Here is a 43,230-nt window from a genome sequence, read left to right on the forward strand (position 1 = left end):
CCACGACGGCGGGGAAGTCGCCGTAGGTCTTCCGCAGGTTCTCGACCGTAATCATTGTGAGAGTTTCACGCGGGACGGCATAAAAAGCGTTCGCGCGGGGTTTCAGGATTGATAGCCTTCCCCTTCGCGGGGCAACAGTTTCGCCGTCCCGCGGTCGGGGCGAACGACTGCCCGCGACCACCGGAGGCGGCGTTAGTCGTACTCGTAGAAGCCCTTGCCCGTCTTCTTGCCGAGGTCGCCCGCGGCGACTTTGCGCTTGAGCAGATACGCCGGCTTGTAGCGGTCGCCGAGTTCCTCGAACAGCGTCTCGGAGGCGTCCAGACAGATGTCGAGGCCGATGTGGTCCGCGAGCGTGAGCGGCCCCATCGGGACGTTCGTGCCGAGGGTCATGCCGCGGTCGATGTCCTCCTTTTCGGCGACGCCCTCGTCGTAGGCGCGGATGCCCTCGTTGAGCCACGGCATGAGGATGCGGTTGGTGACGAAGCCGGGTTTGTCGTCGGACTCCCACGTCTCCTTGCCGAGGTCCTCGGAGAACTCGTGGGCGAACGCGACGACCTCGTCGTCGGTCTTCTCGCCGCGGACGACCTCGACGCCCTTCATAATCGGCACGGGGTTCATGAAGTGGAGGCCGACGACGAGTTCGGGGCGCTCGGTCGCGGCCGCGATGGTCGTGATGGAGAGCGTGCTGGTGTTCGTCGCCAGCACGACGCCCTCGGGCATCAGGTCGTCGAGGTCGGAGAAAATCTCGCGCTTGACGTCCATGTTCTCGACGGCCGCCTCGACCACGAGGTCGCAGTCGGCGAGGTCCGCGAGTTCGGTCGTCCCCGAGACGCGCCCCTTGGTCGCGTCGGCCTCCTCCGCGGTCAGTTTCTCCTTGGAGACGAACCGCGAGAGGCTGTCGTCGATGGCCGACAGGCCGCGTTCGACGTACTCGGGTTCGAGGTCGCGCATGACCACGTCGTAGCCGGCCATCGCGGCCACCTGCGCGATGCCGTTGCCCATCGTTCCCGCGCCGACGACGCCCACCGTGTCGATATCTTCGGTATCGTACATGTCCGGGTCTGCGCGAGGCGGGGAGGTAAAACTTGCCGATGCGTTCGGAATAGTGACAGACTCGTGACTGTCACGGGAAGACTCAAGTCGGGCGCAAGAATGGGGATATGCAACGGTGACTGGGGTGAACGACGCCGGCAGATACGACGGAGACGACGCGGGCGGGGACGGAGGGGAAGCCGTCTCGGACGCGCGCCCGAGCGACGGCGAGGGCGAGGGCGCAAAGCGGGGGAACGGGCCGGACGAGGGACCGAAAGACCCCGAGGAGGCGCTGACCCACCTGCTCAGGCCGCGGGGCGACCGCGCGAGCGACGGTGCGCCGTCCGAGCTACAGGACCTGAAATACGTCGGCCCGGCGACCGCCGACTGCCTCGCCGAGTCGAACATCGACGCGGCCGCTATCGTCGACGGCGAGGTGTGCTACCGCGACCTCGTCGCCGCGGGGGCGAACCCCGGCGTGGCGGCGAAGATTCGGCGCTGGCACTCGCTTTCGTGGTCGTTCAACTCCGGCGACGACCTCGACCGGCGCTCCTCGCAGGTCCGCGGACTGGGCGACGACGAGCGCGCGTGGGTCGCCGCGAGTTCGGGCGACTGGGACGAGACCGACGGCGCAGACGACGCCGACGACAGCGACGGCGAGGCCGGCGATTGGACGCCGAGCGGCCGGGGCGAGGCGACAGGGACGAACGGGTCCGCGCGAGACGGGGACTGGACGCCGTCGGGTTCGGAGGACGGAGGGGACGGGCCGGACACGCCCTCGGAGCCGACGGCGTCGGGCGATTGGACCCCGACCGGACGGGAGGCGACCGGCGCGTCGGCCGACGGTTCGGGAGACGCGCTCGCGGCCGAGGCGGCGTGGCGCGAGCGGTCGAAACCCGAACTGCTCACGACGCTCGCCGGAATCGACGAGGCCGACGCCGAACTGCTCGCCGAGGCGGGCGTCCGGTCCGTCAGACGACTCGCCACCGCCGACCCGGAACACGTCGCCGACGCCCTCCAAATCGACCCGACCGTCGTCAGCGCGTGGAAGGGTCAGGCGCGCGACGCCATGGAGTGACCGCCGGTTCTGACTGCCGTCCGAATTTTTACTATCTGAGTAGTAATTTCTATTCGTATCGTATTCTTCCGTAATATTTTGTTACAGACCTCATAACGACTGAATCCAGCAATATCTCCTAAACCACTCTAGACGCAGTCTTTATATAGGTAGTTACACCATTTTGAATCAGATGATGCCCGGTTCCGACACGGCCGTCGACTCCCCGCAGACGGTATCTTCCGCCCCGACGACGTTCGGGGGCAGTTCCCGCCTCGCCGACGACTCGCCGACGACTCGCCGACGCTCCGAGGGGTGGGCCTGATGGCGACGACAGACATCAACACCGCCGAGACCGCCCGCGACGTGCGGACCATCGACGGCGTGGTCGACGTCATCGCGAGCACCGCGCCCGAGATTCGGACCGGCCTGCCCGGCCGGCGCGTCACCGCCGAAGACGAGAACCCGAGCGGCGAGACGCAGATGGCCGCCGACGTGTTCGCCGACGACCTCCTCTGCGAGCGCATCGGCGCGCTCGACGGCGTCGGCGAGTACGCCAGCGAGGAGCGCCCCGAGTCCGTGGACGTGGGCACCGGTCGCCTGTCGGTCGCGGTCGACCCGCTCGACGGCTCGTCGAACCTGAAGCCGAACAACACGATGGGGACCATCTTCGCGGTGTACGAGGCTCCCCTTCCGGCCCACGGCCGCGACCTCGTCGCCGCCGGCTACGTCCTCTACGGCCCGGTCATGACGATGGTCGTCGCCCGCAACGGGACCGTCGACGAGTACGTCATCCACGACGACGCGACCCGCGAACTCGTCCGCGAGGACGTCACGATTCCCGACGAGGGGTCGGTGTACGGCTTCGGCGGCCGCGTCCCCGACTGGACCGACGACTTCGAGGCGTTCGCCCGCGAGGTCGAACAGGACCCCTCGCGCAAACTCCGCTACGGCGGGTCGATGATCGGCGACGTGAACCAGATTCTCACCTACGGCGGCATCTTCGCGTACCCCACGCTGGAGTCCGCCCCCGAGGGCAAGCTCCGCGTCCAGTTCGAGGGCTACCCCATCGGCTACGTCATCGAGACGGCCGGCGGCGCGACCTCCGACGGCACGAAGTCGCTCCTCGACGTGGACAAAGACGAACTCCACGCGCGGACCCCGATGTACGTCGGCAACACCGACCTCGTGGCGATGCTCGAAGCCGCGCTGGACTGAGCGCGCCCGACTCGTCGACCACAGTGACCGCACCGACCGCACCGACCGCACCGAGCGAACCGAAACGACCGGGCACACTCGTTTTCCACGGACTCCGCAGTCGATAGCGGCAGGTCTCCGAGCGGACTGCGGCCGGACTGCCGCCGGCCTCTATTCGACCGCCCGGCAAATCGTGCATGGAAAACCATTTTGAATACGGTGATGCATCACCGAGTATGAAGGTCAGAATCGGCGACGGCGCGACCGGTGACGAGGCCGAGGCCATCGCCAACGCGCTGGCGCGACACCTCGGGACGGACGTGAACGTCTTCGTCGGCGACGGCGAGGAGGCCGTCGCGGACGCCGAACCGCCCGCGGACGCCTTCCCGCTGGACGACGATTTGGGACCCACCGAGCGCGAGGAGAGACTCCGCGAGGAAATCGCGGACATCCTCGGCGGCGGCCCCGAGAAGTACAAACAGCGCCTGCCGGAGTCGGGAAAGCTGTTCGTTCGCGACCGACTCGACCTCTGGTTTCCCGACGGGCTGGCGTTCGAAGACGGCAAGTTCGCCAACTTCGACTCGTGGCACGAGAACTCCCCCGAGGTCGACGAGGCGGACCCGAACACCCGCCTCCCCGGCGACGGCTTGCTGACGGGGGCCGCCGAGTTCGAAGGGCGCGACCTCCACGTCATGGCCAACGACTTCACGGTCAAGGCCGGGTCGATGGCTCGCCGCGGCGTCGAGAAGTTCCTCCGGATGCAACAGCGCGCCCTCAAGACGGGCAAGCCGGTGCTCTACCTGATGGACTCCTCGGGCGGCCGCATCGACCAGCAGACCGGCTTCTTCGCCAACCGCGAGGGCATCGGGAAGTACTACTACAACCACTCGATGCTCTCGGGGTACGTCCCGCAGATTTGCGTCCTCTACGGGCCGTGTATCGCCGGCGCGGCCTACACGCCCGTCTTCGCCGACTTCACGGTCATGGTCGAGGGGATGTCCGCGATGGCCATCGCCTCGCCGCGCATGGTGAAGATGGTCACCGGCGAGGAGATTTCCATGCAGGACCTCGGCGGCGCGCGGATGCACGCCGAGGAATCGGGGAGCGCCGACCTCGTCGCCCGCGACGAGGCCCACGCCCGCGAACTCGTCGCCCAACTCGTCACCTACCTCCCCGACAAGGCCGGCGAGAAGCCGCCGCGCTCGGAGTCGAAACCGCCGCGGTACTCGCCCGACGGCATCGACGAACTCATTCCCGAGTCGCCGAACCGCCCGTACGACGCCCACGACCTCATCGAGCGCGTCGTCGACGCCGAGTCCGTGTTCGAACTGAAGCCCGACTACGGCGAGGAAATCGTCACCGCGTTCGCCCGCATCGACGGCCGGCCGGTCGGCATCGTCGCCAACCAGCCCACCGAGCGGTCGGGAGCCATCTTCCCCGACGCCGCCGAGAAGGCCGCGGAGTTCATCTGGACCTGCGACGCCTACGAGATTCCGCTCCTCTACCTCTGTGACACGCCCGGCTTCATGGCCGGCTCGCAGGTCGAAAAAGACGCCATCTTGGAGAAGGGCAAGAAGTTCATCTACGCCACGTCGTCGGCGACGGTGCCCAAGCAGACCGTCATCGTGCGGAAGGCCTACGGCGCGGGCATCTACGCCATGGGCGGCCCCGCCTACGACCCCGAGAGCGTCATCGCGCTCCCCTCGGGCGAAATCGGCATCATGGGCCCCGAAGCCGCCATCAACGCGGTGTACGCGAACAAGCTCGCCGACATCGACGACCCCGAAGAACGGGCGCGGATGGAAGACGAACTCCGCGAGGAGTACCGCGAGGACATCGACGCCCACCGGATGGCGAGCGAGGTCGTCATCGACGAAATCGTCCCGCCGTCGAGCCTCCGCGACGAGCTTGCGGCCCGCTTCGAGTTCTACGCCGACGTGGACAAGTCGCTCCCCGACAAGAAACACGGGACCGTCATCTGAGCCGACTCGGGGGTTAATGCTCCGTTTTTCCGGCGGGTAATCTCACGGTAACTGACCTAAGCAGTTCGTACTGAGGACGGCGGCGGTGCTACGGACCTCATCGTCGGCCGACTCCCGTCCCGCTCCACCGCGTCCCGCCCGTCCCGTCTCGGCCCGGTTTCGGGAACTGTCGCCTGCCGATAGCCCGCCATGAGCCACGAACTCCCCATTCCCGAGACGTCCCGAGCGGCACTCACACACGCGGTGAGCGACGAGCACGTCCTCTGGACCGTGACGATGCTGGCGTTCGTCCTCGACGTGCTGACGACGCTCTACGGGCTCGGCCGGGGGCTGGCCGAACTGAACCCCGTCGTCCTCGCGCTCATCCCCGCGCTCGGGCCGGTTGGCGCGCTCATCTCGCTGAAACTCGTCGTGCTCGCGGTCGCGGTCGTCGCGTGGCACGTCCTCCCGAGTCGCTACCGCGGGGCGATTCCCATCGGCGTGGCCGTCCCGTGGGGCGTCGCCGGGCTGATGAACACGCAACTCATCCTCGTCACGGTGTTCGGGTAGGCCGCCGGAGCGAGTCGAGAAGCACGGCCCACGCGAGCCCCGCCAGTCCGATGTCGCGGGCGAGCACGTCGCCGAACAGGCCCCCCTCGACGACGAAGACGACCACGAGGTAGAGACACGTCGCCGAAAGCGAGACGGCCGCGACGGCGCTCGCGAGGGCGGTGTAGCGGTCGGCGACGATGGCCGCGCCGAAGCCGACTTCGAGGACGCCGTTTGCGAGCATGAACGTCACCGGCGAGACGACGAGCAACGGCGCGAGCCACGGGACGACGTACGCCGACCACGAAAGCGGGTCCAGAAGCTTGTGGACGCCCGCGGCGAACACCATCGCGCCGAGGCCGACCCGGGCGACGGTCGCCGGTTCGGGGGCGCGGGCGGCGACCGTGGCGACCCGGTCTGTGACCGAAGGAGCCCAGTCGGCGACCGAACTGACTCGGCCGGAGCGGCGTCGAAATCCATGTCCGACCTAGCGACGCCGGAGAGAAAACGGTGTGGTCGGAGGTGGAGACGGAGACGGAGGCGCGGACGGGCGCGGGACGACCGGGTCGGTCGGACTCAGGCGTCGTCCGCGTCGGTGTCGGCGGCGGCGTCGGCGAACTCGCGTTTCAGCGACAGCGCCGTGCGCTCGAACTCGCAGACGGGGTCGTCGTCCTGATTGAACACTTCCACTTTCATCGTCACCACGCCGCGCTCGCCGTCGGAGGTCTCGCGCTTGTCGAGGACGGTCGTCTGCGCCCGAAGGGTGTCGCCGTGGAACACCGGGTTCGGGTGGGACACGTCGTCGTAGCCGAGGTTCGCCACGATGGTCCCGTCGGTCGTGTCGGGAACCGAGAGGCCGACCGCGAGGCTCATCGTGTAGAGGCCGTTGACCAGTCGCTCGCCGAACTGCGAGTCGGCCGCGAACTCGGCGTCGAGGTGGAGCGGTTGCTGATTCATCGTCATGTCGCAGAACCGCTGGTTGTCCGACTCCGAGACGGTGCGGCGCTTTTCGTGTTCGATGGTCCGGCCGACCTCGAACTCCTCGTAGTACAGACCGGTCATAGTGGTGCGTGTGATAGACCGTGATAAAATCGTGCCGGTCGGTCGCACCGTGTGACAACTATTGCCCCGAACAAAAGAAGATAACAACCATTATAATTATCCACAATAGAGGATTTCGAAAGCGCCCGATGGCGGCTGATTCGGTCGGCCGTTCGGTCGACGGTTCGGCCGTCACTGCGGGCGCGGGACGACGCGTCTGTCCCCCGGCACAGCCGGCGCTCGGCCGGCACGACCAATCATGGCATCCGCAGTACCATCCACCGCGACGGACGACGAACCGACCGAAGAGACAGCCCTCCAGACGGCCCGCCGACAGCTCGAACGCGCGGCGGCGAACCTCGACGTCGACCCCGGCGTCATCGAGCGGCTTCGGCATCCGAATCAGGTTCACCGCGTCTCGGTGCCGCTCGAACGCGACGACGGCTCGACCGCGGTCTACACCGGCTACCGCGCCCAGCACGACAGCGTCCGCGGCCCCTACAAGGGCGGCCTCCGGTTCCACCCCGGCGTGACCGAGGCCGAGTGCATCGGTCTCTCGATGTGGATGACGTGGAAGTGCGCCGTGATGGACCTGCCCTTCGGCGGCGGCAAAGGCGGCATCGTCGTCGACCCCAAGGACCTCTCGACCGACGAGAAAGAGCGGCTCACCCGGCGGTTCGCCGAGGAGCTTCGGCCCTTCATCGGCCCCACGAAGGACATCCCCGCGCCCGACATGGGCACCGACGCCCAGACGATGGCGTGGTTCATGGACGCCTACTCGATGCAGGAAGGCGAGACGAAGGCGGGCGTCGTGACGGGCAAGCCGCCCGTCGTCGGCGGGAGCGAGGGCCGCGACACCGCGCCCGGCCGCTCCGTCGCCATCATCGCCCGCGAGGCCATCGACTACCTCGGCTGGGACATCGAAGACACCACCGTCGCGGTCCAGGGGTTCGGCTCGGTCGGCGCGCCCGCCGCGCGACTCCTCGACGACGAGGGCGCGACGGTCGTCGCCGTCTCCGACGTGAACGGGGCCATCTACGACCCCGACGGCCTCGACACGCACGACGTGCCGACCCACGAGGAAGAGCCCGAGGCGGTCATGAAGTACGACGCGCCGCGGAAGCTCTCGAACGAGGAACTGCTCGAACTCGACGTCGACGTGCTCATTCCGGCCGCCGTCGGCAACGTCCTGACCGCCGAGAACGCCGGCGACGTGCAGGCTGACCTCGTCGTCGAGGGCGCGAACGGTCCGACCACCTCCGCGGCGAGCGAGATTTTCGAGGAACGCGAGATTCCGGTCGTCCCCGACATCCTCGCCAACGCCGGCGGCGTCACCGTCTCGTACTTCGAGTGGTTGCAGGACCTCAACCACCGCTCGTGGTCGCTCGAACGCGTCCACGACGAACTGGAGACCGAGATGCTCCGCGCGTGGACCGCCGTCCGCGAGCGCGTCGAGGAACACGACGTGACGTGGCGCGACGCCGCCTACATGGTCGCGCTCGAACGCGTCTCCGAGGCCCACGAACACCGCGGCCTCTGGCCCTGAGCCGGGTCGCCGACGAGTCGATATTTCACCGCCCCCCTCGATACACACACCATGCCCCGACGAAGTGTCCTGTTTTCCCCCGGCGACCGCCCCGAACTCCTGCGGAAAGCCCCCGGCGCGGGCGCGGACGTGCTCGTGTTCGACCTCGAAGACGCCGTCTCGCCCGACAGGAAAGCCGAGGCCCGGGAGACCGTCGCCGCGGTCCTCTCGGACCCCGAGTTCGACCCGGACGCCGAGGTCGCGGTGCGCGTCAATCCCGGCGACGCCGGCCGCGACGACATCGCCGCCGTCTGCGCCGAACACCCGCCTGACACGCTCGTCGTCCCGAAGGCGACGAGCGCCAACGACGTGACGAGCGTCGCCGTCGCGGCCCGCGAGGGCGGCGCTGACTGCCCCGTCATCGCCATCGTCGAGAGCGCGGCGGGCGTCCTCGCCGCCCCCGAAATCGCGGCCGCGCCCGACACCGCCGCGGTCGTCTTCGGGGCGGAGGATTTCGCCGCCGACGTGGGCGCGACCCGGAGCGACGACGGGACCGAGGTGCTCTACGCCCGCGAGCGCGTCGTCGTCGCGGCCGCGGCCGCCGGCGTCGACGCCATCGACACGCTCCACGTCGACTATCGGGACGAGGCGGGACTCCGCGAGGACGCCGCGTTCGGCCGGCGACTCGGCTACGACGGGAAGCTCGCCATCCACCCCGCGCAGGTGCCCGTCATCAACGGAGCGTTCTCGCCCGACGACGAGGACGTCGCGTGGGCGAAGAAGGTGCTCCGCGCCCGCGACGAGGCCGCAGAGGAGGGCCGGGGCGTCTTCGGCGTCGACGGCGAGATGATAGACGCCCCGCTCGTCAAGCAGGCCGAGAACATTCTCGACCGCGCCGGCGAGTCGTACTGAGCGCTCCCGAACCGGCGCGAGACCGACCCGGCGCGATGCCGACTCGGCCGGACGCCCGACGACTGTCACCTTTTATCGATGAGTATGTGTCTCAATACTGTGGTATGCTAAAATCCCCGCTACGCTTAACCGGATGCCCGGAGCGTATTAGGGCATGGCACAAGAGGCGAATCCCTTCGAGAGTCTACAGGAGCAAATCGACGACGCGGCCGCCTACCTCGACGTGCGAGACGACGTTATCGAGCGGCTGAAGAACCCCGAGCGAGTCCTCGAAACGAACCTCGCCGTCGAGATGGACGACGGCGACGTGGAGCTGTTTCGCGCCTACCGGTCGCAGTTCAACGGCGACCGCGGCCCGTACAAAGGCGGGATTCGCTACCACCCGAACGTCAGCCGAGACGAGGTGAAGGCGCTGTCCGGCTGGATGGTGTACAAGTGCGCCGTCGTGGACATCCCCTACGGCGGCGGCAAGGGCGGCATCGTCATCGACCCCAAGGCGTACTCCGAGTCCGAGCTCGAACGCATCACCCGGTCGTTCGCCAAGGAACTCCGGCCCCTCATCGGCGAGAGCCGCGACATCCCCGCGCCCGACGTGAACACCGGCCAGCGCGAGATGAACTGGATTAAGGACACCTACGAGACGCTCGAAAACACCACCGCGCCGGGCGTCATCACCGGGAAGGCGCTCTCGAACGGCGGGAGCGAGGGCCGCGTCGAGGCGACCGGGCGCTCGACGATGCTCACCGCCCGCGAGGCGTTCGACTACCTCGGCCGCGACATCGAGGGCGCGACCGTCGCCGTCCAGGGCTACGGGAACGCCGGCTCCGTCACCGCGAAGCTCATCGAGGACCTCGGCGCGACGGTCGTCGCCGTCTCCGACTCCTCCGGCGGCGTCTACGACCCCGACGGCCTCGACACCCGCGCGGTCAAGGGGTTCAAAAACGAGACGGGCACCGTCTCCGACTACGAGGGGACGGAGGCAATCACCAACGAGGAGCTTCTCACCCTCGACGTGGACCTGCTCGTCCCCGCCGCGCTGGAGAACGCCATCGACGGCGAACTCGCCCACGACGTGAACGCGGACGTGGTCGTCGAGGCCGCGAACGGCCCGCTCACGCCCGACGCCGACGACGTGCTCACCGAGCGCGAGGTCCACGTCTTCCCCGACATCCTCGCCAACGCCGGCGGCGTCACCGTCTCGTACTTCGAGTGGGTCCAGAACCGCCAGCGGTTCTACTGGACCGAACAGCGCGTCAACGACGAACTGGAGCGCGTCATCGTCGACGCCTTCGAGGAACTCGTCGACGCCTACGAGACCCACGACCTGCCGAACTTCCGCACCGCGGCCTACGTCGTCGCCATCCGACGCGTCGTCGACTCCTACGACTCCGCCGGCAACTGGCCGTAGGGTCGAGGTCAGTCGTCGCCTCGGCGGTTTCGTCGTGCCGTCTCGGCGGTCTCGTCTGCCGCCTCGTCGCCTCGCTTTTCGACCGTTTCGCCCGCCGTGCCGCGTCCGCCGCAGTCGCCGACGCCGGCGATTCTGTGCATGGTGGTGAATATCACTCGGAGCGGCCGATGCCGGGGGATTCAAGTCGGTGTAGGTCGCGTCATTCATCGATGCGTCAGGACCACCTCATCTCCGCGTCGCACCTCTCGCGGGAGGACATCGAGGCGGTGCTCGACCGCGCGGCCGACATCGACGCCGACCCGGCCGCGTTCCGGCAACGACACGCCGGAAAGGTTCTCGGGCTCTGTTTCTTCGAGCCGAGCACGCGAACCCGGATGAGCTTCGACTCCGCGATGAAACGCCTCGGCGGCCAGACCGTCGATATGGGCCCGGTCGAGTCGTCGTCGGTCAAGAAGGGCGAGACGCTCGCCGACACCGTCCGCGTGGTCGAGGGCTACGCGGACGCGCTCGTGCTCCGCCACCCGAGCGAGGGCGCGGCCACGATGGCCGCCGAGTTCGTCGACGTGCCGCTCGTCAACGCGGGCGACGGCGCGGGCCAACACCCGAGTCAGACCCTGTTGGACCTCTACACCATCCGGGAGAACGCCGGCCTCGACGACCTCACCATCGGCATCATGGGCGACCTGAAGTACGGCCGGACGGTCCACTCGCTGGCCGAGGCGCTGACGAACTTCGACGCCAGCCAGCACTTCATCAGCCCCGAGAGCCTGCGGCTCCCCCGGAACGTCCGCTACGACCTCCACGCCTCGGGCGCGCAGGTCAGAGAACACACCGAACTCGACGAGGTGCTCCCCGAACTCGACGTGCTTTACGTGACGCGCATCCAGCGCGAGCGCTTCCCCGACGAAAACGAGTACCGCAAGGTCGCGGGACAGTACCAAATCGACTCGGAGACGCTGGACGCGGCGTCCGACGACCTCACAATCATGCACCCGCTCCCCCGCGTGGACGAGATTTCGCCCGATATCGACGACACCGACCACGCGACGTACTTCGAACAGGCTCACAACGGCATCCCGGTCCGGATGGCGCTTCTGGACATCCTCCTCTCCCAAGACCGATGACAGACGACCACCAACTCCGCGTCTCGAAGATTCGAAACGGCACCGTCATCGACCACGTCGCCGCGGGGCAGGCGCTCAACGTCCTCGCCATCCTCGGCATCGACGGCACCAGCGGGGAGGCGGTCTCGGTCGGGATGAACGTCCCCTCCGACCGCCTCGGCCGCAAGGACATCGTGAAGGTCGAAGGCCGCGAACTGAGCCAGTCCGAGGTGGACGTGCTGTCGCTCATCGCGCCCGCCGCGAGCATCAACATCGTCCGCGACTACGACGTGGTCGAGAAGAACCGGGTCGTCCGCCCCGACGCCGTCGCGAGCATCATCTCGTGTCCGAACAGAAACTGCATCTCCAACGCCGACGAGCCCATCCAGTCCCGCTTTACGGTCCTCTCGGACGGCGTGCGCTGTGACTACTGCGAGACCATCGTCCGCGAGGACGAAGTCGCGGCCAACCTCGACGTTAACTGACCGTTTTAGGAGTCGTCCGACCCCCTTTTTCCCGCGGCGCTCGCCGGACAGCGGTGGTCCTCGTCGGCGAACTCGACGCCGTCGAACTCGAATCTCGCGCCGCCTGTCGAAGCCGAACCGAGGGAGACGGTCCAGCCGTGGGCCTCCGCCAGCGACCGGACGATGTCGAGGCCGAAGCCCGTCCCCTCGGCCGAGGTGGTGAAGCCGCGTTCGAACACCCGCGCGACGTCGGCGGCGGCGATGCCGGAACCGTCGTCTTCGACCGCGACCGTCCCCTCGGAGGGCGACGCGGTGACGCGGACGGTCAGCGGCGAGGACCGGCCGCCCGCGGAACCGTGTTCCACGGAATTCCGAAACAGGTTCTCGAACAGCCGCTGGAGCCGGCCGGGGTCGGCGTGGACCGTCGCGGACGACTCGACGACGAGCGCCGCGTCGCCCGTCTCGACCGTGTCCCACGCCCGGCGGGCGACCGCCTCGACGGAGACGGGCGTGAACTCGATGACCGTGGTCCCGCGGCGGGCCGCGGTCAACACGTCGGTGACGATGTCGTCGATTCGGGTCAGCGAGGTCGCGACCCGTTCGAGGTTCTCGGAGTCGTTTACCTGTCGTTCGAGGTCGAGAAAGCCGATTGCGACCGAAAGCGGGTTTCGGAGGTCGTGCGAGAGCACCCGCGCGAACTCGCCGAGCCGCTCGTTTTGCCGTGCGAGTCGCTCCTCGTGTTGCCGCCGAGTCGTGATGTCGCGGCCGACGCCGCAGAAGCCGACGAGCTCCCCGTCGGGTCCCGAGAGCCGGCGGCCGGTGAGTTGGAACAACAGCGCGCCGTCGTCGGTCGGCAAGCGCGCTTCGACGACGGTCGTCCCCGTTCGAATCACCTCCTCGACGGCGCGTTTGACCGCCGGGCGGTCGGCCTCGTGGAAGAACGCGTCGGCCGACATCCCGGTGAGTTCGGCGGCCGACATCCCGGTGAGCTCCGTGAGCCGCTCGTTCCACGAGACGAGTTTCCCCTCGCGGTCGTAGACGTAGAACACGTCGTCGAGCGCGTCGAGCGCGTCCTCGATGAACCAACTCGCGTCGGCCGGGGTCGCCCCCCGGTCGAACGCGTCGATGGCGACCCGCGCCTTGTGGTGTTCGCAGGCGAGCCGCCGGACGCGCGAACCGAGCGCGTCGTCAGAGGGCGCGTCGGCGGGGGCGTCGGTGCCATCGCCGCCGCTGTCGTCGCCGTCGTCGCCGCCGTCGCGCTCGGCCCGCCGCAGGACCGCCGCACGGTCGAGGTAGGCGTCGATACCCAAATCGACCAGTTCCGTCACGGCGTGGTCGGCGTCGTCGGTCGCGAGGAAGACCACCGGGAGGTCGTCGTCGGTCGCGCGAACCTCGCGGAGCAGGGCGACGCCGTCGCCGTCGGGGAACGCCGCGCCGAGGACGAGACAGTCGTACGCGTCGCCGTCGAGGGCGCGGCGGGCGGCGGCGAGCGTCGCCGCCGAGTCGACGACGGCGGGCGAGACCGCCCGCTGGACGGCGCGGAAAATCGCGCGGTCGCCGTCGGCGGAAAGGACGCGAATCGAGGAGTCGAGTGGCATCGGGCGGAAGGGAACGAACTGAACGACAGACAGGATGGTCTCAGATAATATAACGTTTCTGTGAGTTCTCACGAAAAATGAACCGCAGTAGAGCGCGAGTGTCCGGTTTCCAGTCACCTGCGCGCGCTCCCCCGGTGTCGTAATCACTTAGTGCGGTGCGGTCGAAGTTCTCGGTATGTCCAAGAAGGCCAAACTGGTCCTGGTACTGGCGCTCGTCGCGGTCCTCTACACCGTGTTCTCCGGTAGCGGAGAGACCGTCGAAGTCGAAATCGAAGAGTAACCACGTTCTCGGCGCTCGGTCGACTCCGACCGAGTCTGCCCGACTCTCGACCGTCCAGCGGCCGCGCCGGGGAGCGAGCCGCACGCCCGAGAGCGAACGACTTACCCGACGCCCGCGCGAAGGCGGTGCCATGTACGGGGTCGTCACGCGCAACGAAGAGGAAGTCGACTGGCCGGAGTTCGACCGCGGGTTCTACGAGGTCAAAGACGTGACCGGCCGGGCGGCCGAACCGCTGTCGAACGCCGTCAACATGATTTCGTGTTTCGGCGACAACGCCGCCGCCAACGAGAGCCCCGAACTGGTCCCCGTCGACGGCGAGGGGAACCCGGCGACGCGCGACCGCACGTACTTCGACTGGGCGTACATCTGCCCGACGAACGAGAAGTACCGCGCCGGCCTGCTCGAAATCGTCGAAGACGCCGCCGCGGCCAACGGCGACGTGCGCCTCGACGACGTGGGCTTCCCCCGCGACGAGTACTGCCGGTGTGAGCGGTGTACCTCGCAGTTCGAGGCGTGGGCCGCCGACCGCGACCGCGACGCCGACGACGAGGACGCGTGGTTCGAGTGGCGCGCCGAGGTCATCACCGACTTCGTCGCCGACGCCGCCGAGCGCGTCCCCGGCCGCCTGTATCTCACGCTGTATCCCGACCCCTACCCGGGCCACCTCTACCGCCGCGCCGGCCTCGACATCGAGGCGCTCTCGGAGTACGTCGACGAGTTCGTCGTCCCGCTGTACGACACCCACTACGGGACGACCTACTGGCTCGAAACCATCGCCCGCGGCTTCGTCTCGCTTCTGGAGCCGTACGACGCCGACTTCTCGCTCGAACTGTACGCCGTGAACGTGGACGTGGACGACCTCATCCACGCCATCGAGGTCGCAGACGAGTACGCCAAAGACGTGCTGTTCGGCTACGACGCGAGCAACGCCGCCGCGACGCTCCGCCGGATGACCGCCGACGGCTCGCGCGGAAAGACCTACCACCCCGACGACGCGACCCGCTGAGCGCGGGGCTCATCGGCGAGGCGACCGCCCCGGAACCGACCTCAGAACGCGCCGGCGAGGTAGCCGATGACGACGATGCCGAGGAGGAAGACGAGCGTCGCGAACGCGAACAGGGCGAACATCAGTCGCCGCTGTCCGCTCGTCGGTTGTGCCATGGACGTTCTCCGGACCGCATCCACTTATGATAGTCGGCGCTCCGGACGGTTCCGTTCGGGCGGTATCCCCCGACGCTTCAGTCGAGGTCTTCGATGGGCTCTGCGTTCCCGAAGTACGGGTCGGGGCCGTCGCCGGGGGCGGCCCACTCGACGGCGTTGTCGAGGACGGTCCGAACCTCCGCCTGCTCGTAGATTGGGTAGGTCTCGTGGCCCGGCCGGAAGTAGAAGACGCGGCCCTTGCCGCGGGTGTAACAACAGCCCGAGCGGAACACCTCGCCGCCCTCGAACCACGACGTGAACACGAGTTCGTCCGGCGCGGGGATGTCGAACCGCTCGCCGTACATCTCGGCGCGGGGGACCTCGAACGACTCGGGAAGCCCGTCGGCGATGGGGTGACCCGGCTCGACGACCCAGACGCGCTCTTTCTCGCCCGACTCGCGCCACTTCAGCGAGCAGGTCGTCCCCATCAGGCGCTTGAACGGCTTGGAGTAGTGCCCCGAGTGGAGCACGAGAAGCCCCATCCCGTCGCGGACGCGGTCGACCACGCGGTCCACGATGTCGTCGTCCACCTCGTCGTGAGCCTTGTGGCCCCACCACGCCAGCACGTCGGTGTCGTCGAGGACCGACTCGGTGAGCCCGTGTTCGGGTTCGTCCAGCGTGGCGGTCTGCACGTCGTAGCCGGCCTCGCGGAGTCCCTCGGCAATCGTCGCGTGGATGCCGTCGGGGTAGACTTCGGCGACCTCGTCGTCTTCCTTCTCGTGTCGGTACTCGTTCCAGACGGTGACGGTGACCATACTCCCGGCGTCGCCGGGCGGCGACAAGTATGCACCGAACGCGGGGTCGGTGGCGGTCGCCCGACTGCCCGGCTACGTCCCTTCGAACTCCGGCTCGCGGCGACTCACGAACGACTCCAGCCCCTCGGCGTGGTCGTCGGTGTCGAGTATGACCGCCTGCGCCGACGCCTCGTGTTCGATGGCCGCTTCGATGGAGTCGTCGGGGCGGCGGAGCAGGCGCTTGGAGGCGGTGAGCGCCTTCGTCGGGCCGCCGGCGATGCGCTCCGTGAGGGCGGCGAGGTCGGCTTCGAACTCGTCCTCGCCCGCGACGCGGTTCACGACGCCGAGTTCGAGCGCCCGCTCGGGACCGAGTTCCTCGCCGGTGTAGACGAGTTCCATGGCGACGTTGCGCCCGACGAGTCGGAGAAGGAGGTACGACACCCCCGAATCGACCGCGAGGCCGACCCGGCGGAAGCCGAAGCTGACGAAGGCGTCTTCGCGGAGGAGTTGGAGGTCGCAGGCGATGGCGAGCGCGCCGCCCGCGCCCACGGCCGGGCCGTCGATGGCCGCGACCGTCGGCAGGTCGCACTCGTAGACGCGGCGCACGGCGTCGGCGGTGTCGCGGACGACGTGGTCGACCGCCTCGGGGAGCGTCATCGCGTCGGCCTGTAGCTCACTCATGGCGTTCACGTCGCCGCCGGCGCAGAACGCGCCCGCCTCGTCGCTCCCGCGGAGGACGACACAGCGCGCCGCGTCGGGGAGCGAGTCCAGCGCCTCGCGAACGCCGGCGGTGACTTCGACCGTCAGCGCGTTCCGAACCGCCGGGGCGTCCAGCGTCACCGTCGCCACGCCGCCGTCGAGCGCGAGCCGTACCGCGTCGGAGTCGAGTTCGACCTCGGTCATCTCCCGGGACGACGTGCAGAATCGTGAAAAACATTTGGACCGTGGGGAGTTGCGGCGGCGGATTCAGGGGAACACCGCGTCCACGTCGATGCCGAGTCCGGGGGCGTCGGGGACGCGCATCCGGCCGTCGCGCACGGGTGCCGGGTCGGCCGCGAGGTCGGAATCGAGGAGCGACGCGGTCGCCAGCCCGTGCGCCCGGTCGCCGGGAAGCGACGCCGCGACGTGGAGCGCGCCGAGCCGGGCGACGACGGCGTCGATGGTGGTCGTGACGACGACGTCCACGCCGGCGTCGCGGGCGCGGGCGGCGAGGTCTCGGACGCGGTCCGGGCCGCCGAGCGCCATCGGCTTGCAGACGAGCACGTCCGCCGCGTTCGAGGCGATGGCCCGCTCCGCCGGGACCGCCGAAAGCGACTCGTCGAGCGCGATGGGCGTGTCGTGGAGCCGTCGGAGCACGGCGTGGCCGTCGAGTTCGTCGGCGGGAAGCGGCTGTTCGAGGTAGTCGAGGTCGAGGGCCAGTTCCTCGACCGAGTCGAGAAAGCGGTCGGCGGTCCAGCGGTCCCACGCGGCGTTCGCGTCGGCCCGGAGCGCCACGTCGGGACCGACCGCCTCGCGGACCGCCCGCAGGCGCGCCGCGTCGTCGGTCGGGTCCCGCGCGCCCACCTTCAGTTTGAGGCAGTCGTACCCCGACGCGACGGCGGCTTCGGCGGCCTCGACGGTCGCCCCGGGGCCGTCGTCGCCGAGGGTCGCGTTCACCGGAAGCGAGGTGTGGGGGTCGGTGTCTAGGGCCGCGGCGAGCGGCCGGCCGGCGGCGCGAGCGCGGGCGTCGGCGACCGCGAGCGAGACGGCGTGTCTCGCGGCGGGGGCGTCAGCGAGCGCCCCGTCTTCGAGCGCGGACTCGGGGTCGGCGTCACCGGTGGCGTCGTCTTCGGCGAGACCGGCGAGCGCGTCGCGGCAGTCGGCGAGCGACTCGGTCCAGCCCGGAAGCGGGGTCGCCTCGCCGACGCCGGTCTCGCCCGCGACGTCGACCGCGACGAGGAACCCCTCGCGGCGCTCGATGTCGCCCGCGGCGGTCGAAAGCGGCGTTCGGAGGTCGACGGCGAACTCGCGGACGCGCATCGTCACGCGAGGACGAGGCCGACCGAAAAGAGGACGGCGTAGAGCGCGAGGAGTTTGCCCGTGTCTTCGAGCGCGGGGTTGAGCTTCTCGCCTCTCGTCTCGGTCACGACGGTCCGCGCGATTCGGGCCGCGACGGGCATCGAGAACACCGGCAACAGGACGTACCAGTCGAAGCCGGCGCGGGTCCAGAGGTAGACGGGGACGGCGTAGGCGAGCGCGAGCATGGCGAGGTACTCGGCGCGGGCGAAGCCGTAGCCGAACCGGACCGCGAGCGTCCGCTTGCCCGTGGTCGCGTCTTCCTCCTTGTCGCGGACGTTGTTCACGACGAGGATGTTCGTGGAGATGGCCGCCATCGGGAGGCTGGCGAGGACGGCGACGAGCGTGACGGTTCCCTCCGGAATCCCGACTGGAAGCGGGGCGGCGAGGACGCTCGCGGCCTGCACGTAGAACGTGCCGACGACGGCGACGAGGCCGAAGAAGACGAAGACGAACAGGTCGCCCAGACCGTGGTAGCCGAGGGGGTACGGGCCGCCGGTGTAGGCGATGCCCGAGGCGACCGAAAGCAGGCCGATGACGAGGATGGGCACGCCGCCGACGTAGACGAGGTAGGTGCCGAGGAGGACGGCGGCGGCGAAGGTGAGGTACATCGCCCGCTTGACCTCGGACGGGGGGATGAGTCCGCCCGCGGTGACGCGGGTGAAGCCCTCGCGGGCCTCGGTGTCCGCGCCCTGCACCGCGTCGTAGTAGTCGTTGGCGAAGTTGGTCCCGACTTGGATGAGGAGCGCGCCCACGAGCGCCGCGAGCGCGGGGAGCGGGGCGAACAGGTCGGCGTGGACGGCCACCGCGGTGCCGACGACGACCGGCGCGGCGGCCGCCGGAAGCGTCTGCGGCCGCGACGCCATCACCCACGCCCGCCTGCGAGAGATGTCCTGCGTGCTCATTGTCTGCATACGAGTGCCGGAGCAGTGAGTAAGTTCCTATCCGAAAGCGCGCGACCCCGAGGCGATGAGTGGGAGAACACGGTGGCCCGGCGGTCGCGCCGCCCCTGACGAGGCGGGTTCTCCCCGGCGTCGGCGACGACGTGGTCATCGCCGTCGGCGACGCGGGGATGGTGATTCCTCGCTACTCGGGGCCGGCGCCGGAGTCGGAGCCGGATTCAGAGTCGGCGGCGACGCCGAGGCGGGCGGCGAGTCGCTCGCGACCCTTCTCGGCTCGGGTTTCGACCGTCTCGTCTGAGACGTACATCTCGCGCTGGCGCTCCACGTCGGCCTCGCGGAGTTCGCTGAGTCGCTCTTCCGAGAGGTCGCAGTCGTCGGGAACGCGGCTGTCGAACCGCTCTCGCCAGTCGTCGCGGGCGGCCGCCTCGTCGGCGAGTTCCGCCTCGGGGCGCAACCAGTCCCAGTGGCGCGCGAGGTCCTCGGGATACCCCCGTTCGAGGCGGTGGTCGGTGATGACCGACCGCCCGACTCGCGCGCCCTGTCCGGCCGACATGATGGCCTGCACGTTGACCTCGCTCACCGGCGCGGCGACGTACAGCCCGTCGATTGACGTGCGCCCCTCGATGTCGGCGTAGTCGCGGTCGAACTTCGTCCGCGTCTCGCCGTCGTGCTCGTAGGTGACGAACATCTCGTCGTCGCCGAGCGGTTCGAGGAAGTCGCCGCCGTAGCGGGCGGCCGAAACGACCCGCCTCGCGGTGACGGTCTCGCCGCTTTGCGTCGTGACCGCGAAGCCGGGGCCGGCGGGAGCCGCGTCGTCGGTGTCCGCCGTCTCGGTCCCGGCCGCGTCGCCTCCGGCGAGTTCGACCGCTTCGACGAGGTCCGGAACGAGGTCACAGCCGGCCGCCTCGACGTGGTCGTGGATGAGCCCGTAGAACGTCTCGATGTCGACGCCGCCGGGGAAGCCGAGGTAGTTCTCCAGATAGGCACAGCGCTGGAGCGACGACCGGCCGCGGTCGAAGACGACGGTGTCGAGGCCGTACCGGCCGGTGAAGACGCCCGCCGAACAGCCCGTCGGCCCGCCGCCGACGATGGCCACGTCGTAGTCGAACGCCGCGGCGTCCGCCATCTCAGAACTCCCCGTTGACGATGTCCGCGACGCGCTGGCGGTCGAACAGTTCGGCGTCGCCGGTCACTTCGCCGAACTCCTCGGGGTACATCTGCTTCGCGGCGCGTTCGGTCAGGAACAGGTTGTGAATCGGCCCCTGATTGAGGTAGCCGCCGCGGTAGACCCGGCCGTTCTGGACGGCCGTCAGCTCGCCGCCGACGGGGTGGTCCTCCATGTACGCGAGGACGGTGTCGCGGAACTCCGCGGCCGTCTTGCGCTCGTGGCCGCGAACGAGAATCACGTCGGGGTCGACTTCGAGGAGGTTCTCGTAGTCGAGTTCGCCGCGGTTGGTCGTGCTGAGGTTCTCGATGTCGGTTCCGGTGAGCGCGTCGGTGACGCCGAGGTCGTTCCACTGCTTTTTGCTCGTGCCCTTGTCGTTGAGGCGGTACGGCGAGAACGTCTCCGGTTCGGTCGTCCCCTCGTAGGTGAGAAACACGTTCGGGCGCTCGTCCGCCGGCGGCAGTCGCGACTGTATCTCCGCGATGAACTCGTCGTGGAGCGCCGCGAACGCCTCGTAGCGGTCCTCGCGCTGGAACACCTGCGCGACCTTCTCGAACGCCTCGTAGAGCGTGTAGTAGCGGTAGTCGTGCCAGCCGTCGGACCGGCGGAAGATGAGGTTGCCGACGAACGGGGCGACGTTCTCCGCGATTTCGTCCACGTCCTCCTGGTCCCAGTCGAACCAGTTGATGAGCATGTTCGGGTCGTAGAGGTGGACGTCGTTGTCGAGTTCGTAGAACTCCTCTTTCGTCCTGACCTCGGGGTACGCCTCGATTTGCTCGCGGTCGACGCTCACGCCGGGAAGCTCGTCGTAGACGTAGGTGTAGTACCGGCCCGCGCCGCCGACGCCGGTCACCCCGTCGCCGACGCCGAGCGCGACGGCCATGTCCGCGTAGCCGCCGTCGTAGGCGGCCCACGACTCGGGAACCGAGTCGAACGTGACCTCGCCCATCGGCTCCATCGTCACCGAGTACGAGGCGTCGGCCTCGGTGGTCTCGGCCTCCGATTCAGTCTCGGTCGCGGCGGCCGCTTCGGTCGTCGTCTCGGCCGCGGCTGTCGTCTCGTCGCTTCCCGACGAGTCCGACGTACAGCCGGCGAGCATCCCGGCCCCGAGCGCCGTGCCGCCGTACCGAATGTAGTTGCGTCGCGTGAGTCCCTCGTTCCCGGTGGAGTTCTCGTCCATAGGATTTAGGCTACCCTAAACACACAAGAGCGTTCCTATTTTTCGGCGTGCCTAAATCATGGCGAGGTGACGCGTTTCGGCGTCAGTTCAGTAGTGCCACGGGTAGTCGCGGAAGCGCGGTTCGCGCTTTTCGAGGAAGGCGTCGCGGCCCTCCTGTGCCTCCTCGCTCATGTAGGCGAGTCGGGTCGCCTCGCCGGCGAACACCTGTTGGCCGACCATGCCGTCGTCGGTCATGTTGAACGCGTACTTGAGCATGCGCATGGCCGTCGGCGACTTCTTCGTCATCTCGTCGGCCCACTCCAGCGCCACGTCCTCTAACTCCTCGTGGGGAATCGCCTCGTTCGCCATCCCCATGTCGACCGCCTCCTCCGCGGAGTAGGTCTTGCCCATGAAGAACACCTCGCGGGCCTTCTTCTGGCCGACCTGCTTGGCGAGGTACGCCGAGCCGAAGCCGCCGTCGAAGGAGGCCACGTCGGGGTCGGTCTGGAGGAACTTCGCGTGCTCCTCGGAGGCGAGCGTCATGTCGCAGACGACGTGCAGGGAGTGGCCGCCGCCGACGGCCCACCCCGGCACGACGGCGACGACGGGCTTGGGCATGAATCGGATGAGCCGCTGGACTTCGAGGATGTGCAGGCGACCGGCCTTCGCCTCGCGGACGAGCGGGTCGTCGGAGGCGTCGGCCTCGTCGTCGTCGCGGTACTCGTAGCCCGAGCCGCCGCGGACCGACTGGTCGCCGCCGGAGCAGAACGCCCAGCCGCCGTCCTTCTCGGAGGGGCCGTTGCCGGTGAGCAGGACGCACCCGACGTTCGCGCGCTTTCTGGCGTCGTCGAGCGCGGCGTAGAGTTCGTCCACGGTTCCGGGTCGGAAGGCGTTGCGGACCTCGGGGCGGTCGAACGCGATGCGGACCGCCGGCACGTCGACGGCGCGGTGGTAGGTGATGTCGTCGAACTCGTCGGACCCCGGGACGGGCTCCCAGCGGTCGGGGTCGAAAATCTCCGAGACCATACCGAGAGGCGGCGCGGGCGGCGCAAAAAGATTCGCTTGCGGCGGCGGTTCGGGGGGCGGCCCGCCGCCCCACCGCTCCCCCGGCCCGGAAATATTTGTCAGTTCGCGAACGACTCCCGCGTATGTCGGCCGCGACCACCCTCCTCGTCAGACTCGTCCACCTCGTCGGAATGGCGCTCGTCTTCGGCGGCGCGGCGTTCGCGTGGGCGACGCTCAGCGCCGCCGGTCCCGGACGCGCGGACGCCGGCGGCTCGACCGCCTCTCTCGGCGAACCAGCCGCGCTCGCAGTCACGTACGAGTGGGTCTTCTGGGCGACGATGGGCGCGATGGTCGTCACCGGCGTCGGCAACCTCGGCGCGCTCGGCCCGCCCGGACCGTCCGGGCGCTGGGGGTCGATACTGACCGCGAAACTCCTCGCAGTGACCGCGTTCGTCCTCGGGTCGTTCGTCCGGACGCTCGTCGTGTTCCGGCTCCGGCGGGGCGACTCGACTGGTTCGGGGCGCTCGCTCCTTGCGAAGGGCTACGGCGCGACCGCCGCCGCGCTCCTCGTGCTCGTCGCGCTCGCGGAGGTGCTGGCGCATGGCTGAGACCGCCGCCGGCCGCGCCGGGGAGCGGGGCCGCGTCGAGGCGTGGGTCGTCTCGTCGTTCAACCTCGTCGTCCTGAGCCTCGTCGGACTCCTCGCCGCGCACGCGAGCGGGGCGCTCGAAGGCGAACTCGCCGGGTTCGGGACGCTCCCCGGCGTCGCCGTCTTCGCGTATCTGTGGCTCCTCACCGCGGCCGCGAGCCGGTGGGCGCTGGCGGACGGCGGGCTGGCCGGCCTGCGGAACGGCCTCCGCGGACTGTGGCGACTCGTCCTCCGGGGGTTCGCGGCGGGCGCGCTCATCGGGGGAGCGTTCCTCCTCGGCGTCGTCCTCGTCGGCGCGGTTCTGAACGGGGCACCGCTCCTTTCGCTGGCGCTCATCGCGCTCATCGGCGTCGCGGCCGCGGGCGTCGTCGGGGGCGTCATCGGCGGCCTGTCGGTCCTCCTCGACGCCGGCTGTTACTGGGCGGCCGGCCGGCTCGTCGGGCGGTGGACGGAGTCGGGCGCCTCGGACGACGCTTCTCACGCGGAGTACTAGTCTCGAAGCGGCCCGCGGGGGCTCGTCAGCCACGACGCCAGCCCGACGAGTATCGCGCCCGCGATGCCGACGAGGAAGGCGGTCGCCCCGGCCACGGAGCCGTAGGCGACGAGTCCGGTCCCGACAAAGGCGGTGGCGAGCGACCGACGGCGACCCATCGACTCGGGGTAGCCGACGGCCTTGAACCGCGCGAGCCCCCACACGGCCACCGCGACGAGCGGCGCGAGGCCGAGGCCCATGAGGGGGCGCTGGACGACGAACCAGAGGACGGGAAACGCGACCGCGACCGCGACGAGCGCGAGCGTTCCGCGGCGGCCGAGCGCCGGGGGATAGCCGCGCTCGGCGAGGTCCGAGAGAAGCACCACGCCGAAGACGACGGTCGCACTGGCGAGAACCCCGGCGAGCGGTTCGTAGGCGATGACGGCCGCGTACGCGAACACGAGGACGCCGAGAAAGCCGGCGACGGCGTAGACACTGCCGCGATACTGGCGGAAGTGCGTGGAGGACATACCGCCACGATGCGGAGCGCGGGAGAAAAGTCAGTCGGTCGACTTGTTCTGACAGTTGGTCAGTCGGTCAGTCGGACAGTCGCTCGACGACGCGTTCGGCGACGCGCTCGCGCACCCGGTGCGAGGACTCGGCGTCGGTGCGGACCTCGATGACGTCGGTGCCGTCGGTGGCGACCGACTCGGCGTAGGCGTCGCGGAAGTCGTCCGCGTCGACCGACGCGAACGAGAGGTCGTAGAGGTCCTCAGTAGCCGCGAAGTCGAGGCCGTGGGGCGTCTTGAACTGGTCGGTGAACGGCGGTTCGTACTCCTCGATGGGGAGCATGTGGAAGATGCCGCCGCCGTCGTTGTTGACGAGGACGATTGTCGCGTCCACGCCGAGGCGACCGAGCGCGAGCAGGCCGTTCATGTCGTGGTAGTACGCGAGGTCGCCGGTCAGGAGCGTCAGGTGGTCGGTGGCCGCGGAGCCGGCTCCGAGCGCCGAGGAGACGACGCCGTCGATGCCGGACGCGCCGCGGTTGCCGAGGACCGTCCGGGACTTCGTCGAGGGGCGCGCGAAGCGGTCGAGGTCGCGGACGGGCATGGAGTTCGAGACGAAAAGCGTCGACGGCTCGGGCGCGAGGTCGGCCACGTCGGCCGCGAGTCGGCCCTCGAAGGCGTCGGTCTCGTCGTCGACGAGGCTCCAGTAGGCGTCTTCCGCGTCGGTCCACAGCGCGTTCCACGACTCGTCCGGGCGGTTGCGAACGAGTTGCGAGAGCCGCCACGCGAGCACCGAGGGCTCGGCCTCCACGAGGTCGGTCGCGCCGAACTCGGCCTCGCGCCAGCGGCCCGTCGGGTCGACGAGGTACTGCCGGGCGTCGGTGCGCGCGAGGTACTTTCGGAGCGCCTTCGAGGTCGGCGACGCGCCGATGCGGACGACGACCTCCGGGTCGGGCCAGTCGGCGGTGACGCGCTCGTCGAGATAGGCGTCGTAGCCGCCGAGGACGGTCGTCGTCCGGGTGTGGCCGCCGAAGCGGAGCCCCGAAAGCGGGTCGGCGACGACCGGGAAGCCGGTCGCGTGGGCGAACGCGGCGACGGCCTCGGCGTTGAATCCCGGCGGGTCGGCGGGGCCGGCGACGATGAGCCCCCGGTCGACCGCGAGGTCGTCGGCCAGCTTTCGGAGGTGGTCCTCGGAGAGCTCCGGCGCGCCCGCGGTCGTCTTGACGTAGGGTCGGCTTCCGCTTCGGCCGTCGAGCGCCTCGGAGTCGAGGTCGGCGGGCACGTCGCCCTCGACGTGCGTCGGTTCGAGCGGCTTTCTGAAGGGGAAGTTGAGGTGGACGGGGCCGGCGTCGACGCCGGTCGCCTCGGAGACGGCGCGGGCGGCGGTGGTTCGGAGGCTTCGCAGTTTCCTGTCTGTGGCCTCCGGTTCGGGCATGTCCTTGTACCAGCGGACGGCGTCGCCGTAGAGCTTCTCCTGGTCGACGGTCTGGTTGGCCCCGCTGTCGCGGAGTTCCGGCGGGCGGTCGGCCGTGAGGACGAGCATCGGCACGCGGGCCTGCGACGCCTCGATGACCGCGGGGTGGAAGTTGGCCGCGGCGGTGCCCGAGGTGCAGACGATGGGCGTCACCTCGCCCGTGCGCCGGGCGCGGCCGAGCGCGAAGTAGGCCGCCGAGCGCTCGTCGAGGTGCGAGAACGTCTCGATGTCGTCGTGGCGGTCGAACGCCTCCGTGAGGGGCGTCGAGCGACTGCCGGGTGCGATGCACACCGCGTCGATGCCGGTGCGTGCCAGTTCGTCGGCGAAGGTCCGTGCCCAGAGGGCGTTTCGGTTCGGTGCTGTCATCTCGTCTGGGTCGTCGTCAAATCGAGTCGAATCGAATCGGTTCGAATCGGAGGCGGTCGTCGGCTCCGGTGCCGGTCGTCGCTCCCGAACTCAGTCGTCGCGTTCGAGTTCGTCGAGGATGGGTCGGTACTTCAGTTGCACCTCGTCCCACTCGGCGTCGGGGTCCGAGTCGGCGACGAGGCCGACGCCCGCGAACAGCGTCGCCAGCGTCTCCTCGACGATTGCCGAGCGGAGGGCGACCGCGAAACTGCCGTCGCCGTCGGCGTCGAACCAGCCGACCGGCGCGGCGTACCAGCCGCGGTCGAACGGCTCGGTGTCTCGAATCACGTCGAGAGCGGCCGCCGGCGGGAGGCCGCCGACAGCGGGCGTCGGGTGGAGCGCGTCCACGAGCGAGAGGACGTGCTCGTCGCGTTCGAGCGTCGCGTCGATTGGCGTCCAGAGGTGCTGGACGGTCGCGAGCTTACGAATCCCGCGGTCGCCGACTCGAATCTCGGCCGACAGGGGCGCGAGCTGTTCCCGAATCGTCTCCGCGACGAGCTCGTGTTCGTGGTTGTCCTTCTCGCTTCCGAGCAGTTCGTTCGCCAGCCACTCGTCTTCGTCGTCGGTGTCGCCGCGGCCGGTCGTCCCGGCGAGCGCGCCGGTCTCGACCTCGCGGCCGCGGAGCGAGACGAGTCGCTCGGGCGTCGCGCCGAGGAAGCTCGCCCCGCCGTTCGGCTCGACGAGGAAGCGGTGGCAGTCGGGGTACGTCTCCCCGAGGCGGGCGAGCAGGTCGGGCGCGGCGGCGGGGCGGTCGAGTTCGACTTCGAGCGCCTGCGCGAGGACGACCTTCCGGAGGTCGCCGGCGCGGATGCGCGAGACCGCGGCGTCGACGCTCTCGTGCCACGCCTCGACCGAGGTCGTCCGGTGGCGGTCCGAGACGCCCGGCGGTCCCTCGGGGGGCGCGTCGTCGAGCGATTCGAGCGTCTCCCGGAGGTCGTCGAGGCGGTCGCCGACGGTCTCGCTGTCGGCCTCGTCGTCGACGGCGGTGACCGTGAGCCACGCGTCGTCGCCGTCGAAGACGACCTGCGCCTCGGGGACGACGAAGCGCGCGGCCGGGAAGTCGGCCCACGGGTCGCGGCCGGTCGCCTCCTCGTGGAAGGCGAGGCCGCCGAAGAATCGCGGGCGGGCGGCGTCGGGGGCGTCCACGTCAGCGCCGTCGAACAGCGCGGTGGCCGCCCGGCGGACGCGCGCGAGTCGCTCGGGACCGTCTGCCTCGACGGCCACGGCGACGCCGCCGCCGACGACTGTTGGCTCGTCGGGGGCGGTCCACAGCGCCCGCGGGCGGCGCATCGCCGCGAGCGACGCCGAGACGGGGGGCGCAGACAGTCGAACCGACCTGCTGACGAGGTGGGTCCCCACCTCGTCGGTCCGCAACGGTTCCATCGACCGTGGCTCAGGACCGGGGACGCTTGAAACTCTCCCTTCTGTCCCGCACCCCGGTCGGGCGACCCGGTCGAACGTCCACATCTGTCCACCGAACGACAACGCTGGTGGCTCGGACGCGAAGCGACCGCCGAGAACGCTGGAGACGTGGCTCCGCTGGACCGGAAACTCAGCTCAGCTGTAGCGCTCTTCGTTCCACGGGTTCGCCGTGTTCGAGTAGCCGCGTTTCTCCCAGTAGCCGCGTTCGGGTTCGGTGAGGAACTCGACGCCGGAAACCCACTTCGCGCCCTTGTAGGCGTACTTGTGCGGGGTGACGACCCGGAGGGGGCCGCCGTGGTCGGCGGGGAGGACCTCGCCGTCGTAGCCCCAGACGAACATGACCTCGTCGCGCATGCACTGGTCGAGGGGCAGGTTCGTCGTGTAGCCGTCCATGGCGTGGAACATCACGTGGACCGCGTCGTCGTCGACGCCGACCGCGTCGGCGAGCGCCGGGAACGTGACGCCCTCGAACTCGCAGTCGAACTTGCTCCAGCCGGTGACGCAGTGGAAGTCCTGTACCTGCGTCTCGGAGGGGAGGTCGCGGAACTCGTCGAACGAGAGGTCGAGTTCGGTGTCGACCGCGCCCCACGCCTCGAACGACCACGTCTCGGGGTCCCACGAGGGCGTGCCGCTCTTGGAGAGGACGGGAAAGCGCTGGGTCTCGCGTTGGCCCGGCGGGAGTCGGTCGCCGCCGAACTCCTCGTAGAGGTGGGTCACGTCGTTGGCCATGCTCGAAGCTTCGGCCCGACGCACCTATCACTAACGACTCCGGACACCCGCCCGCGACCGGGAAACGGACCGCACTAACCGAAGGTAAACGGCGGTTCGCGTTCGCCCGAACGACCTTCGGAAAACCCGATTATTCCCCCGGTAGAGTTATATACGGCCCTTCCAAAGCGACGGACGTTCAGATGCCCAAAGTAGAGATTACCGTGCCGGAACACCTGGAGATGCAGATCGTCCAACTCGTCGAGCAGGGGGAGTTCGTCAACCGCGACGAGGCCATCGAGGACCTGCTGTCGACCGGTATCCGCGCGTACAAGACCAGCGGTCCGATGTCCGACGAGGACCGCGCGTACGAAGACGACGGAATGATGGGCCACGAAGACGAGTACGTCTTCTGAGCCGAGTGACAGAATCCCCCAATAACTCTTAAACCGCCTTCGCTCCTACCCAACGCTCATGCACAAGGACGAACTGCTGGAGCTTCACGAACAGATGGTTATCATCAAGGACCACTTCTCGGCCCGCGAGCACGTCGATTCGAGCCTGTTCGACCCCTACGACGAGCTCGCCGTCGAGCCCTCCCACGTCCACAAATCGAAGAGCGAGCACAAACACGCCGTGTTCGTGCTCGGCAACGCCCTCGCGACCGCGATGAGCGACGACGAGTTCTCCAGCGCGGGCCGCGTCGGCAAGCGCATGGAGGAGTTGGCCGACGACGCCGAAGGCAAAATCTGAGCGGCCGTCGACCGCAACGACTCCAGCGACCGCCCGCCAGCCGCGGAGTCGTCGCTGGCGGTGGCGCGCGTGTCGGTCGCTAGCAGTTCTCAAGCAGTTCTCCGCGGGTTTCTTTACCACCCGTTCGCACGACACAGGTAGCTAATGCTAGAGATTCCGGGCTGGATACCGTTCCAGCGGCTCGCCGCGCTCCTCGCGCTCCTCGCGGCCGCCGTCGCGCTCGCCGTCGTCGACAGACCGAGTCGGCTCTCGGCGGCGCTCCGGCGACGCTTCCTGTTCGGCCTCCCGCTCGGAACGCTCGTCAGCGCCGGCGGCGTCCTCCTCGTCTACCTCGTGGTTCAGGACGGCTGGTCGTCGTGGTACCGACCCATCGTCATCCCGTTCCGGGCGTGGTCGTACTTCTATCCGACCGGGATGCTGACCGCCGCGTTCGCCCACTCCAGTCCCGGCCACCTCGTCGGCAACCTCGTCGGCACGCTCACCCTTGCCCCCGTCGCGGAGTACGCGTGGAGCCACTATCCGACGCGCCGGGGGTCCACCTCGTTCGGGTCGGCCCGCGAGAACCCCTACGTCCGGTCGCTCGTCGTCTTCCCCGCGGTCGTCTTCGGCGTGGGGCTCCTGACGGCCGTCTTCGCGCTCGGCCCGGTCGTCGGCTTCTCGGGCGTCGTGTTCGCGTTCGCGGGCTTTGCGCTCGTCTTCCGCCCGCTCGCGACCGTGTTGGCGTTCGTCTCCGGGCGCGTCGTCAGCCTGTTTTACAACGCGATGCTGTCGCCCGAAGTCGTCTCGTCGGCCCGTCCCGCCTTCTCGACGCCGTGGTGGTCCCAAATCGCCATTCAGGGCCACGCCATCGGCTTCCTGTTCGGCGTCCTCCTCGGCGTGTGGCTCAGTCACCGCCGCGAGGGGTCGCCCCCGCCCGCGCTCCGCAGTTTCGCCGGCGTCCTCCTGTTTGCCGTCAGCGAGTCGCTGTGGGCGGTGTACTGGTACCGCGGGGGCGATACCTACGTGCTGTTTCGCGCCGTCGGCTTCGCGCTCGTCGTCGCGCTCGCGACCATCGTCGCGCTGACGGTCGCGGCCTCCGACAAGCCGCTCCGGGCGTACGCGCCCGACACCTCCATATTTTCGGCCCGCCGCTGGCAGGCCGGGGCCGCCGTGCTCCTCGTCGTCGTCGCGGCGCTGTCGGGGCCGGCGATGCTGTACAACACGTTCACCGCGAGCGGCGACGACTTGCCGGGCGAGAGCGTCACGGTCAGGGACTACGAGGTGACCTACGCCGAGGACGTGCCGAACGGGCTGACCGCCGTCTTCGACGTCGAACTGTTCGGCGAGTCGACGACGACCAACACCTCGGGGGTCATCGTCAAAAGCGAGCGGCGCGGCATCTGGACGACCGCCGTCTCGACGAACCGGCTGGCGTTCGACGGCGAATCCGCGGTCAGACTCGGCGGTCTCGGCTGGCGCGACCGGGTGACGGCGGTCCGCGACGGCTACGTCGTCACCGGCGCGGGAACCGCCTACCGGGTGTTCCTCGTCGCTGACGGCGAGGCGCGACTGGCGTACGACACCGGCCCGGTCCGGGCCGAACCCGTCGTCGCCCGGCGGAACGTCTCGGTCGTGCCGACGGCGACGGGCTACGACGTGCAGGTGTCGTCCGACAGCGGGACCGTCAGGGGGCCGATGCCGACCGAGAACACGACGACGACGCTCGACGGGATTCGGTTCGTCCGCGAGAACTCCCTCGTGTTCGCCGAGTCGCGCGGGACGAGAGTCCGCGTCGCGCGAGCAGAGACGTACAATTAGCGTGGGTTAGGGGTCGGCGCGCGCGGTGACGGTACCGGCGGGACGACCGCCGCGGCTCCCGGTCTGTGCGACGGCGCGGTCACGGCCGCCTCACCACTCGATGCGGAACACTTCGGCGTCGAGCTGTCGGCGGTCCTCGTCGTGGAAGTCGAACTGGCGGTCGAGGTCGAACGTCGCCCGGAAGGCGTCGGTGAGGTCGCCGCCGGCGTCGGCGACGAACGACTCGACGAACTCCTTGCTTCCCTCGTTGTGGACCGAGTAGGACACGTCGGCGACCGACGCGACCGATTCGAGGAAGGCGCGGTCGGCGTGTTCGTTGCCCCGTTGCGCGCCGAACGGGGGGTTCATGAGCACCGTGACCTGCCGGTCGTCCGAGAGACAGAGCGGCAGGCGGGTCGCGTCGGCGCGAATCCAGTCGATGGGGGCGCTCGCGCCGACCCGGCGGGCGTTATCCGTCGCGGTGGCGAGCGCGTCGTCGTCGAGTTCGACGCCGACGACGCGGGCGGGCGAGCGGAGCGCCGCGCCCAGCCCGAGCATGCCGGTGCCGGAGCCCAAATCGAGGACCGTCGCGCCCTCGATGTCGCCGCGGAGGTCCGCGAGGTGGACGAGATGCGCGGCGAGGTCCGGCGGCGTCGGGTACTGTTCGAGCGAGACCTTCGGGTTCTCGAAGCCGGCGACCACCGCCAACTGCGCCTCCAGCGCGGCCTTGGTTGCCATCAGCCGTCGATGGAACCTCGAAGCTCAAAAGCGACGCCCTCGCGCCGGGCGCGCTCGCCGAGGGCCGCGATCGCCGACTCGGCGTCGTCGGGGCGACAGCACTCCGCGACGTCGACGGCGACCCGACCGACGCCGAGGAACGCGGCGGCGCGGACGTACTCGCGGAGGCGCTCGGACTCCGACTGCACCGCGAGGGGGGCGTCCTCGTCGAAGCGGGCTTCGACGGTGAGTTCGGCCGGGAGGTAGCCCTCCTCGGCGAGTCCGGCCTTCAGGTCGCGGAGGTGCGAGGGCGCGGTCGACTCCAGCCGCGACGCGTCGAGGATGACGGGAGTCAGGTCGGCGGGGCGGCCGGCGGTGACGGCGGCTTCGACGGACGAGGATTCCAGCGTGCTCATGTTGCGCACACATTTCCTTTGGTTATGTATATATCTTTGTAAATGCGCAGTAGTAATCTCTTGAGAGCAGATTCGCCGATGGCGCGCGGATATCCTCGCGAACGTGACAACCTAGAGACTAATGTTGACAGGTGTCGTACCACTGTTGGGGGAGCACGCTCCACCCCCATTCCCCTCGACCCTGCGCGAGCGATTCTGTTCGGCTCCACGAGGTTCTGCCCCACTACTGCTACTCGTACGTGTACGCGAGCACTTCGTCGCCGGCGGCGTCCCGAATCGTGACCGTGTCGCCGCCGTTGTTCCACACCGCGCCGCCGCGACCCCAGTACACGTCCTCGTCAGTGTCGGTCCCCGACCCCGTGTGGAGCGTCAGCGACGCGCCGGGGGCGAGGTCGGTCCCCCCGGCGAACGTGTAGGTCGCACCGGCCGCGTCGGAGACGGTCCACCCCGAGAGGTCAACAGTGGCGTCGCCGTCGTTCCGGAGCGTGACGTACTCCTCGTTCAGGTTGTCGTTGTCGTTGCCGGGCGCGTCGGCGACAATCGAGACGGAGAGGCCGTCGTCGGTGGTCGCGTCCGCGCCGCCGGCGGCCGACCCCTCGGTCGCGCAGGACCAGAGGCCGACCCCGCCCTCTCTGGCGTCGCGCTCGGCGCGCTCGTAGCGCTCGCGCTCCTCGAACGAACTCTCGTAGACCCGGGCGTGGCCCTCGGTGATGAGGTCGTAGTTGAACTCCGCGCCGTCGACGACGACGTACGCGAGGAGCCGCCCGTAGTAGCCGCGCTCGCCCGCCTTCTCGTCGTACCGGAGTTCGACGGTTCGGTCGGCGAGCCGGGACTTCGCGTAGGCGCTCGCGTTCTCGCCGGCCGCGCGGAGGCAGGCCCGCCCGGCCTCGGTCTCGGGGACGCCCTCGAACTCGTCGGGCGTGTTCTCGGCGTGGACCTCCGGCGTGTCGACGCCGAGGAGTCGCACCGTCTCGCGCGCGCCGTCCGGCATGACGACCTTGATGGTGTCGCCGTCGACCACCTCGACCACCTCGACTGACACGTCGCCCGCGGCGGCCGCGGTCGTCGGCGACCCCGACTGCGACATCGTCGACGCCGCCGCTGTCGTGGTCGGTTCGACCGTCGTCGTCGCGTCCGCGCCGGCCCCGCCGAGACAGCCCGCGAGGACCGCGAGCGCGACGACAACGAGTGTCGCGGTAGCACGTCTGACCATTCGATTCACCGTTAGTCAGGGAACCGTATAAGTAGGTGCGTCCGAGTTGCCCGAATCCGAACTCGACGAATCGCCAGACAGCGGTCTCTATCATATTTCTGTTACAAAGGTTTAAATTCACGCTCCACCAGAAACCTTTTAATGGAACGTCCGAGCCGGCAGCGTCAGCGAGAGGAGGAGGCAACGGCACAAGAGGACGAGCAAGTCAACTGCCCGGAGTGCGGCTCTGACCAGATCGTCACGGACGCGGACCAGGGGGAGCTGGTGTGTGACGACTGCGGACTCGTCCTCGACGAGCGACAGATCGACCGCGGCCCGGAGTGGCGGGCGTTCAACCACTCCGAGCGCCAGTCGAAATCTCGTGTGGGTGCGCCCATCACCGAAACGATGCACGACCGGGGGCTGACGACGACCATCGACTGGAAGGACAAGGACGCCTACGGCCGCTCGCTTTCGTCCGAGAAACGCTCGCAGATGCACCGCCTCCGCAAGTGGCAAGAGCGCATCCGGACCAAGGACGCCGGCGAGCGCAACCTCCAGTTTGCCCTCAGCGAAATCGACCGCATGGCGTCGGCGCTCGGCGTCCCGCGGTCGGTCCGCGAGGTCGCCTCGGTCATCTATCGCCGCGCGCTCAACGAGGACCTGATTCGCGGCCGCTCCATCGAGGGCGTCGCCACGTCGGCGCTGTACGCCGCGTGTCGTCAGGAAGGCATCCCGCGCTCGCTCGACGAGGTCGCTGAAGTGTCGCGCGTCCCGCAGAAGGAAATCGGCCGCACGTACCGCTACATCTCGCAGGAACTCGGGCTCGAACTCAAGCCCGTCGACCCCAAGCAGTTCGTCCCGCGGTTCGCCTCCGCGCTCGACCTCTCCGAGGAGGTTCAGGCGAAGGCGACCGAAATCATCGACGTGTCCGCCGAGCAGGGCCTGCTGTCGGGGAAGTCGCCGACCGGCTTCGCCGCCGCCGCCATCTACGCCGCGTCGCTTCTCTGCAACGAGAAGAAGACCCAGCGCGAGGTCGCGGACGTGGCGCAGGTGACGGAAGTCACCATCCGAAACCGCTACCAAGAACAGATCGAAGCGATGGGCTTCCGCTGAGCGTCGGCCCGCAGACCCGACCCGCGACCCGGCTCGCCGTCATCGATTGAGACCGTCGACGACATTCAGTTTTAGTTTTTCACGAACACCACGACCGACCGCCCCCAGAGGCCGGTGTCGTACTGGTGTGCGACGTAGCCGTCGAGGAGCGGCGCGACCGTCCCGCGCTCGTCGGCGGGCGCGATGACCACCGGGGGAATCGACGACCGGGCTTCGAGCGCCCCGGGCGTCGCCGCCGACGTCGAGTCGGCCCCGAGTCGCTCGACGTACCACGCCATCGGGAGCCGCTCGCCCCACGCGTCGGGGACCGGCGGGTAGTCGGCCGCGCCGTCGGCGACGTACATCGAACTCCCGTAGTAGAGCACCTCCGGGGCGTCGTCGTCGGTCGGCCCGACCCACGCCGAGAGGTTGTCGCGGAACGACGAGAACTCCCCCGACGGCTGGGCGAACTGCGCGAGTTCGGCGTCGCGGTCGCTCGGGGCGTACACCTCGCTCGACGCCACCGCGCCGGTCTGGGCGACGAGCGCGAGCAGGACGACGACCGCGGCCGCGACGCGGGGCACGTCCCGTGAGTCGAAGGCGCGACGGCCCCAGCGGACGAGCGCCGCGAGGCCGACGCCCGCCGGGAGCGCGAGCGGGACGACGACGTAGACGCCGAGCCACGGCGCGGACACCTCGGTCAGCATGGGGACGAACACGAGCGACGCGCCGGCCCAGTAGACTGCCGCCGACACCTCGGAACGCGGCCCGCCGGCCGTGTAGCGGTCGGCGAGGAAGACCGCCGCGCCGACGAGGACGACCGGGAGCGCCGCGAGCGCGAGCGTCCCGAGGAGGTCGCCGAGATACGGGAGGTACTCGTGGGTCCCCTCGGGGTAACGGTTGACGACGCGGACGCCGACGAAGCGACGGACCGAGTCGAAAAGCGCCGCGTCGATTGCGCCGAGAATCGTCCCCGGTGTGTAGAGGCCCGCGCCGTCGGTGTCGCCCGCCCGCGGGGCGAACGCGAAGACGTAGACGGCGACGAAGACGAGGAGCGCGCGGGCCGCGGGGGTCGCCGCGCCGCGGAGTCGGGCGGCGTACTCGCCGAGTCGCATCGCGGCCGGACGCGCCGACGGGAGGAGCGCCGCGTGGTCGAACACCAGGAGTCCGGCGACGCCGAGACAACAGAGGGCGACGACGCCGAGTCCGGACGAGGCGACGGCGAGCGCCACGGCCGCGGCGAGTCCGTAGGCGTTGCGCCGCCCCGCGCCGTCGGCGAGGCGGAGCGCGAAGCCGAAGGCGACGAGTGCGAAGCCGACCGCGAGCACGTCGCCGCGGGCGAACCGGCCGTAGTAGACGAGAATCGGATTCGCCGCGAGCACGACCGCGAACCCGAGGGTCTCGTCGTCGGCGAGGCGGTCGCGGAAGAGGAGCGCCGCGAGCGGGAGGGCCGCGCCGAACAGCGCGAAGGGGAGGCGGAGCGCGAAGTCGGTCGCGCCGAACAGCGCGAGCGACGGCCGCGAGAGGTGGTAGACCAGCGGCCCACCGGCGACGGGGCGATACGAGAGGAAGCCGGTTTCGAGCGACCGGAGGCTCCAGTAGCCGACGCGGGCCTCGTCCCAGTGAAGCGGCCGGTCGCCGAGGCCGACGAGGCGGACGACGAGCGCCGCGGCCGCGAGCGCGACGACGGCGAGCGCCGTCCGGTCGGGCCGCCGCCCGGCGCGGGAGGGAATCATGGGGTGACGTGGCGCGCCGGACGGCAGAAAGGTTACGACTTGCGGAGGTGCCGCCGGCCCGCCCCTTCGAAAGCGTCATCCCCGCCGACCGGTAGCACTCGGATATGTCGCTCATCGAGTCGCTACCCGCTCGCCCCCTCGAACCGCAGGAGCTGACGTCGCTGAATCGCGCGGACGCGTTCGACCTCGTCGTCGCCGTCGAGGACGACGGCCCCGCCCGAAGCCTGCTTTTCGCCACCGACGCGTGGGTCAAAGGCGTCGCCTACGAGGACGACGCGGGCTGGTCGGTCGTCGAGACGGTCGCACTCGACGACGAGACCGAGCGAATCGACGGCCTACAAGCGTGCGAGGAGGCGGTTCTGTCGTTCCGGGACGACGAGAACGAGGAGTAGTATTAACCGCGTTCCGAACTAAGTATAATCCGTCATGTACAACGAAATCCTCGTCCCGACCGACGGAAGCAAAGCCGCCGAACGCGCCATCGACCACGCCCTCGACCTCGCGGAGACGTACGACGCGCGGATTCACGCGCTGTACGTCGTCGACACCAGCATCTACACCTCGCTCGACGCCGGCGCGGACGTGGTCATCGACGCCCTCGAACGAGAGGGCGACGCCGCGACCCGACACGTCCGCGAGGCCGCCGACGAGGTCGGCATCGACGTGCAGGCGGAGGTCGTCACCGGGACCGCCTACCGCTCCATCCGGAAGTACATCGACGACCACGACATCGACCTCGTCGTCATGGGCACCCACGGGCGCACGGGTCTGAGCCACTACCTCCTCGGGAGCGTCACCGAACGCGTCGTCCGCACCTCGCCGGTGCCGGTGCTCACCATCCGACTGGACGACGAAGACGAGGACGAGGCGGACGCCGACGAGAGCGCGGACGCCGACGCCGAGGCTGAGGAGTAGTCCGAACCGCGTGTCGTCGCGGTCGGCGACGGGGTCGCCGCGGCTTTGATAAACAGTTTTGGTGCGGTCGCGCATACGCCGCGGTATGACCGAGTACACCGTCGAGTTCGTCGGCACGGGCGAGACCATCACCGTCTCCGACAAGCAGACGATTCTCAAGGCCTGCATCGAGGAGGGCATCGCACAGGAGTACTCCTGCCGCGTCGGGATGTGCCTCGCCTGCTCCGCCGAGATTCTCGAAGGCGACGTCACCCAGCCCGCCGCCCGCGGGCTGACCGACGAGGAGGCCGAGCGCTTCGCGCTCACCTGCATGGCCCGCCCGCAGAGCGACCTCAAACTCGACCGCGGCGTCTACCCGCCGAGCATCGAGGGCGACGCCGCGGCCGCCGGCACCGCCGCAGACGACGACTGACGACGGGTACTCACCGGGGCCGGTCCGCCGGCCCGCGTTCTCCGCTTCGTACCGAGTCGCCGAGCCGACGCGCCGGTCCGACGTACTCGCTCGGCCCGCAATCTGCCCGCGGACCGCGTCTCACGCCTCGCTCGTCGCCGCGCAGTTGTTCGGCCCCAACTCGACGTCGAACGCCTCCTCGTCGGTCAGCGAGTCGCGCCCGAGGTTCGTCTCGATGATTCGCTCGTAGTTGGCCGGTCGCGGCGGCATATCCGAGCAGACGAACGAGACGAACGCCGACTCGTCCATCGCGAGCGCCGCGAGTCGCTCTCGAAGCGCGCCGAGTTCGGCGACGTACGCGCCGTCGTCGCCGGGGACCGTCCGGGGGCCGCGGTGGGCGGGCGCGACCAGCGTGTCGTCCGCGAACGCGCCGAACCGTTCCGTGAGCGTCGCGTGGAGCCGTCTCGCGGCGTCGGGCGCGCCCTCGTCGCCGTCTTCGAGGTCCGGGCGGGCGACGCTCTCTAAAAAGAGGCTGTCGCCCGCAACGAGCAGGTCGCCGAGGCGGAACGCGGTCATCTCGGTCGTGTGTCCCGGCGCGTGGACGGCGACGAGTTCCGCGTCGCCGACGCCGACGGGCTCGCCGTCCGCGACGAGTCGCGCGTCGAAGTCGAGGCCGCGGTCGGTCGCGCCCGCCGGGAGGACAGCGGTCGCGTCAGCGCGCTCTGCGACCGCTCTGACGCCGCTGACGTGGTCGGCGTGGACGTGGGTGTCGACGGCGGCGACGACGTCCGCGCCGCGCTCGCGGGCGTCTGCGACGTATCGGTCCGCGAACGCCCGAAGGGGGTCGATGACCACGGCCTCGTCGCCGACGACGACCAGATAGGCGAGACAGCCGCTGGAGGGGCGGTCGTACTGGAGGACCGTCGCGTCCGCGTTCCCGACCGAGAGTTCGCGGGCGCGGTAGACGCGCGCCCAGCCGTCCATGCCGGTTTCGAGGTTCTCGGCGGGGACGCCGGCCTCGGAGAGCAGGTCGGCGACGTGCGCGCTCGACCGACCCTCCGCGCAGACGACGACCACCGGCGAGGGCGCGTCTCGGAACTCGGCCGCGAGTTCGTCGACCGTGCCGCGAATCTCGGCCTGCGTGAAGCGAATCGCCGGAATCTGCGTCGCGGTCACGGCCGCGCCGTCGACGCGCCACGTCTCGAACTCGTCGCGGTCGCGCACGTCGAGCACCGTCGTGGGGTCGCCGCGGGCGAGTCGGGCCGCCAGTTCCTCGGGAGTCATACGCACACGATACGCGCGCCGGGCGGAAGAACGCTCCGCGGGCCGAAAAGAGAGCGAAGCGTTCGCTACTCGGTCGTTCCGCCGTCGTTACTGAGACGGCGCGACGGCGGTTCGTCGAAGTCGAACTCGTCGACGACGTCGCCCGGCGGGCCGTCGACCCCACCGGCGGGCGGGGCGTCGGAGCCCGGTTCCGGTGAGGCGTTCGACCCGCCAACGCCGCCCGTCTCGCCGCCTACGAGGCGTTCGGCGGCGTCGCGAATCGAGAGCACCTGCTCGGTCTGCGAGCGGTTGGCGTCGGCGATATCGCCGATTTGGTCCGACACGGTGGTCGCGCGGGCGGTCGCGTCGTCGACCATGCCGGCGATTTGCTCGGCGCTCGCGGCCTGGTCGTCGGTCGCCGAGGCGACTTCGCCGACGCCGACGGTGGCCTGTTCGACCGCCGCCGAGATGTCGGAGAGGCTCCGCATCACGTCCTCGCCGCGGTCGATGCCGTCGTACAGCCGCCCCGTCGTCTGCGAGAGGCTGTCGATGGTCTCCTGTGCCTCGGTCTGGATGTGCCCCACCGTGCCTTCGACCTCGGCGGCGCGGGCCTGCGACTCCTCGGCGAGGTTCTTCACCTCGCTGGCGACGACGGCGAAGCCCTCGCCCGCGTCGCCGGCGCGGGCGGCCTCGATGGAGGCGTTGAGCGCGAGCAGGTTCGTCTGTTCGGCGATGTCGTTGATGGCGTCGAGCACCTCGTCTATCTCCGCGATTTGGTCGTGGAGTCGCTGGACGTCCTCGGAGGCCGTCTCCGCGGCCTCGCTCACGTCGCGCATCACGTCGATGGCCTCGTCGGCGGCGTCCTCGCCCTCGGCGGCGCGCATGGCGGCGTCGGCGCTGGTCCGCTCGACCTCCTCCGCGGTCGCCGCGATTTCCTCGACGGTCGCGCTCATCTCGGACACTTCGGCGGCGACGGTCGCCATGTCGTCGGCCTGTGCCTGCGCCGTGTCCTCGATGTCGTCGGTTCGCTCCGTGACCTCCTCGGAGCTCCGCAGGAGCGACTCGACGGGGGCGCTCACGTCGGCTTCGACCTCGTTGGCGAGGGCGCGCCGGCGCTCGGCGGCCTCGCGCGCCGCCTGACTGTACGAGTGGATGTACGTCTCCATCGCCACCTGCTGGTCGAGAGACAGGAGCTTCAACACGGGGAGGACGCGCGCGACGACCTCGTCGACGGCGGCTTCGACCCGGTCGTCGCCGCCGCCGAGCCCGCCCGAAACGCCGGAAACGCCGCCGAGAAGTCCCGAAAAGAGGCCGCCACGGTCGCCGTCGGCGTCGAACTCGGTGTCGGCATCGCTCCCGGCCGTGTCGCCGCCGGTGAACTCGGCTTTCACCTCGTCCGCGACGGCACCGAGAATACCCTCGTAGTAGACCGAGTACGCGCCGAGGTAGAACTTCGGCCCGAGGTCTATCATATCGTGTAACTTCCCGATGCGCGCCCGCTTGGCGAAGTAGTCCTCGTCGTACTCGCCGCGGCCGAGTTCGCGGAGATACGTCGCCTGGTCGGCCTGTAGCATCTCCGTCGTCTTCGTCGAGCGACCGAAGAACTTCCCCGTCGCGTGCTCGCCGAGGTGGTCGTAGAACTCCGCGGCGAACTCGTCCGCGAACTCGTCCAAGAGCGGTTGGAGGTCGCGCAGGCGACGTTCGTCTCCCTCCGAGAGCCGAACGAACGACTTCCGCCGGTCGATTTCCGCCGCGTCGATATCCAACTGCGAGAGAAGTGCGTCTCCGTCGACGCGCGCTCGCGCGCCGGCGTCGACTTGCCCCGAGGAGTCTGCCATATACATTCTTCAACAGACACCGGTATTTCAACCCTCTCCGCGGAATATCACGAATGATACCGGAACTGGTTGCCGTGAGAATCCCACAGTCGCGGACCGGTCCGAACGTTCAGGTGACTGGCGGGCCGATACCCGATATGGACGCCGATTCGTTCCGCGAGTCAGTCGAGACGGCGAAACGGACCCAACTCGACCGGCTCGGCTCGTCGAAGCTCCTGTTGGCGCTGACCGAGGCGGACCTCTCCGAGCCGGCGGTGCTCCGCGCCGCCGCGTACTCCGAGCACGCGGCCCGCGGGACGTTCGCGGCGTGGGCCGCAGACGAGGCGGACGACGAAGCGAGAGCCGCCTTCGAGGCCACCGCGACCCGAGAGGCCGAACACCTCGACCGCGTCCTCGACGCCCTCGGCGAGGACATCGACCTTCCCGACGAACCCGGCGTGATGCACGCGTACCTCCGCGGGCGCGAGGACGCCATCGAGCGCGCCGCCGCCGGGATGGTCGGCCGCGGCCTCGTCTCGATTCGCACTCACACGCAGGTCATCGGCTTCTTCGTCAACGAGGCCGACGAGCCCCGCGCCGACCTCTTTCGCGACCTGAAAGCCGAGACCGAGGAGACGCTGTCGGCCGGTCTCGACCTCCTCGACGACCGCTGTGCGACCGACGCCGACTGGGAGCGCGCCCGGATGGTCGCAGAGTACGTCGTTCAACTGGCGTACGACGACTACGCCGACGGCCTCGCCGAACTCGGCGTCGACCCGAAGCCGCTGTGCTGAGTCGCCGCCGCGACACCTGAGCCGCGTCGTTCCGCACCGGCCCTCGTCGCCCCGCATCGCCCCGCACCACCCCGCACCGCCGACCCAATCTATTCGTGTCCCCGAGTGGTAGCCGGAGGTATGACTTCCGAGGTTCGCGGGCGCGTCGAGGCGCTGTACACAGCGCCGTCGAAGGCCGAGCCGATGGTCTCCCACGAGGCCGTCTCGGTCGCGCCGGGCGGCATCGAGGGCGACCGCTACTTCGACGGCGACGGCTTCTACTCGGCGACCGACGGCTGTCCGGTGACGCTCGTCGACGCCGCGGTGCTGGACGACGCGGCGCGCGAGTACGACCTCGACCTCGCTTGCGGCCAGCACCGCCGGAACGTCGTCGTTCGCGGCGTCGACGTCGCCGACCTGCTCGACGCGACGTTCGAACTCGGCGGGGCCGAACTCCGCGGGACGAAGCTCAGGCCGCCCTGCGCGCACCTCGCGGACCTCGTCGGCGACGACGACGTGGGCGACGCCCTCCGCGAGTCCCGCGGCGGCATCTGCGCGGACGTCCTCGCGCCCGGCCGGGTCGCGGTCGGCGACGACCTCCGCGTGACCGAGGCGAACCCGCGCGAACTGGGCCGGCAGATAGCCCGGCGACTCGGCGGTGAGAGAGTCGCGGACGACGACGACGCCGCGACGAGCCACGAGGAACCGCACGGGAGCGGCCACGAATGACCGACGGCGACGATACCGACGACGCGGCCCCGACGGCCTCGACTCCGGTCGAGCGCGCGAAGGCCGCGCTCGCGGCGTTCGAGGCCGATGGCGATGCCTCGGATTCGACTTCGCCCCCGACCGAGTCCGCACCCCCGACGGTCGCCGTCGCTCCCGGCCGCGTGAACCTCGTCGGAGGCCACACCGACTACAACGACGGGCTCTGCCTCCCGATGGCCGTCGACCGCCACGTCGCGGTCGCGGCCCGCCCCCGAAGCGACGACCGACTGCGCGTCCGCGCCGCCGACTTCGACGAGACGGCCGAACTCGACCCCGGTGACGACCCCGACGGATGGGCGGCCTACGTCGCCGCGGTCGCGCGCGTCCTCCGCGAGGACGACCCAATCGACGGCGCGGACCTCGCCATCGCCTCGGACGTGCCCACGGGCGCGGGACTCTCCTCGTCGGCCGCGCTCGAACTCTCCGTCGGTCGCGCGCTCCTTGCGGTCTCCGGGCGCGACCTGCCCGCCGCCGACCTCGCGCTGGCGTGCTGGCGGGCCGAACGCGAGGGCGTCGGCGTCGAGTGCGGTATCCTCGACCAGTTTTCGGCGGCGCTGTGCGAGGCCGACTCGGCGCTCTTTCTCGACTGCCGGAGCCGCGAGACCGAGTCGGTCCCCCTCGGCGACGGCGTCGGCGTCCTCGTCATCGACACCGGCGTCTCCCACGAACTGACCGAGTCGGGCTACAACGACCGCGTCCGCGAGTGCGCGGCGGCGCTCGATTCCCTCCGCGAGGTCGCCGACCGCGACCTCGACTCCCTGCGCGACGTTGACCTCGCCCTCCTCGACGCCCACGCCGACGCGCTGGAGCCGGTTCACCGCCGCCGGGTTCGACACGTCGTGACGGAAAACGAGCGCGTCCGAAACGCCCGCGACGCGCTCGCCGCGGGCGACCTCGACCGCGTCGGCGACGCGATGCTCGCGGCCCACGACAGCCTGCGCGACGACTACGAGGTGAGCTGTCCGGAACTCGACGCGGCGGTCGAACTCGCCGCCGAGACGCCGGGCGTCTACGGCGCGCGGATGACCGGCGGCGGCTTCGGCGGGAGCGCGGTCGCGCTGGTCGACGGCGACGCGCTCGACCAAGCCGCGCGCGCGATTCGAGCCGCCGCCCCCGAGCGCGTCGGCCCCGACGCCGACGTGTTCGCCTGCCGTCCCTCCGCCGGCGTTCGACTGGTCGGCGAGGAGTGAGCGCGAGCCGACGACTCCGCGTGAAGTCTCGCAAAAAATCGAACGCGGGTCCGTGAGTTCGTTCGGTTCGGCGAGTCGAGCAAAGCTCGACTGATTCGACTTCGGCTTACGCCTCGTCGAACGAGACGAATCGGAGATTCGCCGGCTCGACGAGTCGGTTCACTCCTCGTCGAACAGCGTCTCGCCGTCGACCATGTGTTCTTCGACGGTGTCCATGTCCAGCGTCACGCCGAGGCCCGGCTTCTCCGGAATCTCGATGTAACCGTCCTCGATGACCGTCTCCTCGACGAGGTCGCCCCACCAGCCGAGCTCGTAGGAGTGATACTCGACCGCCAGCGAGTTCGGAATCGCCGTGCCGACGTGCGCCGACGCCATCGTCGCCACCGGCGACGACACGTTGTGCATCGCGACCGGCACGTAGTACTGGTTCGCCACGTCCGCGATCTT

At 69.6% G+C, this 43,230-nt stretch carries 45 protein-coding genes and 1 pseudogene (1 of these 46 only partly in view); 22 read left to right on the forward strand and 24 right to left on the reverse strand.

Annotated elements, in window-relative coordinates; all coding sequences use genetic code 11:
• On the reverse strand, positions 1 to 55 hold the beginning of the coding sequence (locus tag C438_RS13175; RefSeq protein WP_004969955.1) for an ABC transporter ATP-binding protein. 932 nt of this gene lie to the left of the window's left edge; 55 of the gene's 987 nt are visible here — the first part of the coding sequence; it begins with the start codon at positions 53 to 55; its stop codon lies beyond the left edge, outside the window.
• 137 nt (positions 56 to 192) lie between these two features.
• Positions 193 to 1,053 (reverse strand): 3-hydroxyacyl-CoA dehydrogenase family protein, encoded by an 861-nt coding sequence (locus tag C438_RS13180; RefSeq protein WP_004969956.1) that lies wholly within the window; start codon positions 1,051 to 1,053, stop codon positions 193 to 195.
• A gap of 124 nt (positions 1,054 to 1,177) precedes the next feature.
• On the opposite strand from C438_RS13180, the gene C438_RS13185 reads away from it, so the two are divergent.
• The 4 genes from C438_RS13185 to C438_RS13200 all read left to right on the forward strand — a co-directional run bounded on the left by C438_RS13185 (position 1,178) and on the right by C438_RS13200 (position 5,817).
• Entirely contained in the window at positions 1,178 to 2,110 is a 933-nt protein-coding gene (locus tag C438_RS13185; protein WP_004969957.1) for a helix-hairpin-helix domain-containing protein, read from the forward strand.
• A gap of 303 nt (positions 2,111 to 2,413) precedes the next feature.
• A complete protein-coding gene (locus C438_RS13190; RefSeq protein ID WP_004969958.1) occupies positions 2,414 to 3,307 on the forward strand; it encodes a class 1 fructose-bisphosphatase in 894 nt (297 codons plus the stop codon).
• Positions 3,308 to 3,522: 215 nt separating this feature from the next.
• Complete coding sequence (locus C438_RS13195) at positions 3,523 to 5,268, forward strand: acyl-CoA carboxylase subunit beta (RefSeq protein WP_004969960.1); 1,746 nt, start codon at positions 3,523 to 3,525, stop codon at positions 5,266 to 5,268.
• A 189-nt stretch (positions 5,269 to 5,457) separates the two neighbouring features.
• Entirely contained in the window at positions 5,458 to 5,817 is a 360-nt protein-coding gene (locus C438_RS13200) for a DUF5658 family protein (protein WP_004969961.1), read from the forward strand.
• Here the strand turns inward: C438_RS13200 and C438_RS13205 are convergent.
• A pseudogene (locus C438_RS13205) lies at positions 5,801 to 6,223 on the reverse strand (DoxX family membrane protein); the annotation flags it as partial. The gene C438_RS13200 and the pseudogene C438_RS13205 overlap by 17 nt on opposite strands.
• A gap of 149 nt (positions 6,224 to 6,372) precedes the next feature.
• A complete protein-coding gene (locus C438_RS13210) occupies positions 6,373 to 6,888 on the reverse strand; it encodes a MaoC family dehydratase (protein WP_338034782.1) in 516 nt (171 codons plus the stop codon).
• 208 nt (positions 6,889 to 7,096) lie between these two features.
• Between C438_RS13210 and gdhB the strand changes: the two genes are divergently transcribed.
• From gdhB to C438_RS13225, 3 genes are all read left to right on the forward strand, one after another.
• Positions 7,097 to 8,383, forward strand: a complete 1,287-nt coding sequence (gene gdhB, locus C438_RS13215) for a glutamate dehydrogenase GdhB (protein ID WP_004969965.1) — start codon at positions 7,097 to 7,099, stop codon at positions 8,381 to 8,383.
• Positions 8,384 to 8,434: 51 nt separating this feature from the next.
• Positions 8,435 to 9,274 carry an HpcH/HpaI aldolase/citrate lyase family protein gene (locus C438_RS13220; RefSeq protein WP_004969966.1) on the forward strand — a complete coding sequence of 280 codons (840 nt, stop codon included), beginning with the start codon at positions 8,435 to 8,437 and terminating at the stop codon, positions 9,272 to 9,274.
• 154 nt (positions 9,275 to 9,428) lie between these two features.
• Entirely contained in the window at positions 9,429 to 10,682 is a 1,254-nt protein-coding gene (locus C438_RS13225; RefSeq protein WP_004969967.1) for a Glu/Leu/Phe/Val family dehydrogenase, read from the forward strand.
• An 8-nt stretch (positions 10,683 to 10,690) separates the two neighbouring features.
• On the opposite strand, the gene C438_RS20105 is transcribed toward C438_RS13225, so the two are convergent.
• On the reverse strand, positions 10,691 to 10,822 hold the full coding sequence (locus tag C438_RS20105) for a hypothetical protein (protein WP_275039881.1): 132 nt from the start codon (positions 10,820 to 10,822) through the stop codon (positions 10,691 to 10,693).
• 69 nt (positions 10,823 to 10,891) lie between these two features.
• Between C438_RS20105 and pyrB the strand changes: the two genes are divergently transcribed.
• Positions 10,892 to 11,806, forward strand: coding sequence for an aspartate carbamoyltransferase (pyrB, locus tag C438_RS13230; RefSeq protein ID WP_004969968.1), 915 nt, complete (start codon positions 10,892 to 10,894; stop codon positions 11,804 to 11,806).
• Entirely contained in the window at positions 11,803 to 12,270 is a 468-nt protein-coding gene (pyrI, locus tag C438_RS13235; protein ID WP_004043480.1) for an aspartate carbamoyltransferase regulatory subunit, read from the forward strand. The genes pyrB and pyrI overlap by 4 nt, the downstream gene beginning before the upstream one ends.
• Positions 12,271 to 12,275: 5 nt before the next feature.
• On the opposite strand, the gene C438_RS13240 is transcribed toward pyrI, so the two are convergent.
• Entirely contained in the window at positions 12,276 to 13,847 is a 1,572-nt protein-coding gene (locus C438_RS13240; protein WP_004969969.1) for an ATP-binding protein, read from the reverse strand.
• Between the two features lie 410 nt (positions 13,848 to 14,257).
• Between C438_RS13240 and C438_RS13245 the strand changes: the two genes are divergently transcribed.
• Positions 14,258 to 15,133, forward strand: coding sequence for a hypothetical protein (locus C438_RS13245; protein WP_004969970.1), 876 nt, complete (start codon positions 14,258 to 14,260; stop codon positions 15,131 to 15,133).
• A gap of 232 nt (positions 15,134 to 15,365) precedes the next feature.
• Here the strand turns inward: C438_RS13245 and C438_RS13250 are convergent, their stop codons facing one another.
• The 7 genes from C438_RS13250 to C438_RS13280 form a co-directional block, all read right to left on the reverse strand.
• A complete protein-coding gene (locus tag C438_RS13250; protein ID WP_004969971.1) occupies positions 15,366 to 16,082 on the reverse strand; it encodes a ThuA domain-containing protein in 717 nt (238 codons plus the stop codon).
• A gap of 72 nt (positions 16,083 to 16,154) precedes the next feature.
• A complete protein-coding gene (locus C438_RS13255; RefSeq protein ID WP_004969973.1) occupies positions 16,155 to 16,964 on the reverse strand; it encodes an enoyl-CoA hydratase/isomerase family protein in 810 nt (269 codons plus the stop codon).
• A gap of 63 nt (positions 16,965 to 17,027) precedes the next feature.
• Positions 17,028 to 18,080, reverse strand: a complete 1,053-nt coding sequence (gene menC, locus C438_RS13260) for an o-succinylbenzoate synthase (protein ID WP_004969974.1) — start codon at positions 18,078 to 18,080, stop codon at positions 17,028 to 17,030.
• A gap of 2 nt (positions 18,081 to 18,082) precedes the next feature.
• Complete coding sequence (locus tag C438_RS13265) at positions 18,083 to 19,021, reverse strand: 1,4-dihydroxy-2-naphthoate polyprenyltransferase (RefSeq protein WP_049918049.1); 939 nt, start codon at positions 19,019 to 19,021, stop codon at positions 18,083 to 18,085.
• Between the two features lie 181 nt (positions 19,022 to 19,202).
• Positions 19,203 to 20,144, reverse strand: a complete 942-nt coding sequence (locus tag C438_RS13270; RefSeq protein ID WP_004969977.1) for an NAD(P)/FAD-dependent oxidoreductase — start codon at positions 20,142 to 20,144, stop codon at positions 19,203 to 19,205.
• A 1-nt stretch (position 20,145) separates the two neighbouring features.
• Complete coding sequence (locus tag C438_RS13275; RefSeq protein WP_004969979.1) at positions 20,146 to 21,363, reverse strand: ABC transporter substrate-binding protein; 1,218 nt, start codon at positions 21,361 to 21,363, stop codon at positions 20,146 to 20,148.
• An 87-nt stretch (positions 21,364 to 21,450) separates the two neighbouring features.
• Positions 21,451 to 22,368, reverse strand: a complete 918-nt coding sequence (locus C438_RS13280) for a 1,4-dihydroxy-2-naphthoyl-CoA synthase (RefSeq protein ID WP_004969980.1) — start codon at positions 22,366 to 22,368, stop codon at positions 21,451 to 21,453.
• A 122-nt stretch (positions 22,369 to 22,490) separates the two neighbouring features.
• On the opposite strand from C438_RS13280, the gene C438_RS13285 reads away from it, so the two are divergent.
• Together C438_RS13285 and C438_RS13290 are read left to right on the forward strand one after the other, a co-directional pair.
• Positions 22,491 to 22,955 carry a hypothetical protein gene (locus C438_RS13285; RefSeq protein ID WP_004969981.1) on the forward strand — a complete coding sequence of 155 codons (465 nt, stop codon included), beginning with the start codon at positions 22,491 to 22,493 and terminating at the stop codon, positions 22,953 to 22,955.
• On the forward strand, positions 22,948 to 23,487 hold the full coding sequence (locus C438_RS13290; protein WP_004969982.1) for a hypothetical protein: 540 nt from the start codon (positions 22,948 to 22,950) through the stop codon (positions 23,485 to 23,487). Before C438_RS13285 ends, C438_RS13290 begins: the two co-directional genes overlap by 8 nt.
• Here C438_RS13290 and C438_RS13295 read toward each other — a convergent pair.
• From C438_RS13295 to C438_RS13310, 4 genes are all read right to left on the reverse strand, one after another.
• Positions 23,484 to 23,996 (reverse strand): hypothetical protein, encoded by a 513-nt coding sequence (locus C438_RS13295; RefSeq protein WP_004969984.1) that lies wholly within the window; start codon positions 23,994 to 23,996, stop codon positions 23,484 to 23,486. The two genes, C438_RS13290 and C438_RS13295, sit on opposite strands and share 4 nt — an antisense overlap.
• A gap of 67 nt (positions 23,997 to 24,063) precedes the next feature.
• Positions 24,064 to 25,812, reverse strand: a complete 1,749-nt coding sequence (menD, locus tag C438_RS13300; protein ID WP_004969986.1) for a 2-succinyl-5-enolpyruvyl-6-hydroxy-3-cyclohexene-1-carboxylic-acid synthase — start codon at positions 25,810 to 25,812, stop codon at positions 24,064 to 24,066.
• Between the two features lie 90 nt (positions 25,813 to 25,902).
• Positions 25,903 to 27,234, reverse strand: a complete 1,332-nt coding sequence (locus C438_RS13305; RefSeq protein ID WP_004969987.1) for an isochorismate synthase — start codon at positions 27,232 to 27,234, stop codon at positions 25,903 to 25,905.
• A gap of 174 nt (positions 27,235 to 27,408) precedes the next feature.
• Positions 27,409 to 28,002, reverse strand: a complete 594-nt coding sequence (locus tag C438_RS13310) for a sulfite oxidase-like oxidoreductase (protein WP_004969988.1) — start codon at positions 28,000 to 28,002, stop codon at positions 27,409 to 27,411.
• Between the two features lie 182 nt (positions 28,003 to 28,184).
• Between C438_RS13310 and C438_RS13315 the strand changes: the two genes are divergently transcribed.
• From C438_RS13315 to C438_RS13325, 3 genes are all read left to right on the forward strand, one after another.
• Positions 28,185 to 28,397: a ribbon-helix-helix domain-containing protein gene (locus C438_RS13315; RefSeq protein WP_004043463.1), complete on the forward strand. Its 213-nt coding sequence runs from the start codon at positions 28,185 to 28,187 to the stop codon at positions 28,395 to 28,397.
• A gap of 58 nt (positions 28,398 to 28,455) precedes the next feature.
• On the forward strand, positions 28,456 to 28,734 hold the full coding sequence (locus C438_RS13320; RefSeq protein WP_004969989.1) for a UPF0058 family protein: 279 nt from the start codon (positions 28,456 to 28,458) through the stop codon (positions 28,732 to 28,734).
• A 144-nt stretch (positions 28,735 to 28,878) separates the two neighbouring features.
• Positions 28,879 to 30,531, forward strand: a complete 1,653-nt coding sequence (locus tag C438_RS13325) for a rhomboid family intramembrane serine protease (RefSeq protein ID WP_004969991.1) — start codon at positions 28,879 to 28,881, stop codon at positions 30,529 to 30,531.
• Positions 30,532 to 30,621: 90 nt separating this feature from the next.
• Here the strand turns inward: C438_RS13325 and C438_RS13330 are convergent, their stop codons facing one another.
• The 3 genes from C438_RS13330 to C438_RS13340 form a co-directional block, all read right to left on the reverse strand.
• Positions 30,622 to 31,248, reverse strand: coding sequence for an METTL5 family protein (locus tag C438_RS13330; protein ID WP_004969992.1), 627 nt, complete (start codon positions 31,246 to 31,248; stop codon positions 30,622 to 30,624).
• Positions 31,248 to 31,643 carry a hypothetical protein gene (locus C438_RS13335; RefSeq protein WP_004969993.1) on the reverse strand — a complete coding sequence of 132 codons (396 nt, stop codon included), beginning with the start codon at positions 31,641 to 31,643 and terminating at the stop codon, positions 31,248 to 31,250. Before C438_RS13335 ends, C438_RS13330 begins: the two co-directional genes overlap by 1 nt.
• Before the next feature lie 229 nt (positions 31,644 to 31,872).
• Positions 31,873 to 32,856 carry a lamin tail domain-containing protein gene (locus C438_RS13340; RefSeq protein WP_004969995.1) on the reverse strand — a complete coding sequence of 328 codons (984 nt, stop codon included), beginning with the start codon at positions 32,854 to 32,856 and terminating at the stop codon, positions 31,873 to 31,875.
• Between the two features lie 141 nt (positions 32,857 to 32,997).
• Between C438_RS13340 and C438_RS13345 the strand changes: the two genes are divergently transcribed.
• Positions 32,998 to 33,951, forward strand: a complete 954-nt coding sequence (locus tag C438_RS13345) for a transcription initiation factor IIB (protein ID WP_004043457.1) — start codon at positions 32,998 to 33,000, stop codon at positions 33,949 to 33,951.
• 71 nt (positions 33,952 to 34,022) lie between these two features.
• Here the strand turns inward: C438_RS13345 and C438_RS13350 are convergent, their stop codons facing one another.
• A complete protein-coding gene (locus tag C438_RS13350) occupies positions 34,023 to 35,666 on the reverse strand; it encodes a flippase activity-associated protein Agl23 (RefSeq protein ID WP_004969996.1) in 1,644 nt (547 codons plus the stop codon).
• A gap of 104 nt (positions 35,667 to 35,770) precedes the next feature.
• On the opposite strand from C438_RS13350, the gene C438_RS13355 reads away from it, so the two are divergent.
• The 3 genes from C438_RS13355 to C438_RS13365 all read left to right on the forward strand — a co-directional run bounded on the left by C438_RS13355 (position 35,771) and on the right by C438_RS13365 (position 36,993).
• Positions 35,771 to 36,058 carry a hypothetical protein gene (locus C438_RS13355; RefSeq protein WP_004969997.1) on the forward strand — a complete coding sequence of 96 codons (288 nt, stop codon included), beginning with the start codon at positions 35,771 to 35,773 and terminating at the stop codon, positions 36,056 to 36,058.
• Between the two features lie 34 nt (positions 36,059 to 36,092).
• Positions 36,093 to 36,581, forward strand: a complete 489-nt coding sequence (locus C438_RS13360) for a universal stress protein (protein WP_004969998.1) — start codon at positions 36,093 to 36,095, stop codon at positions 36,579 to 36,581.
• Between the two features lie 85 nt (positions 36,582 to 36,666).
• Positions 36,667 to 36,993, forward strand: coding sequence for a 2Fe-2S iron-sulfur cluster-binding protein (locus tag C438_RS13365; RefSeq protein WP_004969999.1), 327 nt, complete (start codon positions 36,667 to 36,669; stop codon positions 36,991 to 36,993).
• 120 nt (positions 36,994 to 37,113) lie between these two features.
• Here C438_RS13365 and C438_RS13370 read toward each other — a convergent pair whose 3' ends face one another.
• Both C438_RS13370 and C438_RS13375 read right to left on the reverse strand, forming a co-directional pair.
• Positions 37,114 to 38,256 (reverse strand): MBL fold metallo-hydrolase, encoded by a 1,143-nt coding sequence (locus tag C438_RS13370; protein WP_004970000.1) that lies wholly within the window; start codon positions 38,254 to 38,256, stop codon positions 37,114 to 37,116.
• A 65-nt stretch (positions 38,257 to 38,321) separates the two neighbouring features.
• Complete coding sequence (locus C438_RS13375) at positions 38,322 to 40,073, reverse strand: globin-coupled sensor protein (RefSeq protein WP_004970001.1); 1,752 nt, start codon at positions 40,071 to 40,073, stop codon at positions 38,322 to 38,324.
• Between the two features lie 137 nt (positions 40,074 to 40,210).
• On the opposite strand from C438_RS13375, the gene C438_RS13380 reads away from it, so the two are divergent.
• From C438_RS13380 to galK, 3 genes are all read left to right on the forward strand, one after another.
• Entirely contained in the window at positions 40,211 to 40,846 is a 636-nt protein-coding gene (locus tag C438_RS13380; protein ID WP_004970002.1) for a hypothetical protein, read from the forward strand.
• Positions 40,847 to 40,966: 120 nt separating this feature from the next.
• Positions 40,967 to 41,554 (forward strand): MOSC domain-containing protein, encoded by a 588-nt coding sequence (locus C438_RS13385; protein ID WP_004970003.1) that lies wholly within the window; start codon positions 40,967 to 40,969, stop codon positions 41,552 to 41,554.
• Complete coding sequence (galK, locus tag C438_RS13390) at positions 41,551 to 42,783, forward strand: galactokinase (protein WP_004970004.1); 1,233 nt, start codon at positions 41,551 to 41,553, stop codon at positions 42,781 to 42,783. The genes C438_RS13385 and galK overlap by 4 nt, the downstream gene beginning before the upstream one ends.
• A 159-nt stretch (positions 42,784 to 42,942) precedes the next feature.
• Here galK and C438_RS13395 read toward each other — a convergent pair.
• Positions 42,943 to 43,230: enolase C-terminal domain-like protein (locus C438_RS13395; protein ID WP_004968660.1), on the reverse strand; the 288-nt coding region annotated here is incomplete at its 5' end.

The sequence above is a fragment of the Haloferax denitrificans ATCC 35960 genome (genome assembly GCF_000337795.1).
Lineage (GTDB): Archaea > Halobacteriota > Halobacteria > Halobacteriales > Haloferacaceae > Haloferax > Haloferax denitrificans.

Bases quoted from the DNA above. Each gene is read 5' to 3' on its own strand.
- C438_RS13180 (WP_004969956.1), bottom strand. From the start codon at position 1,053: ATGTACGATACCGAAGATATCGACACGGTGGGCGTCGTCGGCGCGGGA.
- C438_RS13190 (WP_004969958.1), top strand. From the start codon at position 2,414: ATGGCGACGACAGACATCAACACCGCCGAGACCGCCCGCGACGTGCGG.
- C438_RS13195 (WP_004969960.1), top strand. From the start codon at position 3,523: ATGAAGGTCAGAATCGGCGACGGCGCGACCGGTGACGAGGCCGAGGCC.
- C438_RS13200 (WP_004969961.1), top strand. From the start codon at position 5,458: ATGAGCCACGAACTCCCCATTCCCGAGACGTCCCGAGCGGCACTCACA.
- gdhB (WP_004969965.1), top strand. From the start codon at position 7,097: ATGGCATCCGCAGTACCATCCACCGCGACGGACGACGAACCGACCGAA.
- C438_RS13220 (WP_004969966.1), top strand. From the start codon at position 8,435: ATGCCCCGACGAAGTGTCCTGTTTTCCCCCGGCGACCGCCCCGAACTC.
- C438_RS13225 (WP_004969967.1), top strand. From the start codon at position 9,429: ATGGCACAAGAGGCGAATCCCTTCGAGAGTCTACAGGAGCAAATCGAC.
- C438_RS20105 (WP_275039881.1), bottom strand. From the start codon at position 10,822: ATGCACAGAATCGCCGGCGTCGGCGACTGCGGCGGACGCGGCACGGCG.
- pyrB (WP_004969968.1), top strand. From the start codon at position 10,892: ATGCGTCAGGACCACCTCATCTCCGCGTCGCACCTCTCGCGGGAGGAC.
- pyrI (WP_004043480.1), top strand. From the start codon at position 11,803: ATGACAGACGACCACCAACTCCGCGTCTCGAAGATTCGAAACGGCACC.
- C438_RS13240 (WP_004969969.1), bottom strand. From the start codon at position 13,847: ATGCCACTCGACTCCTCGATTCGCGTCCTTTCCGCCGACGGCGACCGC.
- C438_RS13245 (WP_004969970.1), top strand. From the start codon at position 14,258: ATGTACGGGGTCGTCACGCGCAACGAAGAGGAAGTCGACTGGCCGGAG.
- C438_RS13250 (WP_004969971.1), bottom strand. From the start codon at position 16,082: ATGGTCACCGTCACCGTCTGGAACGAGTACCGACACGAGAAGGAAGAC.
- C438_RS13255 (WP_004969973.1), bottom strand. From the start codon at position 16,964: ATGACCGAGGTCGAACTCGACTCCGACGCGGTACGGCTCGCGCTCGAC.
- menC (WP_004969974.1), bottom strand. From the start codon at position 18,080: ATGCGCGTCCGCGAGTTCGCCGTCGACCTCCGAACGCCGCTTTCGACC.
- C438_RS13265 (WP_049918049.1), bottom strand. From the start codon at position 19,021: ATGAGCACGCAGGACATCTCTCGCAGGCGGGCGTGGGTGATGGCGTCG.
- C438_RS13270 (WP_004969977.1), bottom strand. From the start codon at position 20,144: ATGGCGGACGCCGCGGCGTTCGACTACGACGTGGCCATCGTCGGCGGC.
- C438_RS13275 (WP_004969979.1), bottom strand. From the start codon at position 21,363: ATGGACGAGAACTCCACCGGGAACGAGGGACTCACGCGACGCAACTAC.
- C438_RS13280 (WP_004969980.1), bottom strand. From the start codon at position 22,368: ATGGTCTCGGAGATTTTCGACCCCGACCGCTGGGAGCCCGTCCCGGGG.
- C438_RS13285 (WP_004969981.1), top strand. From the start codon at position 22,491: ATGTCGGCCGCGACCACCCTCCTCGTCAGACTCGTCCACCTCGTCGGA.
- C438_RS13290 (WP_004969982.1), top strand. From the start codon at position 22,948: ATGGCTGAGACCGCCGCCGGCCGCGCCGGGGAGCGGGGCCGCGTCGAG.
- C438_RS13295 (WP_004969984.1), bottom strand. From the start codon at position 23,996: ATGTCCTCCACGCACTTCCGCCAGTATCGCGGCAGTGTCTACGCCGTC.
- menD (WP_004969986.1), bottom strand. From the start codon at position 25,812: ATGACAGCACCGAACCGAAACGCCCTCTGGGCACGGACCTTCGCCGAC.
- C438_RS13305 (WP_004969987.1), bottom strand. From the start codon at position 27,234: ATGGAACCGTTGCGGACCGACGAGGTGGGGACCCACCTCGTCAGCAGG.
- C438_RS13310 (WP_004969988.1), bottom strand. From the start codon at position 28,002: ATGGCCAACGACGTGACCCACCTCTACGAGGAGTTCGGCGGCGACCGA.
- C438_RS13315 (WP_004043463.1), top strand. From the start codon at position 28,185: ATGCCCAAAGTAGAGATTACCGTGCCGGAACACCTGGAGATGCAGATC.
- C438_RS13320 (WP_004969989.1), top strand. From the start codon at position 28,456: ATGCACAAGGACGAACTGCTGGAGCTTCACGAACAGATGGTTATCATC.
- C438_RS13325 (WP_004969991.1), top strand. From the start codon at position 28,879: ATGCTAGAGATTCCGGGCTGGATACCGTTCCAGCGGCTCGCCGCGCTC.
- C438_RS13330 (WP_004969992.1), bottom strand. From the start codon at position 31,248: ATGGCAACCAAGGCCGCGCTGGAGGCGCAGTTGGCGGTGGTCGCCGGC.
- C438_RS13335 (WP_004969993.1), bottom strand. From the start codon at position 31,643: ATGAGCACGCTGGAATCCTCGTCCGTCGAAGCCGCCGTCACCGCCGGC.
- C438_RS13340 (WP_004969995.1), bottom strand. From the start codon at position 32,856: ATGGTCAGACGTGCTACCGCGACACTCGTTGTCGTCGCGCTCGCGGTC.
- C438_RS13345 (WP_004043457.1), top strand. From the start codon at position 32,998: ATGGAACGTCCGAGCCGGCAGCGTCAGCGAGAGGAGGAGGCAACGGCA.
- C438_RS13350 (WP_004969996.1), bottom strand. From the start codon at position 35,666: ATGATTCCCTCCCGCGCCGGGCGGCGGCCCGACCGGACGGCGCTCGCC.
- C438_RS13355 (WP_004969997.1), top strand. From the start codon at position 35,771: ATGTCGCTCATCGAGTCGCTACCCGCTCGCCCCCTCGAACCGCAGGAG.
- C438_RS13360 (WP_004969998.1), top strand. From the start codon at position 36,093: ATGTACAACGAAATCCTCGTCCCGACCGACGGAAGCAAAGCCGCCGAA.
- C438_RS13365 (WP_004969999.1), top strand. From the start codon at position 36,667: ATGACCGAGTACACCGTCGAGTTCGTCGGCACGGGCGAGACCATCACC.
- C438_RS13370 (WP_004970000.1), bottom strand. From the start codon at position 38,256: ATGACTCCCGAGGAACTGGCGGCCCGACTCGCCCGCGGCGACCCCACG.
- C438_RS13375 (WP_004970001.1), bottom strand. From the start codon at position 40,073: ATGGCAGACTCCTCGGGGCAAGTCGACGCCGGCGCGCGAGCGCGCGTC.
- C438_RS13380 (WP_004970002.1), top strand. From the start codon at position 40,211: ATGGACGCCGATTCGTTCCGCGAGTCAGTCGAGACGGCGAAACGGACC.
- C438_RS13385 (WP_004970003.1), top strand. From the start codon at position 40,967: ATGACTTCCGAGGTTCGCGGGCGCGTCGAGGCGCTGTACACAGCGCCG.
- galK (WP_004970004.1), top strand. From the start codon at position 41,551: ATGACCGACGGCGACGATACCGACGACGCGGCCCCGACGGCCTCGACT.